This window comes from Rhizobium sp. LjRoot258 (genome assembly GCF_964254185.1).
GTDB lineage: Bacteria > Pseudomonadota > Alphaproteobacteria > Rhizobiales > Rhizobiaceae > Rhizobium.
In genome coordinates, this window is sequence record NZ_CAXUST020000001.1 from 2,914,540 (window position 1) to 2,957,500 (window position 42,961).

General features: G+C 59.9%; 30 protein-coding genes, 1 tRNA gene, 2 rRNA genes and 3 pseudogenes (1 of these 36 cut by a window edge). 16 read left to right on the forward strand and 20 right to left on the reverse strand.

The window, feature by feature from the left end; translation table 11 throughout:
* On the reverse strand, nucleotides 1-92 hold the beginning of the coding sequence (locus tag ACSQ9D_RS14385; RefSeq protein ID WP_436282786.1) for an IS110 family transposase. 937 nt of this gene lie to the left of the window's left edge; only the first 92 of its 1,029 coding nucleotides appear in the window; the start codon lies at nucleotides 90-92; its stop codon lies off the left edge, out of view.
* Between the two features lie 220 nt (nucleotides 93-312).
* Entirely contained in the window at nucleotides 313-1,539 is a 1,227-nt protein-coding gene (locus ACSQ9D_RS14390) for an NAD(P)-binding domain-containing protein (protein ID WP_436282787.1), read from the reverse strand.
* 143 nt (nucleotides 1,540-1,682) lie between these two features.
* On the opposite strand from ACSQ9D_RS14390, the gene ACSQ9D_RS14395 reads away from it, so the two are divergent.
* Complete coding sequence (locus ACSQ9D_RS14395) at nucleotides 1,683-2,135, forward strand: hypothetical protein (RefSeq protein ID WP_436282788.1); 453 nt, start codon at nucleotides 1,683-1,685, stop codon at nucleotides 2,133-2,135.
* A 150-nt stretch (nucleotides 2,136-2,285) separates the two neighbouring features.
* On the opposite strand, the gene ACSQ9D_RS14400 is transcribed toward ACSQ9D_RS14395, so the two are convergent.
* On the reverse strand, nucleotides 2,286-2,492 hold the full coding sequence (locus ACSQ9D_RS14400) for a hypothetical protein (RefSeq protein ID WP_436282789.1): 207 nt from the start codon (nucleotides 2,490-2,492) through the stop codon (nucleotides 2,286-2,288).
* Between the two features lie 182 nt (nucleotides 2,493-2,674).
* Between ACSQ9D_RS14400 and ACSQ9D_RS14405 the strand changes: the two genes are divergently transcribed.
* Nucleotides 2,675-3,844, forward strand: coding sequence for an ISAs1 family transposase (locus ACSQ9D_RS14405; protein ID WP_436282790.1), 1,170 nt, complete (start codon nucleotides 2,675-2,677; stop codon nucleotides 3,842-3,844).
* 131 nt (nucleotides 3,845-3,975) lie between these two features.
* On the opposite strand, the gene ACSQ9D_RS14410 is transcribed toward ACSQ9D_RS14405, so the two are convergent.
* Nucleotides 3,976-4,719 (reverse strand): ROK family protein, encoded by a 744-nt coding sequence (locus ACSQ9D_RS14410; RefSeq protein WP_368514851.1) that lies wholly within the window; start codon nucleotides 4,717-4,719, stop codon nucleotides 3,976-3,978.
* A 166-nt stretch (nucleotides 4,720-4,885) separates the two neighbouring features.
* Between ACSQ9D_RS14410 and ACSQ9D_RS14415 the strand changes: the two genes are divergently transcribed.
* Nucleotides 4,886-7,294 (forward strand): glucan 1,4-alpha-glucosidase, encoded by a 2,409-nt coding sequence (locus tag ACSQ9D_RS14415; protein WP_436282791.1) that lies wholly within the window; start codon nucleotides 4,886-4,888, stop codon nucleotides 7,292-7,294.
* A 362-nt stretch (nucleotides 7,295-7,656) separates the two neighbouring features.
* Here the strand turns inward: ACSQ9D_RS14415 and ACSQ9D_RS14420 are convergent, their stop codons facing one another.
* From ACSQ9D_RS14420 to ACSQ9D_RS14430, 3 genes are all read right to left on the reverse strand, one after another.
* The gene (locus tag ACSQ9D_RS14420; RefSeq protein WP_436282792.1) at nucleotides 7,657-8,337 is read right to left on the reverse strand and encodes a formylglycine-generating enzyme family protein; all 681 of its coding nucleotides are present in this window, start codon (nucleotides 8,335-8,337) and stop codon (nucleotides 7,657-7,659) included.
* Nucleotides 8,338-9,120: 783 nt separating this feature from the next.
* Nucleotides 9,121-9,330, reverse strand: a complete 210-nt coding sequence (locus tag ACSQ9D_RS14425; RefSeq protein ID WP_436282793.1) for a cold-shock protein — start codon at nucleotides 9,328-9,330, stop codon at nucleotides 9,121-9,123.
* Nucleotides 9,331-9,579: 249 nt separating this feature from the next.
* On the reverse strand, nucleotides 9,580-10,023 hold the full coding sequence (locus ACSQ9D_RS14430) for a putative quinol monooxygenase (protein ID WP_436282794.1): 444 nt from the start codon (nucleotides 10,021-10,023) through the stop codon (nucleotides 9,580-9,582).
* 32 nt (nucleotides 10,024-10,055) lie between these two features.
* Between ACSQ9D_RS14430 and ACSQ9D_RS14435 the strand changes: the two genes are divergently transcribed.
* Together ACSQ9D_RS14435 and ACSQ9D_RS14440 are read left to right on the forward strand one after the other, a co-directional pair.
* On the forward strand, nucleotides 10,056-10,637 hold the full coding sequence (locus ACSQ9D_RS14435; protein ID WP_436282795.1) for a dienelactone hydrolase family protein: 582 nt from the start codon (nucleotides 10,056-10,058) through the stop codon (nucleotides 10,635-10,637).
* Nucleotides 10,638-11,681: 1,044 nt separating this feature from the next.
* Nucleotides 11,682-12,104, forward strand: coding sequence for a diguanylate cyclase domain-containing protein (locus tag ACSQ9D_RS14440; protein ID WP_436282796.1), 423 nt, complete (start codon nucleotides 11,682-11,684; stop codon nucleotides 12,102-12,104).
* A 249-nt stretch (nucleotides 12,105-12,353) separates the two neighbouring features.
* On the opposite strand, the gene ACSQ9D_RS14445 is transcribed toward ACSQ9D_RS14440, so the two are convergent.
* From ACSQ9D_RS14445 to ACSQ9D_RS14475, 7 genes are all read right to left on the reverse strand, one after another.
* Complete coding sequence (locus tag ACSQ9D_RS14445; RefSeq protein WP_072374597.1) at nucleotides 12,354-13,493, reverse strand: glycoside hydrolase; 1,140 nt, start codon at nucleotides 13,491-13,493, stop codon at nucleotides 12,354-12,356.
* A 4-nt stretch (nucleotides 13,494-13,497) separates the two neighbouring features.
* Nucleotides 13,498-14,670, reverse strand: a complete 1,173-nt coding sequence (locus ACSQ9D_RS14450; protein ID WP_368514608.1) for a polysaccharide pyruvyl transferase family protein — start codon at nucleotides 14,668-14,670, stop codon at nucleotides 13,498-13,500.
* Nucleotides 14,671-14,709: 39 nt separating this feature from the next.
* Nucleotides 14,710-15,888: a polysaccharide pyruvyl transferase family protein gene (locus ACSQ9D_RS14455; RefSeq protein WP_436282797.1), complete on the reverse strand. Its 1,179-nt coding sequence runs from the start codon at nucleotides 15,886-15,888 to the stop codon at nucleotides 14,710-14,712.
* Between the two features lie 39 nt (nucleotides 15,889-15,927).
* Nucleotides 15,928-18,606 carry a glycosyltransferase gene (locus ACSQ9D_RS14460; RefSeq protein ID WP_436282798.1) on the reverse strand — a complete coding sequence of 893 codons (2,679 nt, stop codon included), beginning with the start codon at nucleotides 18,604-18,606 and terminating at the stop codon, nucleotides 15,928-15,930.
* A complete protein-coding gene (locus tag ACSQ9D_RS14465; RefSeq protein ID WP_436282799.1) occupies nucleotides 18,596-20,062 on the reverse strand; it encodes a DUF6212 domain-containing protein in 1,467 nt (488 codons plus the stop codon). Before ACSQ9D_RS14465 ends, ACSQ9D_RS14460 begins: the two co-directional genes overlap by 11 nt.
* A gap of 208 nt (nucleotides 20,063-20,270) precedes the next feature.
* A complete protein-coding gene (locus tag ACSQ9D_RS14470; protein WP_436282800.1) occupies nucleotides 20,271-21,506 on the reverse strand; it encodes a glycosyltransferase family 4 protein in 1,236 nt (411 codons plus the stop codon).
* A 44-nt stretch (nucleotides 21,507-21,550) separates the two neighbouring features.
* Nucleotides 21,551-22,051 carry a MarR family transcriptional regulator gene (locus ACSQ9D_RS14475; protein WP_368516249.1) on the reverse strand — a complete coding sequence of 167 codons (501 nt, stop codon included), beginning with the start codon at nucleotides 22,049-22,051 and terminating at the stop codon, nucleotides 21,551-21,553.
* Between the two features lie 268 nt (nucleotides 22,052-22,319).
* On the opposite strand from ACSQ9D_RS14475, the gene ACSQ9D_RS14480 reads away from it, so the two are divergent.
* From ACSQ9D_RS14480 to ACSQ9D_RS14520, 9 genes are all read left to right on the forward strand, one after another.
* Nucleotides 22,320-24,080, forward strand: coding sequence for a type I secretion system permease/ATPase (locus ACSQ9D_RS14480; protein ID WP_436282801.1), 1,761 nt, complete (start codon nucleotides 22,320-22,322; stop codon nucleotides 24,078-24,080).
* The gene (locus tag ACSQ9D_RS14485) at nucleotides 24,077-25,477 is read left to right on the forward strand and encodes an HlyD family type I secretion periplasmic adaptor subunit (protein ID WP_436282802.1); all 1,401 of its coding nucleotides are present in this window, start codon (nucleotides 24,077-24,079) and stop codon (nucleotides 25,475-25,477) included. The genes ACSQ9D_RS14480 and ACSQ9D_RS14485 overlap by 4 nt, the downstream gene beginning before the upstream one ends.
* 274 nt (nucleotides 25,478-25,751) lie before the next feature.
* Nucleotides 25,752-26,411, forward strand: a complete 660-nt coding sequence (locus ACSQ9D_RS14490; RefSeq protein WP_436282803.1) for a calcium-binding protein — start codon at nucleotides 25,752-25,754, stop codon at nucleotides 26,409-26,411.
* Between the two features lie 62 nt (nucleotides 26,412-26,473).
* Nucleotides 26,474-28,729 (forward strand): glycosyltransferase family 2 protein, encoded by a 2,256-nt coding sequence (locus ACSQ9D_RS14495; RefSeq protein WP_436282804.1) that lies wholly within the window; start codon nucleotides 26,474-26,476, stop codon nucleotides 28,727-28,729.
* A complete protein-coding gene (locus tag ACSQ9D_RS14500; RefSeq protein ID WP_436282805.1) occupies nucleotides 28,726-29,565 on the forward strand; it encodes a class I SAM-dependent methyltransferase in 840 nt (279 codons plus the stop codon). Before ACSQ9D_RS14495 ends, ACSQ9D_RS14500 begins: the two co-directional genes overlap by 4 nt.
* The gene (locus tag ACSQ9D_RS14505) at nucleotides 29,562-30,812 is read left to right on the forward strand and encodes a glycosyltransferase family 4 protein (RefSeq protein ID WP_436282806.1); all 1,251 of its coding nucleotides are present in this window, start codon (nucleotides 29,562-29,564) and stop codon (nucleotides 30,810-30,812) included. Before ACSQ9D_RS14500 ends, ACSQ9D_RS14505 begins: the two co-directional genes overlap by 4 nt.
* A gap of 8 nt (nucleotides 30,813-30,820) precedes the next feature.
* A complete protein-coding gene (locus ACSQ9D_RS14510) occupies nucleotides 30,821-31,549 on the forward strand; it encodes a hypothetical protein (RefSeq protein ID WP_436282807.1) in 729 nt (242 codons plus the stop codon).
* Between the two features lie 86 nt (nucleotides 31,550-31,635).
* Nucleotides 31,636-33,819 carry a glycosyltransferase family 2 protein gene (locus ACSQ9D_RS14515; protein ID WP_436283839.1) on the forward strand — a complete coding sequence of 728 codons (2,184 nt, stop codon included), beginning with the start codon at nucleotides 31,636-31,638 and terminating at the stop codon, nucleotides 33,817-33,819.
* Nucleotides 33,816-35,135 carry a glycosyltransferase family 4 protein gene (locus ACSQ9D_RS14520; protein WP_436282808.1) on the forward strand — a complete coding sequence of 440 codons (1,320 nt, stop codon included), beginning with the start codon at nucleotides 33,816-33,818 and terminating at the stop codon, nucleotides 35,133-35,135. Before ACSQ9D_RS14515 ends, ACSQ9D_RS14520 begins: the two co-directional genes overlap by 4 nt.
* A 452-nt stretch (nucleotides 35,136-35,587) precedes the next feature.
* On the opposite strand, the gene ACSQ9D_RS14525 is transcribed toward ACSQ9D_RS14520, so the two are convergent.
* The 3 genes and pseudogenes from ACSQ9D_RS14525 to ACSQ9D_RS14535 form a co-directional block, all read right to left on the reverse strand.
* On the reverse strand, nucleotides 35,588-36,544 hold the full coding sequence (locus ACSQ9D_RS14525; RefSeq protein WP_436282809.1) for a hypothetical protein: 957 nt from the start codon (nucleotides 36,542-36,544) through the stop codon (nucleotides 35,588-35,590).
* A 414-nt stretch (nucleotides 36,545-36,958) separates the two neighbouring features.
* Nucleotides 36,959-37,823, reverse strand: a pseudogene (locus ACSQ9D_RS14530) (nucleotidyl transferase AbiEii/AbiGii toxin family protein).
* Nucleotides 37,816-38,433 (reverse strand): type IV toxin-antitoxin system AbiEi family antitoxin domain-containing protein, encoded by a 618-nt coding sequence (locus ACSQ9D_RS14535; RefSeq protein WP_436282810.1) that lies wholly within the window; start codon nucleotides 38,431-38,433, stop codon nucleotides 37,816-37,818. The pseudogene ACSQ9D_RS14530 and the gene ACSQ9D_RS14535 overlap by 8 nt, the downstream one beginning before the upstream one ends.
* Nucleotides 38,434-38,639: 206 nt before the next feature.
* Here ACSQ9D_RS14535 and ACSQ9D_RS14540 point away from each other — a divergent pair.
* Nucleotides 38,640-39,016: pseudogene (locus tag ACSQ9D_RS14540) on the forward strand (formyltransferase family protein); the annotation flags it as partial.
* A pseudogene (locus ACSQ9D_RS14545) lies at nucleotides 38,926-39,165 on the forward strand (bifunctional methylenetetrahydrofolate dehydrogenase/methenyltetrahydrofolate cyclohydrolase); the annotation flags it as partial. The pseudogenes ACSQ9D_RS14540 and ACSQ9D_RS14545, both read left to right, overlap by 91 nt.
* A 407-nt stretch (nucleotides 39,166-39,572) precedes the next feature.
* Here the strand turns inward: ACSQ9D_RS14545 and ACSQ9D_RS14550 are convergent.
* The 3 genes from ACSQ9D_RS14550 to ACSQ9D_RS14560 all read right to left on the reverse strand — a co-directional run bounded on the left by ACSQ9D_RS14550 (nucleotide 39,573) and on the right by ACSQ9D_RS14560 (nucleotide 42,925).
* Nucleotides 39,573-39,649 (reverse strand) — tRNA-Met (locus ACSQ9D_RS14550).
* 135 nt (nucleotides 39,650-39,784) lie between these two features.
* Nucleotides 39,785-39,899 (reverse strand): 5S ribosomal RNA (gene rrf, locus ACSQ9D_RS14555).
* A 143-nt stretch (nucleotides 39,900-40,042) separates the two neighbouring features.
* A 23S ribosomal RNA gene (locus ACSQ9D_RS14560) occupies nucleotides 40,043-42,925 on the reverse strand.
* Between the last annotated feature and the right edge of the window lie 36 nt (nucleotides 42,926-42,961).

Sequence of the window (42,961 nt, forward strand, 5' to 3'; positions counted from 1 at the left end):
GGGACGGATCGCTCAAGTCGAACCTTTCCATCCTGGTCAATGATGCAGATCGCCACTGAGCGCAGTGACACGTCCAAAGCAGCATAAAACATCGTCGTCTCCCTTCATCTCGGCCAAGCCGAGATAGTAGTGGGAGCTCGCCCCAGGTGGGAACGCCCGATTACACATGCTAATGGCGCAAAGCCGTCATCAACCGATGACAGCTGACGGCCCCAAAGCGGACCCGTCCACAAACAGCCGAGTCGCCCTTTCTCTCCTGGAAACGCGGATTATTTCACACTGCCGCGCACATCCGGCGCGGTCCCGGTTGAATTACCCGGCTTCGGCCATGTGATCGGCAATGTACGCAGCATCTTCACCAACGCCAAAGAGCAGGCCGGACTTGAAAGTGTGCATCCAATGCAGCCCAAGGAAATACAAATTCGGGCAATTGGTGACGCCGCGTTCCTGAATAGGTGCTCCGCCTTCGTCGAACACCGGAATGTCCAGCCAACCAAAATCGAAAGTGTATCCCGTGCACCAGACGACGGAACCGATGTTTGCAGTCTTCAAATCCAGGTTTGGAATGGGCAGAACTGGAACGGGCCGTCCCGGCGTGTCCTTCACCTCTTCAACGGGCAGGTCGAGTGATTTCGCACTCGCGCACTCATCCGCGGCGCGTTTGAAGTCGCAAAAAGCGCGGTCTGCCTCCGTCAAAACATCTTCGACATCATCATTAAAGTAGAGTTTGCCGCCCGCGACACCCTTGAGCCGGCCCAGGGCCACGCCACCCTCTCTAACGAAGCGACGCACGTCAACGTCATACCCACCGTTGACCCCTGTGATCACCGTAGTGGTCGGATATTTGCGCCCTGGGAAGCTATTGATCGGAACATCAAAGCGGCCCATGGACATGAACCACCAGAAGCTGTCGTGATCGCGGTATCGGCGTGGCACACGGCGATGGGCGCTGACGCTAAAATAGACAACGCGGCCATCGGCATTGAGCTCGTCAGCAATCTGACAACCGGACGCACCGCTACCGACCACGAGGACCGCCCCCGGCGGGAGCTGCTCGGGGTTTCGGTAATCGCTTGCGTGCACTTGATAGACATGCGGCAGTAGGACTCGCGACCATGCCGGCAGCGACGGCCGTTGGAACGGGCCCGTCGCGACGACGACCCGCGATGCGCTGAACAGACCGTCATTCGTCTCAATGAGAAAGCGGTCGGAGTGGCGATCGCGACGCAGCAACGAGATTTCCGTGCCACAGCGAACCGGCGCATCTATGAACTTTGCGTAGTCCTCGACAAACTTGCCAACCTCGCGATGATGCGCGAATGCGTCCGGGCTATCACCAGCGTACTCGAAGCCTGGTAGCCTCAACGACCAGTTCGGGAATTGGAAGCGGAGCGAGTCCCATCGCTCGCCCAACCAACGTTCCGCGATGCGCTTGCGTTCCAGAACGACATGTTCTCGCTGGAGTTTGCGCAAATAGTAGCTCATGGCCATGCCGCTTTGGCCGCCGCCAATAACTACAGTGTCGTGTAGGTTCTGCACTCCTGCGTCTCCAGGCCGGCTAGAGCTGCAGGAGCCTAACAAAGCCGACCTAGAAGGACAACGCCGGCGTTAACAGGTCGTGGCCAGCGCAATGCCGGCAAGCACGGTGGAAACCGGCCGAATGCTTTGTGCCGATTTTAATGATGACCGGTATTGGCGCAACGCGGCTGTTCGACAAGACTGCTATCGGCCCGAAGCTGCCTTTCCCCGAGGAAGAGCGGACCGTCGGAAAGGGGTGGGGAAGCGGACACTGGCCACCGCAGTTAGCGCAAGCGGCTAGTTGTCCGCGCCGGTCGTTTCTTGGGGCGAACATCATGAGGCTCGGCCACGAAGGTCCGGCGTTCGGGGTCGATGCGATAGCGATGTCCCGGCCTCAATCTCAGTTCGCCGGCGTGGTGAAAGACTGCGAGGTTGGTTTTTTGCGCGAGCTCTGGGGACATATGGTCAAGCGCGGCTCGCGCCATTTCAGCCTCGGAGCACCTGCCTCCGGGGTCAAGCGGGCAGAATTGATGAATGTGCACGACATAACCGGTCGCAGCATCGTAGACGAAGCACGTCTGTTCTGGTTTCGCGTTCGAGAAGGGCGCGGGAGTTAGCCCCATCGCAGTTCCTCCAGTCGTCTATTCCCAATCGTAAACCGTCCAGTGACCCATAGATTTGCCCTGGTAGGTCGAACATTTGAACGTCACGCTGGTCAGTTCGTCCCGGTAGATGATTGTCACGAGATCCGAGCCGGTGCGATTGTCTTAGGGGAATTCCTCCACCCCGCTGGCGCTGACCGCCTGGGTGATGAAGATATCAGATCCTGAATAGCTGTCCGTTCCCCAGTGGCTGACCAGCGTAACCTCGCAGATCGCGCCAACTCCTCGGCCCTGCACCGTCACAGAATAGCCGTGTTCGCCATCAAAGTACTGCGACCACATCTCATTGAAACGCCCGCCGGTAATCGCCATGCCGCTGCACTCCTTTGAACCAGGGAGACGCAATACCTTGCCGCTTGCTCAACGTTAGCACAGAGGGCGAAGGTCGGCTATGGGTCGAAACAAGTCCCCAGGGCTCCGAAGTCGGGTTAACGGACTTTCGCAGTTGATGATTGACTGATTCCATGGAGGTTCGCTGATTCGGAGTCCCTGCCATGACGATCGCCGCTGTCGAAGGTTTTGAGAAATCGAGCCTGAAGTCCCTTCTGGAGCACTTTTCTGCCCTTGAAGACCCTCGCGAGCCATGGCGGGTGGCCCACCCCCTGGCTGAAGTGCTGCTGCTTGTGGTTTGCGGCACCATCTGTGACTGCGACGATTATGAGGGGATCGCCGAGTGGGGCGAGACACATCTGCCTTTCCTGCGCCGTTACATGCCCTACCATCATGGCGTGCCGGGCGGCAGGTGGCTGACCATTCTCATGAACCGCATCGATCCGATCCTGTTTTCCGACTGCTTCACCTCATGGGTGCGCGAGACGTGGCCCGACAAGCCAGACCTGGTGGCGATCGACGGCAAGACCTCTCGCCGCAGCCATGATCGCAACGCCGGCAAGACGGCGCTGCACCTGGTGTCGGCTTTCGCCACGACGACGCGTCTGGTCCTCGGCCAGGAAGCAGTCGCCGACAAGTCGAACGAGATCACCGCCATTCCGGTTCTTCTGCAACGGTTGGGTGAAAATGATGGTCTCAAGGGTGCGCTGGTCTCGATCGATGCCATCGCCACCAATGCCACCATTGCCGCGGCAGTCCGCAAAGCCGGTGCCGACTATCTGCTTGCGGTCAAGGCTAACCAACCGACGATGCGCAGCGACATCGAACGCTACTTCGATGATGCGCCCGTCGAAAGCCTCGACACCTTCAACGACGTCGACAAAGGGCACGGTCGCATCGATGAGCGCACCGTGACCGTCTCGCGCGAAACCGACTGGCTGTCCGGCGATAGGCGCTTTCCAGGAGAGATGCGCCTGCCAGAGGTGAAAACCATCATCCGGGTCCGCTCGCATGCCGGCTTGAACGACAGCAGCCGCTTCGAGACCCGCTATTATATCTCTTCCGCCGACCGCACCGCCGAGCGAGCCGCTCAGGCCGTGCGCGGCCACTGGCAAATCGAGAATGCATTGCACTGGACCCTCGACGTCGTCTTCAAGGAAGACCAGTCCAGGCTGAGAAAAGGCCATGGTGCAAACAACATGGCCATCGTCCGCCACTTCGCACTCAATCTCGTCAGGACCGTCAACGACAAACGTCCGATCAAGCGAAGGCGCAAGATGGCAGCCTGGAGCACAGATTATCTCGCTAACATCCTCGGACAGTTACCCCGTTAACTCGGATTCGGAGCCCTGAACAAGTCCCGGCTGATGGTTAGTCTGAACGTCTCGAAATGGCGCATTCCGGACGAAGCCGAGCCCTGCAGTCGTCCCAAATAGGTCATCCACTTTCGTGAGAGGCGCCGAGTTTAGATGCGCAGGCTGTCATCCAACCAGACCCGAAAACCGCCGCGGAAGGCGTTGTCGTTGTTGCCGCGGCGGCACTTCGGTGGCAGTTCCTTGAGCCGTTCGACATTGCCTCCGCCGATGACGATGTAGTCCGGTAGCAGGGCAGCACCCAAGCGGTCGGCGACGTCGAATACCGATTTTCGCCATTTTCCCTTGCCGCGACGCTCCAGCCCGCGTTCGCCCACGTAGTCCTCGAATGTCGCCTTTCGGTAGGGCATGTGCGCCAGTTCCAGAGGCATGCAAACGTTCTCGGCGATAATGGCCGAGCCGAGGCCAGTGCCGAGGCCGAGAAAGAGCATGCGGCCCGCCTCGTAACTGCCGATCGCTTGCATGAGTGCGTCGTTGACCATCCGCACTGGTCGTTCAAACGCTGCTTCGAAATCAAAATTCTTCCATCCCGGCCCGAGGTTAAATGGATCGGCGGCGGCCCGGTGGGCGATAACCGGTCCGGGATATCCCATCGCGACAAGGTCGTAGTGCCAGTCTTCCGTGAGCTTGCGCAGTGCCGCTACCATCTTGGCCGCTGTCATCTGATGGCCAGATTCGACAGCGCGCCGTTCGCTGCCGCTGCTGAGTTCAACCTTCACATGCGACCCGCCGATATCGATGGCAAGCACAGTGCGATGAGCCGGTCCGGTGCTCGCCTGGGGCTTGCCATGCTTGCGCTCTTGCGATGCTGCGATTGTTTCAGTCGTCCCAGCCATGTTCTGCGCTCCTCTACGGGCCTTGCCCACAATTGCTCCCGCATTGTCCTATCGGGGGCAAGATCGGGACTGGCTGTCAAGTCCCAGAAGGCAATGCGGCGTCGCTTGATTTCAACCCGACGATGGCTCACTGAAGAAGAGTGCATTATGAACGGAGGATCAGCAGTTGGCCTTTCCGACATTGCCCCCCGGTGCTGTTGTCCCACCAGGCGCACCCGGTATCGAGCCCCGTTGGACCTCGAGCGACAAGAGCGCGGTTGGCACCGCCGTCAGCGTGGCCAGCCGCGTTTGGTTCACGGCAAGCCACGGAATCCTTAACGAGATCTACGCGCCGCGGCTCGATATGGCCTGCGTCCGCGATTTCGGCTTCATCGTGACGGCGGACAGATATTTTTCCGAGGAGAAGCGCGACGCTGATCATCAAGTACATGCGGTCGAGGACGGTGTTCCGGCGTTTCGTCTCGTCAACACCGCCCACGACGGCCGCTATCGGATCTCCAAGACCATCCTTTCAGACCCGGAGCGCGAAGTGGTGTTGCAGGACCTCCGCTTTGACGCGTTGGCCGGCAAACTTTCCGACTACCGGCTGCATGCACTTATTGCGCCGCATCTCGTCAACGGCGGCGCCGATAACACAGCCTGGTATGGTGAATTCAAGGGTCGGCCCATGCTCTTCGCCGAGGGCTCGGGACGGGCGCTTGCGATTGCTGCCTCTGTCCCCTGGCTTGCGCGGTCGGCGGGCTATGCCGGCTTCTCCGATGGCTGGCAGGCTTTGTCGCGCGGGGAGGAGCTGAAGGAGGAATACCACTGTGCGCCGTCGGGCAACGTCGCGCTATCGGGGACGCTCGACATGGAGGCGACTGAAGGGCGGGCGCAGATCGCCATCGGCTTCGGCACGCAACCCGAGGAAGCTGCCTTTCGGGCCATACTCAGCCTGGAACAAGGTGTCGAGCCGGCGCTGAAGCATTTTCGCAACGGCTGGCGGGACTGGCAGGGGGGATTGCTTACCCTCGACGAGCCCCATGAACCTGGCCAATTGAACCGGTACCGCGTCAGCACAGGTGTGCTCGCCACCCACTGTGACGATGCCTCGGGCGCCATCATAGCGAGCCTTTCCATCCCCTGGGGTTTCAACAAGAGCGACGACGACCTCGGCGGCTACCATCTCGTCTGGACGCGCGACCTGGTGGAAACGGCGGGCGGGTTGCTTGCCGCGGGCGCGGGAACCGACGCGCGTGCGGTGCTCAACTATCTTTCTGCGATCCAGGAAGCCGATGGCCATTGGGTGCAGAATGCTTGGCTCGACGGCCGCCCCTACTGGCATGGCATCCAGATGGACGAGACGGCTTTTCCCATCCTGCTTTACGACATGCTGCTGCGCGCCGGCGAGATCGACGCGTCGGGGGCTGGCCGATACCTGCCGATGATCGAGGCTGCTGCGGCCTATATTGTCAGAAACGGTCCCGCCACCCAGCAGGATCGTTGGGAGGAAGATGCCGGTTACTCCCCTTTTACACTCGCCGTCGAGATAGCCGGGTTGCTCGCGGCGGCCGACGCGGTGGAAGCGGCCGGGCGATTGTCGGCGGCGCAATACCTTCGCGAGGTAGCCGACGGTTGGAGCGAGCGGATCGAGGAATGGACTTACGCCTCCGACACGGAATTGTCGCGCCGGCTGGGCATCGATGGCTACTATGTGCGGATCGCCACGGCGACGGACGGCAGCTCCTCGCTCGGTCGCGACTTCATCCCGATCCGCAACCGCGACGACGGCGCGGCCGTCATCGAAGCGGATCTGCTTCTCAGCCCCGATGCGCTTGCGCTTGTCCGGTTCGGTCTTCGATCCGCGGACGATCCGCGTATCCTCGGTACCGTGGCGGCGATCGATGCCGAGTTGCGGCGCGATCTTCCGGCCGGATCCTACTGGTATCGGTACAATGATGACGGCTATGGCGAGCGCGTCGACGGCGCCCCCTTCGCCGGCAGCGGCGTCGGCAGGCTCTGGCCGCTTCTGACCGGTGAACGCGCGCATTATGAGCTCGCCGCCGGGCGACCGGACGAGGCGCGGCGCCTGCTGGCGGCACTAGAAGCCTCGGCAAGCGACGGCGGCCTGCTGCCCGAGCAGATTTGGGATAGCGAGGACGTGCCCGAACGCGAGCTTTTTCTTGGCCGCCCTTCCGGCAGCGCCATGCCCTTGGTCTGGGCCCATGCGGAACACATCAAATTGCTGCGCTCCATCCGCGATGGTGTCATTTTCGACATGCCACCCCAGACTGTTGCCCGCTATGTCGCCGGTCAGCCGCCGATCGCGCCTTTCGCCTGGCGGCTGACCGACAAGCGGACCGTTATGGTGGCAGGAAGTAGCCTGCGCATTGAACTGAGTGAGACTGCCTTGGTGCATTGGTCGACCGACGCTTGGGCTAATGTCACGGACAGCCATACCCGTGACACGGGCTTCGGCACCCATATCTGCGACTTGCCGACCAAAATGCTCGGCCCAGGCATTATCGTCTTCACCATCTTCTGGACGGCTAGGCAGCAGTGGGAAGGCACCGATTTGCGCATCGACGTGATTTGAGACTCCCATGTGCCGGGTGAAACGGTGGAATCGCGAAGACACCGCCTAGAAACTGGGCCGGTGGGAGCCGGTAATAGGAACGCATAGGTTAGCGAACGCTGCGGGCGTCGTGACACAGATCGCAATGATCACGACGGGGCGGTCGCCTTCGTTCATTCCTGACTTCGGTTCCCTGTTGCGTTCGACTAGGGGCGTCCGCCCTTGGCGCTTACCGGATGTCAGCTTCCGGCCCAAACCCGTCATTCGGCTGTCGCAAAAATCCGCCGCATAAGTCCGACTTTTGCGAGTGGGTTTTGCGACCGACATTCTCCCACGAAACCAACGGTGCGGTTCTCTTCGCAAATGTCAGGATTTCCACGACCTTAGCTCCATGAGCACGATCTCGCGATGCGAAACCCAAGGTCCTCAATAGCAAAAGTCGGGTGGCTTCGTCGGCGATTAGTCGCTAGGCAACTGCGTTCGTGGTCAGCCCATCCCCCACCGCGAAAGATGCGATACGCACCATAGACGGCAGGATCATAGACGTCTTCGCACCACTCCCAGACGTTACCTAACATATCATGAAGTCCCCAATCATTGGGACGCTTGGTTCCTACCGCCTTGGAGCCCCCTTCTGAATTTTCCCTATACCATGCAATGTCGCCAATTGGGCCGTAACGCGGTCCCTTCGTGCCGGCGCGGCAAGCAAACTCCCATTCAGCCTCGCTGGGCAACCGAAATCCATCACTTGTCGCGACCACAGTTGCATCTTGGCCGTCAGACGAAAAGACATAGCGATCGGGCAATTTGACCATTGCCGAAAATCGATTGCAGAAACGAGCAGCATCTAGCCACGAGACGGTCTCGACCGGCTGATCTTCAGCCGCTATCGACGACGGCGATACACCCATCACCTTTGCATAGAACGACTGAGTTACCTGATAGCGGCAAATCAAAAAGGGCTTGATAGCCACGGTCCAAGACTCCCGAAGCCGATCATCGCGCATCACGATTGTCCCGCTGGAGACAGGAATCATATGTTGGCTAAGGCTCTCGAAATCCAACTTTTGTTCTTCTCATGATTTCTTGCGTGCAGATGGCGTCGCAAAATTCCTAAAGTGACACTTGTTTTCCCGACTTTTGCAACGTTGGAGAATATGGAATTTTGCAACGCCCGCAATGTTGGCTTTTTGGCGCAAAGCTGACCACCAGCGCAACCCACACAACTCTCGGGTTTCAGGCTCCCACGGTACGCAGGCCCGTGCCGCGGTTCGCCGAATGCGTTTCATCCAGAGCCGGGCCGTAGAAAATAAACAAAAACAATATGGTTAGTGGACGGCTGGAAACCGAAATTTGCTACGCAATCATTATACTTTTTCGAGAAGTGTCCAGCGCTGGAGCGTCAGTAGTGGCAGCTGGAAGGAGCGCCGGGTTTAAAGCCTTGGTCACAGACTGGATTCATCGGGCGCTTACGATCCATCATTCGAGGAGTGAGAAATCGATTGGTCGTCGGTGTGGGATTCTGCTTACTCACTGCCTTTGGGTTGGATTGCTGTGCCCTCGATGAAACAGGAGCCGCCGGAGATGGCGCAAGGGCCGTGAGGTTAAAGAGTACAGCGACCGCTGCAACCATGAAAGCGCGGTTCATTGGCATTCTCCTTCGGATGATGGTTGTCATCAAGGGCGATCACCGCATACATGCGGGGAAGTCGCATAGGCCGTCGGCCCATGCTGCCAGTGCTGTGTGAACCGGTGATGTCAACACGCTCGCGCAGAGAAGGAGCTTGACCGCCCGTAATTAGTAACTGAACGCTTCAGTCCGCGGGAACTTCCAATGCGTTCAAGGATTACCGCACTTCGATGTTGATAGCTTTGGGGCCTTTGCCCCTATTGTCCGGCTCCGTATCGAACGACACCTTTTGTCCTTCATGAAGCGATTGGATGCCGGAAGCCTGAAGGGCCGAGATGTGTACGAACACATCATTGCCACCGCCGTCGGGGCTTATAAAGCCAAACCCCTTGTCGGCATTGAAGAATTTGACTGTACCCGTTGGCATTGCTTACCTCATCCACTGCGAGACGGCCCCACCATGTAGTCGACGCTTGTCCTTCGCAAGCGAAAATACGCCTGCCGGATGTATTGTTCGTCGCGCCTATACAATTTGAAGCGGAGGTGAAGGTCGGCGTCCCTTCCAGGGCGCTGCGAGTGGCCAAGGTATGACCGCAGGCGACGCGATGCTGCCGGCGGTTGACGCCCAGATGCGATATGTCAACCAACCGGAAGAAGAAGGCCTCCCCTGCCGCGATCAAGGTCGATAAGGGCTCGGCGGATTTGCGATGAAATCGAGATCATAACGTATGACCTCATCGGAGACAGTCTCGATTACACTCAATTTTGCCTGGAGCCGCCGGACGTCGGCCTGCATAGCGATCATGTGCGGCGTGCGCCGATGGAACTCGTGTGCCTCGGCTTCGCGGAAGCATTCGATCAGGACCACGACGTCCTCGTCGTCCTTATGCCGATGATACTCGAAGAATACGCAGCCCGGCTCATCGCGTGTTGACGCGAGATGGGGCACATGGCGGCGAGGAACTCGTCTCGCATCCCCAGCCTGCAGCTCAGCCAGCCAGTTATGAAGTTCATCGGCGGGGCGGTGTCGCAAGAACCGTGATCTATCTCGCACGTTGGTATCGCGCGTCTCGGCTGCTGCACTCTTCCCGGCGAGGCGATGACGCTGTAGGGTGGCCACACGCGCCCGACCATCCTACCCGGAGGCTCTGTATGGCCGAGGTCTTATTGTTCCACCACGCACAGGGGCTGACCCCGGGGGTGCGTGCGTTCGCCGACGCCTTGCGGGCCACCGGTCACATCGTGCACACACCGGACCTGTTCGACGGACGCACATTCCAGAGCATCGATGAGGGTCTCGCCTACATCGGTGAAATCGGATTCGACGACATGCGGGAGCGCGGCGTCCGCGTCGCCGACGAACTGCCTCCCGAGCTCGTCTATGCCGGGTTCTCCTTCGGTGTGCTGCCGGCGCAGAAGCTGGCACAGACACGGCCCGGAGCCCGTGGAGCCCTGCTCTTCTATTCTTGCCTGCCGATCATTGGCGAGTGGGCCTTCGGACCCTGGCCAGACGGAGTGGCGGTCCAGATTCATGGCATGGAAAACGACTCGATCTTCATCGGCGAGGGCGACATCGACGCCGCCCGCGAGATCGTGGAGAAGGTCGAGGACGCGGAGCTTTTCCTGTACCCCGGCGATCAGCACTATTTCGCCGACAGCTCGCTCCCGTCGTATGACGCGGATGCAACCGCACTACTCACCATCCGAGTGCTTGAGTTCTTGGATCGCGTTTGATCCATGCCGGCATCTTGGCTTGAGCTCACTCCCGAAAGGTGGTCAGCAGACGCAGATTTTTTCGCCTGGTCATCCCGCCACTTCCGGAGAGTACCGTCCTCCTGCCCGTCGATCAGGGCTAAAGCCCGTGAAGACGGTCAGATAGCAAGCGTGAACTAGATGGCGAATGGCATCCTGTTGGACTCCGAGCCGTTTTGATGCTTCGCCGATCCCGATACACGAACCGGCGTCGCCTTGATTTCGGGGGTCCGATGTCGATTCAGGAGGTTGCCGCAGCCCGGGTGCTATGTCTGCGCCTTTTGAACGGAGATACAGGAGCGTGTTCGCGACGATCCTCGGATGCAGCGCTCGCGGCGAGGTAAGGGCGGTTGTCGATGTCGAGTTGGCTGAACGCAAAGCCCTTATCGCGGAACCGAGGCGGGGGGGGCCTGAGCCCACAGAGACTTGTTTTTTCCCACCTCAATGTCAATCGAACCGGGGGTCTCCACGGTTTCATGTGCTAGGAGCAAACATTCGGGATGCCAACGCCGAAGGTGCGAATGGGTTTCTTGAACGAGCGCATAGGCCTTGGCCTTTCGGGCCGCGATCGGGTTGGTGTGACCATAAAATTTTGGGTGGCTATAGCTAAAATGCCGTCGGATTTATTCACCTGCTATTTTCGCCGAATCTGTCAAATATAGCGACCACTGCAATAGCTCCGTTTAACCGATGACCCTGCAATTTCGATTTCGCCCAGCCGCAATAGTCGCGCATATCAAGAGCGCAACGCTCGGCGCCCTTACCTCGGCGGCGGGGATGACCGCGGTCGTTTGCTTGTTAAGCCTGCTTGTTCCCGAACGTCCGTTTTGGGTAGAATTAACGGCTGTGGCGTTGATATCGGCGGCTGTTACATTTCCGCTGCAATTTGCGCTTCACCGACGCAAAAAAGCGCTTCGTGATCTCCAGAAAGAACTTCAGCACGCCCTCCACCACGATCCCATCATAGTTACACTGTGCGCCGACGCATTTGCGACCCCCGTCGAGCATGCGATAGACCGCAGGCGCGTGAGCACCGCGGAAAGCCCGGATGGCGTCATTCTCGTTGTCAGGGTCGGCAACTTCGATGAGATCGGTCGTCGCTATGGACCGCAATGGGCAGATACACTGCTTCAATCGATTGCTTGGATCGTCCATTCTTCCGTGCGCCATGGTGATCTCGTCGCCCGCGTTGCCTCCGACGAAGTCGGGATCTATCTGCCAAACGCAACAATGGAAAATGTCAACAAAATCTGCGAGCGCATCCGCGCTCGCGTATACGAAACCACCTTCATAGCCGGACAAGAGCGGCAGATATCCGTGACGGTGCGGTTTGGCGGCACCAGGGTCGGGGACCAATCCGCCTTCCAGGCACTCAGCGAGGCTGCCAACAGCGCGGCCCTCGCGGAGGAAGAGGCTGGCCCCCTCCTTTTCCGGGAGTTGTTTTCGTGAGAGGGCTTTCGGGCCGCCGGGCATATTCGGGTTTACAGTCTGTCGACAGCGCGCCGCGGAGTTTTGGGCGAGACGGTTCACCGCCTCGGCGACTGCCCTGGCGCCAACCGCGTTGATCCCATAGACGCCGGCAGGCTGGTCTCGGACCGGGCCAGATCAAGCTCTGGGCGTCGCAAGGTAAATAGCTCGAGGTGGGGCAACGCGCGTGCCCGCTCCATCAAAGCGAGGGCGACTTGGCCCGGTTCCCGGCTACGGCGATCCTCTTGCCACCCCACCGCCGGTATTCGTTTCGGTGGCCGCGACTCCGGCTGGGCCTAAGACGCCGCAGCGCCAAACGCTGTAGACCGGTTGCGTGTCCCAGTCGTAGTAGAAGGCTGCTTCCAGCCTCCCTTCCTCCATCATCTCAGAGAAGGCGCGGCGCACGGCACGGACCGCCTCTTCCCGCTCACGGTCGTCGAGCGGGCAGGACAGCGCGGTGTTGGCAATGCCCCATTCGGTCACCCAGCACGGCCTGCCCTGCCCTTCGGGCTGGCAAAAATCGAGGACCGTCGTCACGTAGCGCGCAAGCGCCGCGTCACGTTTGCGCCCTGGGTAGACATGGATGCCGTAGCCATCGACCAGCGCGTCGATCCCCCGCTCCCGCAGGAGCGAAATAACCGCCGAGGGATCGAGCCGTTCCATGCCACGGCGATCGGCCTCGACAGTGCCGGCATCGGAAAGCCCGGCTGAAATCAGAAGCGCGTCGCCGCTGTGGACCGTCGCCCGCAATTCTTCCCGGGTGACGCGGACGGTGCCGATATAGGCGTCGAGGCCGCGCTCGAACGCCGAGCGATTTGCGACTTCCGAAACCCTGCGCGGCGTGCGCCGCCCAGGGTTTTCGTAGACCACGAGGTCGCCATTGTAGGCGCTGTAATTTATCTCGTTTCCGGGCTCGACGGCGTCGATGCGGATGCCCATACCGTCGATACGGCGAAGCGCCGCGCGCAGGTGCGCACGGTAAAGATCGAGGTCGAGATCCGAAAGCCGTTGAACGTCCCAGACGCGGCCGAAACCGGTCCGAGGGCGCGTCTCCGGCGGATAGTAGTCCTTGTTCCCGAGCTGGATCTCGAGGAGGATCTTCAGCCCGAGCCGATCCGCAATTTCGAGCGCTTCGATGCTTTTGCCCACCGGTCTCGACAATGAAAGTCGGACATGGGTGATGCCGCTTGCCGCGATCTCCTTCAGCACCCGCTCCTGATCGGCGCGGGAAAGCCAGGCAAGGTTTACCCGGTTAATGCCGATGCGATCGGCGAGCACATCGTCCGCGTCCGCCGGCCGCGCCGGGGCTAAGGCCCAGAGCGCTGCCAGCGCGCAAGCGAGTAGCGCGCGCAATCGCAGCCTCGCCGTCATCTGCTCAAAGTCCGATCTGCCCCAGAGCATTTCGGAAATTCGCCTCGCAGGCGGAATAGCGGTCAATCACGGCCTGCGTGTCGATCTTGCCGAGGAAATTGGCGAGATAAGCGCGCTTGTCCACCTCCCTGTTCCAAGTGGCCGCCTCGATATAGGGGAAGCCGATGAACTCCAGCATTTCCCGCATTCGGTCATCGACCGCGATCATGAGCGCGGGCGTGCCGGCCTGCATGCCGATAATGCAGCCGTGGAAACGACGACCGAAGCAGAAATCGCGCGCGGACATCGCGGTTCGCCACTGGTTCGTGTCGAAATAGACCAGCAGCTCGTGTTTCCGCTGCCATTTCTCCGAATGCTTGTATTCGGTCCCCCCGGTGATACGCCCGCTCGCCCGGTCATAGACGATGTCGTTGTCGTCGCCGGTCAAAGAGAGATTGTAGGCAACCACTTCGTCCTGGACGACATAGCTTGCGACGCTGTCGGGTTTGAGAAGCGCGTGGGCATCGACGATCGTATCGGCAACGCTGCCGAGATAGCCACCGAAGGCTATTTTCTGGGCTTCAGACAGTCCCGGATTGGCAAGCGCCGAGAGCGAGCGCTTCATGTCGTTCGGCGAGAAGTAGAGCGACGGGCAGCCGGTTGGCTTGACGAACTTCATTCCCTGCTCTCTCAGGAACTCGGCGGTGAAATAGCCCCGCGTGAGGAAGAAGCTTTCCTTGTTTCTCAAGACCTCCAGGAACTTTAGCGTGCCAGCCGGCAGCTGCTCCTTGAGGCCCTCCTTGCGCTGAATGCCGATGCCCATCACCACGACCGGCATCTTCAGTTTGGCGAAGATCTCCGCTTCGAGATCGGCGGAATAACCGGGCCGCAGGAGATTGGCGGAGGCGAAGACGCACAAGTCGAATTCGCGGTTCACGCGTTCGTAGAGCTCGTTCGAATCCCGATTGTTGACGAGATGCCAGAACGGCAGATAGGTGACGTCATGGCCGCGCAGGCTTTCGGCCGCGCCTTCGCCGATCAGGTAGTTGCCGGTGTTGGCGATCTTCCTGACCTGCGAGATCAGGCCTTTCCTGGTCCTGGCCTCGTCGAAATAGGGCCGATGGATGACGGTCGTGCCGGAGACGTCCGCAATCGTCCGCTGCAGGTAGGATGGGATTCCCGTAAGCAAGATACGCATAGCTGTCCTCTTAACCGAAAAGAGATGGCCCTGGGGCCGCTAGTGTCCGATGCCGATTTCACGTAGCGTGGTGCGGAAGGCGCGTTCGCGGTCGGAGTACCGGTCGACAAGTTCGCTCGTGTTGAGCTTTGCCAGATGATCGGCCACGAACTCAGCGCGGTTCTCCGCCTTGTCGATCTCGTTGATGTCGACGGCGGGCAGGCCGGTGAAGCCGAGCATCTCACGCATGCGGTCGTCCACCGCCACCATCAGGCTCGGCACCGCCGCCTGCATGGCGATGATCGATCCGTGGAAACGACGGCCGAGATTGAAGTCCATCGACGAGGCCCAGGCGCGCCACTGGTTGGTGTCGTAGAAAGTACGAACCTCGAACCGCTGCTTCTCCCGCTCCGTGCCGGGGTACGCCAGATCGCCGATCATCAGGCCCGATGCGGAATCATAGACGCGACCCTCTTCGTTGGGCTCCACCTTCATCTCGAAGTGGAGAAACTCGTCCTGAACGACGTATTGCGGAACTGTGTCCTGTGGGGCCAGCGCATTGGCGTCGAGGATCGCATCCTGATTGCCGCCGAGGTAACCTGAAAAGATCGTCCGCGCCTTGCCGATCTTTACGCTCGACAGCTTCGTCATGGACCGGCGCATGTTGTCCGGCATGAAATAGACGGAAGGGCAGCCGGTCGGGCGCACGAAGGAGAAGCCCTGGTCCTTCAGGAAGCCGGCCGACTCGTAGCCGCGCGTCAGGAAGTAGTGCTCCCGCTCCTTCAGGATGGCCAGGAGCCGTTTGGTTCCTTCAGGAAGATTGTTCTCCAGGTCCTTGCGGTTTTGCAGGCCGATGCCCAACATGACGATCGGCATGTTGAGCCGGCTGAGGACCTCCGCCTCGGCGTCCGCGGAGAGCCCCTTGCGCAACAGGTTTGCGCAGGTAAAGACGCAGATGTCGAAGTTGGCGTTGAACTCGTCGAACCCGCCGCCGCCCTTGCTCAAATTGTAGAGATGCCAGAAGGGAACCTGCTTCGCATGCGGCGCAAGTGCGCGCAGGGCGCCCTCACCGATGAGGTAGTTGCCGGTGTTGCTGATGTTGCGCAGCTCCTGCAGGAAATCCTCTTTCGATTCCGGCTGCTTCTGCCGCTCTGCATAGGAGACGGACAAGCCATGGGCGCCATTGGCAAGGCGCGTGTAGTGACCAGGAATACCCGTCACGAGAATTCGTGGACGCATTCGACTAGACCTTTCTGTTTCAGGGGGGCGGCCCGGCAATCAGCCGATCGCCGCAACCACGGGATTTGTCACTGGCGGCTCGCGAAAGACTGCGGCGCGGGACAGTGATGAGTTATTCACATAGCGATCGCTCCACGCGATGAAGTCCGAGAAGGAGGAAGCCCATGACCGGCGCGCTGCAGTCCGGAGGCAGCCCTCCATGAGCGGCGCAAGCCTCTCGCGATTGTGCGCGACCTCTTCGATGATCCGCGCCATCTCCCTCACCACCTGAGGATCGGAAGCCGCGTTGACGAGTATGCCGTCCTCGCCGTCGGAAATGAGTTCGTCCACGGCGCCGACCGCAGTCGCGATTGGCACGCAGCCGAGCTGTTGCGCCTCGGCGATCATCAGCGGCGCGCCCTCCCAGCGTGACGGCATGACGAGAATGTCGGCCCAGCCCAGCGCCTTGATCAGATCCTTGCTGGCGAAGACGGGCGGACGCACGTCGACGCCGAGGTCCTTCAATCGTTCGCTCCAAGACAAGCTGGAATCGGCAAGGATTTCCCCTCCAATGGCCCGGGCGTCGAAGGAGACGTTGGAGGCCCGCAGTTCCGCGAGCGTCGACGCCAGTCGATCGATGCCCTTCTGCTGATCGAGCCGCCCCATGTAGAGAAGCCGCAACCGGTCGTCCTTGCGCTCGATCCGCCTGACCGCCAGAACCTCCGCCAGGGCTTTGGGCGGCACCGTGAAACTCGCCCCATTGGCAACGGCGAAAACTTTCTCATGCGGGACGCCGTAGCTGTGCAGATAGATCTTGAGCTGTTCGGAGCAGGTCAGGAAGGCATCGTAGCAATGTTCGTGGGCAATCGCTGCGAAGGGCTGCCCGGCGGGCCTCTTGAAGGCCGTATTGTCGACAACGTGAAGATAGCAGGCGGTGCGCGTGCCTTCGGCGCGCAGTCGTGCGATGAGGGGATGGACGGCCATCACGTGATTGTTGATGACCAGGTCGAACCCGGAAAGCTGTCCCTTCAGCGCCTCCCAATCGACCGAATGCCCCTCGGCGATAAAGTCCTGCCCCAGGAAGGAACCCGACCCTCCCCAGGCCGGAATTCCCGCCTCCCAGAAGTGAATGTAGTCGAAGCTGGAATCGAACTCATCGATCACATCCATCCGGGACGTGCCGAGCACGAAGAGATGGGTTTCGTAACCCGCCGCCTTCAATTCCCGGCCTGCCGCGTAGACGACTTTCTCGGCCCCGCCGAAGGAGGCGTTCGGCACGAGTAGTGCTACGGTCCGCTTGCCTTCGCTGTGCCCGAGCGGCAGAACCGGTGATCCCCCAACTTCCTTGCGCAGCGCCTTGTGCAGATCGGCGTAGGGCACGAGCCGTGCCGGGCGCCAGGTCCACCGCCTGCCCGCCGTCTCACGCAGGGGGCTCGCGGCAATCGCGTTGACGCAATTGATCATCACCTGCTGAGGCGTGATGAGAGACCGGCGCGGGAGGCTTCTTGGAAACGGGAAGCGCACTTTCAGTACAGTCGATGTCGGCCATACTTGCTGGCTGCCAATCGAAGCGAACCAGTCCACCGCGTTGTTCTGGACCACGTCTTGGATGAGCCGGGTCGAAAGGAAGATGAGATCGGCGGGGCCGATCCGTTCTGCGCCCGCTCCATGAACGATCGGCTCGATCTTGCGCTGGGCGGCATCGTTGGCAAGTTGGACGAAGACGACGTTGCTGCCCTCGCTCAGGCGCTCAAGATGGGCAAGCACGTTCGGCAGCATGCGCGAACGCCGGAGCAGGTCGAGCGCCGCGCCGCTTCCGGCGACCATGAATGGCGGGAAGTGTTCATTGTCGGGTTCGCCGATGTTGGCCCAGAACGCCCGGATGATGTCGTCGAGGCGAAGCATCGCCGGTGGCTTGGTGGGATCGCTGAAGAAGGAGATCGCAGTATCTTCCGTTCGCGCAAACAGGTAGCGCGGGCACTCCTCATGCTCGAAATCCACCAGCATCGGTCGCTGGAATAGTGATTTGTGGCGCTTGCGCAGGAAGCTCACCGACGTGGCGCGGTCTCGGTTCGCCTCCTTGAAGCGGCTCTCCGCCCGCAGCCTGTATTCGAAGACCGTGTCATGGCAGGGCGTGCCGACGAAGCCATGCTCGATGCAGGACAGCCAGAACTCCCAATCCTCGAAGCCGTTCTGCCTGTCGTCGTTGAATCGGACGCCCGACTGGAAAACGTCGATCGAGATCATCGATCCCGTGTCGCAGATATTGTCGGTTATGCAGTGGACCAACCGCGAATAGCGGTTGCCGTAGTGGGCGCGCCAGCTGACGGAAAACGTGTCGATATTGGTGTAGACCCACCCGCAACCACTGGCTTGGAGCTGCCGGTAAAGCGTCTGGATGGTGCCGGGAAGGACGCGATTGTCGGCATCCAGGAAATAGACGGCCTTCGCCTCGGGAAAACACTCGAGAACGTATTCGATGGCGCGATTGCGTGCGCCGCCCGGACCGGCGTTCTGGCCGATCACGACATGGACGGAAGGATGGGCAGCGGCATAGAGCAACAGTTGGTCGAACGTCTCATGCCGCGGATCGCCGTCGACCGAGATGACAATGACGACCCGGCAGCTACTCAGATTCGAGGCAAGGACGGACTCGATCGCCTCCAGGGCGAGTGCCGCGTGACCATAGAGGGGCATAGCCACGGCGATCAGTTCGGGGAGCTCCCTGTTAGCGGACATCGGCGGCTTCCGTCGATTGCTTGACCAGCCTGAAGCCGGACACCTTGAGCCAGGAGAAATCGACCGAATCCGTCACTGCGCGGCTGAGGATCATCAGATCCATCGGGCCGCGAACCGGCTGCTCCAGTTGGATGTTGATGTTGACGACCTGATTTGAGGTGACTTCGCGCCATCCGCTGAAGAATGCTGATGGCCTGGCTGCGCCCTTTCGCGCGAGCTCGGCCACTTCGGAACGCGCATTCGAATTCGCCGGGGCGAGCAGGAAGCCGACCGCCGCAGGCTGACCTTGAGGATGATCAATGACGGCGCTTGCCGAGAAGGATATTGTTCCGGGCTCGACGGCGCGACTGACGGCGCCCGCGGATATGCCGCTCGGCAACGGGTGGCAGACGATCGCATGCTCATGTTCAAGGAAGCGCACGGTCTGGAATTCCGGGACGATGGGCGTGACCGAAACGTCCGCGATCTGGCTCAATGTGTCGACCGGCAAACGATAATCGACGATGAACTGACCTTCTAGCAGATTGCTCGGCGCAATCATGTTGAATGCGTTGGCGGGCTTGACGCCGGGCAGTCCCGTAAACACCTTGAACGCCAGCGGGCGCAGGTCGAGATCCGGATGCGGAAGTTCCGACCGCGCCGAATAGCGCTCGCCGGCGATTGGATAGCCGAGCGAAACGCCGACGGTCTCGGGTCCGGTCGCGGAGATTCGCAGCCGAAGCGTGCGCGCCGCCCCTCCGCAGGCACGGGGCAACGAGAAGAAATTCCAGTTCGGCACGAGTTGCGCATAGGGTACGGTCCACTCGGCCACCCCTTCGCCGCTTTCGAGGTAGCTCAGTGCGACGACGAGCTCTCCACTGACCCTGGGCACCGAATGCAGGTGAAGAGCAAAACCAGCCACCGCAAGGCTGGATACCGGCAGCAGCTGCTCGACAAAGGCGGTGGCAAGCAGCTGCCCGATCCCGTCGTCCTTTGGATCGGCATAGGGATCGTGGGAGAAAATCTCGGAAACCGGCTCCCAGTTTCGCGCCTGAAACGCATCTTCAAGGGCCCGGTAGTTTTCCAGCAGCGTTTCGCGCTCCCGGCGCAGGATCGCAAGCTCCGAGGTGATGGAGGCGCTGTACTGGGCGAGCCGGCCGACGCCACCCTCGGCCAGGGCCCGCAGAAGCGCGAAACTGTCCGACTTGTTGACGGGATCAAGCCGCTGGAGGGGAACCGCGGGGACCGTCGCCAGCGATCCAAGCAGCGCCAGACGCTCCTGCAGATCCGCCTCGCCATCGTCGGAAAAGGCGACGGCGATCAATGGAAATGCATTCTGCAATGTCGCCGAAGAGTGGCCATTCTCGAGGTGAACGATCAGATGCTCGATATCGCTGCCTTCGAAGCATGACCGATCCCGATCCGATGCCGCTATCAGCTTTCTCGTCGCCAGTCGTTTTCCAATGCCGGAGGACATCAACTCTCGCACTTACGGCCTCTGAAGAATTGTTTCGGAACAAAAACCAAGGACGCCAGACAATCAGCTTCTTTCTCAAATCATCGCGGCGTCACGAGCAAGAACCTAACAACTACGATTGCGGTGCACAATAATAAAAATCGACAACTTATAAGAAAATAACTTCAGATATACTTTAAAAATCAAAGTAATAATTGATTATTTTCATTCACGAGCGACGGATAAACGATTTTCCGATCAACCCTTCGAGAATATCCCATTGCCGATCGAGGCAGTCCGTCAGCCGGAAGCGATTTTCGACCGTCCGGCGCGCTGCTGCGCGCATCCCGAAATAGCGTTCCGGCTCCTTCAGGGCGTCGAGAATGGCCTTGGCAAGTGCGTCCGTGTCAAAAAATGGCACCAACAGGCCGTTCCGGCCGTCGCGTATAACTTCCTGGACAGGAGCGGTATCCGACCCAATGACCAGGGCTCCGCACGCCATTGCCTCCAGCACCGACCAAGACAAAACGAATGGATAGGTCAGGTAGAGGTGCGCGGACGAAATCTGGTAAAGCCGCCGCAAAACGGAATGCGGCACCACGCCGGGGAAGAGGATATTCTCCCGTGGCATATCCAGCGTCTCCAGGAGATGGTCCTTCCAGGCCCCACCGCCTGGCGGGGGCACACCATAGCTGACGCCATCTCCGCCGACGAAAACGAAGAGCGCATCGCGACATTGCCGCGCAACCTTGGCGGCAGCCTCCAAAGCCTGTGGAAATCCGCGGTACGGCTCGAGGTCGCGCGCGACGAAAGTGACAATGGGAGGCCCGCCTGCAGTGAGCACACGTCCATCCGGAAGCGTCACCGATGCTGTCGGATCCGGTCGAAACCGCACCGTATCGATACCCTCGTGGCACACTGAAATGCGCCCCTGGGCATCGGTGGGATACAGGCTTTTCTGCCAATGGGTGGGGCTGATACCCGCCTCAATGGCCTCGAGGGACAAGAGCTGCGCGATGTTGCGCAGGCGCAGCCTCTTGCGCGTCTCCAGATCAGGCTGATCGTCGGGCGAAAACCCGATGTCGGCGCCTTCCGGCCGGTAGAAGAACTCGCAATATCCCAATGCGGGCACCTGTGGCAGCACGTCCTTCAAGAACATCATGCTGCCCCAGCCGATATGGCCGACGACAACGTCCGGCGCTAGCCCTTGCCGCACCATGGCATCGAGCGTTTCGGCAACACGATGGCCGATTCGCGCGTGGTGATCCGGAATACCCATGTGCCGGGCCATGTGCGGATTTGCGCGCGGGCCTGGTTCCGTTCGATGTCGAACGACCCGAACGGATAGGATCTTCCGGTCTATGGTCTCGGTGATAAGGCTGACCTCATTGCCCGCCTGCGCGAGTTGAGCGGCCAGGGCAGCGAACTGGCCGAAGCCCCTGCGATGAACAAACGCCACATGCATCGCATCTAGTCCGCCTTGGCCAGTCCCGCGGCGCCCCTCACCGCTTAGACGCCGAACCGTGAAGCGTTGGCCCAGGCCAGTTCAAGCTCGTGCAGCGTCTGGAAGGCCGTCTCAAGCATCCGTTGATCCTGATCACCACGTTTCACCGCACGCTCGTAGGCCATCGCCGCGTCGCGGAGATTTGCCCTAAGCTGCCTCCCCTTCTCCGTCAGCTTGATGCGTGCGGACCGCTTGTCGCGCTGGGAGGCAACGCGATCAATGTAGTCGCCGTCGGCAAGCTGCTTCAAATAGTAGGAAACATTGGAACCAACATAATGCCCACGTTCCAGAAGCTCGGCGACCGAAAGCTCCGAATCGCCGATTGCGAGCAGTATCATCGCCTGTGCCGGCCCAACATCATCTACACGAAGCTTGGTGAGCTCCGCGCGGATCAAGCCTGCAAACCGTCGACTTGCCCGCTCCATGAGGCGAGCGAGCTCGAAATACGTAATCTGCCGGAGGTCACCGAACTCGAGATCTTGAGCATGCCCGGGATCTGCTTGCACAGCCCGCCCCCTATTTCCAATTCTCAGATCGTCATTCAGATTGGAAAGCTTAAGCACACTATCGTCGTTCACTATATTCTCCGCTTTGGAAAAATACTTCAAAAATTGAAGTAATCTTCAAATATCTCCGTCGACCAAAATTAGTGTGACCTTGCACACCCCTGCCCTTCTATGCCAGATTGGCCGACGCAATACTACACTCCCGCCCGGTTATAACCAATTCCGTCCTCCGGCAGATGGCCACAACGTTAATTCAAGGCAAATCGCCATGCGTGATACTGTTCAAAATGAGACAAGAAGCAAGGGTCAATCATTGGGAGGCAACGAGAAAAACAACCCAGGCTTGCTGATCGCGCAAGGGAAGCGCGTATTCGTGTCCGGGCTAATATATGCGGCGGCGCTTAGCGTGTGCCTGAATTTGCTGCAACTTACGATGCCCATTTTCATGCTGCAAGTTCATGACAGGGTCCTCAACAGTCAGAGCATGGAGACACTGGTCATGCTCATGATTTTGGCGATCGGCGCCCTTGTGGTGCTCGGTGTTCTGGAGTTCATCCGCGCCCTCTCTTTCCAAGCCATCGGTGGCGCACTCGTGCGCCGTTTAAACATGCCGGTCCTTGCCGCCGCCGTTCAGGCCTCCGTTGACCAGGGCCTGTCGCGCGCGACCCAGTCGCTTCGGGACATCGCGGAACTGCGAAGCTTCCTGACCTCGTCAGCGGTAACCGCGCCCCTCGACGCAGCGTGGTCACCGATCTTTCTCGGCGCCCTTTTCGTTCTGCATCCGCTGTTCGGCCTCATCGGGGCCGTCTCCGCGGCGCTGCTCCTTTGCGGCGGCCTGATCACGGACATGCTGACACGCCAACTCACGAAGGAAGCGAACCAGACAAATGTTGAAGCTATCTCGAAGATTGGCGCATCACTCAGACATGCCGAGGCTATCGAGGCAATGGGCATGCTGCCGGCTCTGGCGAATCGTTGGCGCGCCCTGCAAATGCAAGCCCTCGACGGCTTTGAAGCGAGTGGGAGCAGGAGCAAGGCGATGTCGTCCATCACCCGCAGCCTCCGCTATTCCATCCAGATCATCACCCTGGCGGCCGGAGCGTTCCTGGTGCTGGAGCAGGCAATCACGCCCGGCGCAATGATGGCATCGAGCATCCTTGTCGGACGCCTCCTGATACCTTTCGATTCGGTCATCGACAATTGGCGGCAGTGGGTGCTGGCGATCGCAGGCTGGCGTCGCCTTGAGGCCACCCTCAAGGCGGACCTTGCTATTCGCCAAACGATGCCCACGCCGCATTCGTCTGGCGACATCGTCGTCGACAAACTGGTTTACGCAGCCCCGGGGCTGGATGTGCCGATCATCAAGGGCATTTCGTTCTCCCTCTCCCCGGGCGAGGTCCTGGGTGTGGTCGGTCCCTCCGCGGCTGGCAAATCGACCCTCGCCCGGCTGCTGGTCGGGATCTTGCGCCCCACGTCAGGCGGTGTCTTCCTCGACGGCAACAACACCTATCTCTGGGAGCGCAGTTCGTTCGGCCAAGTGGTCGGATATCTACCGCAATCCGTCTCCCTCTTGGAGGGCTCGATTCGAGAAAACATTGGGCGGATGGCGGACAGCGATCCATACAAGGTGCTGGAAGCGGCGCGATTGGCCGACATCCACGAGATGATCGGACGCCTGCCACTGGGCTACGATACGCCCGTCGGTGACGGACACCTGACCCTTTCGGGAGGGCAGCGGCAGCGCATAGCGTTGGCACGTTGCCTCTACAACCGGCCTCGCCTCATCGTGCTCGACGAGCCGAACGCAAACCTGGACGCGATTGGCGAGCGGGCCCTTATCCGCGCGATCCAGCACGCGCGCGAGGACGGCGCCATCGTCATTATAATCGCCCATAGGCCAGCCATCATGCAGGTCGCCGACAAACTGCTCGTGCTTGAAAACGGCCGCGTCACGCAGTTCGGGCCGCGGACGGACGTGATTCCAGCCACAACGGCGGGCGAAGCACGCCGCGAGGTGGCTGCGCAATGACGGAGAAGAAGCCCCTTGCAGCCCGCCCCGACCTTTCCGAACGGCGTCCACAGACGCATCAGCCGGTGCCGCTGAGTGTCAGCCCTCCGGACCTGGAATTCGACCAATTTGATACCCGCTCGCCGCTCCGCCGTCTTGTCATCTCGGGGATCGCCACGATCGTGGTGTCCTTTGGTGGTTTTTTTGCCTGGGCGCTTTCGACCGAACTCAGCAGCGCGACGGTCGCTAGCGGCACCGTCATCGTCGATTCGAAGCGAAAGACCGTCAGCCATTTCGAAGGCGGCGTCATGAGCCGGTTGCGGGTTCAGGAGGGTGACAAGGTGTCCGCAGGACAACCCCTGATTGAGTTGGAGGATACACGCGCCCGTTCCAGCCTGCGGTCACTCCAAATCCGGCGCATCGGCCTGATCGCGAAACTGGCGCGATTGAAGGACGAGCAGACCAACATGCCGCGGATCATCTTTCCACCTGAACTCGGCGATGCCGAGGACGTCGCCGTCGACGACGCCATCAGGGCGGAGACGGTGTTTTTCGAAAAGCGGCGCGAGATGCAGGCCGGGCGGATAGAGGTCCAGAGAAAAACCATCGAGGAGTACCTCGAACAAGCGAAATCACTCGGCATCCAGATCCAGGCGATCGACCAGCAGCTCGGCCTCATCAACGAGCAGCGGTCGGCGTTGGCGACGCTGGAGAAAAAAGGTGCCGTATCGCGCACGCAACTCATCGAGATCGAGGCCCGGCTCAGCGGGGTTACGCGGGAGCGGAGCGAACTCGCCGGCGACAAGGCCCGGGCAGAAAAGGCCGCAGCGGGCGCACAGCTTGCGCTGACCGGGATCGAAAGCGAGTTTCAGTCGACGATTGCCGGCGAAATCACGACGGCGCGCGTCGAGCTCGCGGATGTCGAAGAGCAGATCACGGCTTCAAACGACGTGCTGCGGCGTCTTGAGATCCGCTCTCCGCAGGACGGGATCATCAGCAACATCTTCCTGCGCACCCCTGGCAGCGCGGTCACGCCCGGCCAGGCTCTGCTCGAGATCGTTCCGGAAAACGAGCCGCTCCTGATCGAAATGCGCGTCAATCCTCGTGACATCGACAGCATCGCCGTGGGCTCCAAAACGCAAATCCGGTTGACAGCCTATAATCAGCGTTCCCGCCTGCCCATGGAAGGCGCCATCACATATGTCGCCGCGGACCAGTCGGTCGATGAGAAGTCAAATTCCGCGTTTTTCGTCGCGCGCGCCAAAATCGACGCGTCGTCCTTCAAGGCAAACCCCGATGTCCGCCTCTATCCCGGCATGCCCGCGGAGGTGCTGATCATCCACAAGTCACGCCTTGCGATCGAATACCTTACCTCTCCCGTCGCCGAGAGTTTCAATCGTGCCTTCAGAGAAGATTAGGAACTGAAAGTAAACTCGCGACATATCAATTGTAGATTGTTTCAATTTTTGAAGTTATTTCCAAGTAAACTGCGGGAATTTTACATGATAAAAGCCGGCATTTATGAAACAATGTACCAACATGACTTAAAATAAGAAATTTATTTCTCAAAAATAGACGTTTTCTCTTCATGGGACGCTTGCGTTGTTCTTTGTTGCAATGCACATTCCTGGCGCGCAATTGTCGCACCCCGTGCGAGCAACGCGTGCATAGAAACCTGAAGAGGAGAGGCAGATGGCAACATTGGAAGGCGGTGCATACCACGACGCCCTGTTCGGCTCCCGTTTCAGCGACTTCATTCGCGCCCATGGGGGCGATGATTTCGTGAGCGGCGGCAACGGACACGACATCGTGTTCGGTGATGATGGTGACGACCTGCTGTTCGGCGGAAAGGGAAACGATACCCTGTTCGGCGGTGAGGGCAGCGACTTGCTGAACGGTGAAGACGGTCACGACACCCTCGTCGGCGGCTGGGGTGATGACCTTCTGTACGGCGACAAGGGCAACGACATCCTTTTCGGCGGACACGGAAGCGACCTTCTGTCCGGCGGCAAGGGCAACGACATCCTCTATGGCGGCGATGGTGGCGACATCCTCGACGGCGGCGCCGGCAACGATGTGTTGGCAGGCGGTGCTGGCCATGACGTCTTCGTCTTCGACGGCGGCGGCGGCAATGACGTCATTCTCGACTTTACCGCGGGCGAGGATCTGCTGCAGATCTCGAAGGGCATCAATGGCCTCGACGTGTCTTCGCCCGACGACCTGGCCTCGCGTATCACCCAGGTCGGCGGCAATGTCGTCGTGGATCTCGGACATGGTGACACGCTCACCCTGGTCAATGTCGATGCCGACGACATCCAGGCAAATCCCGAGCACTACTTCACAGTTCACTGAGCGTGAACCGCGCGCCCTGCTTCCTCCCGTGGGGCGCGCCATTCCAATTCAGAGGATAGCGTGTGACGTTCGACGTATCGATAAACGCCACGGGCGATTTCAGGAATGCAGAGATTTTTCGGCTCGGCGCTGATCTGGCCGTCCTCATCTTGGATCTCCCCCCAGCCCTTCCCTCAGCCACAAGGTGCCTGTTGTCCATGGACCAGTCGCCGGTACCGCTCGTCAGCATGACGCTCCCGCTTGGCAACGGACGGCAACGCATGTTCTGGGCGATGAGGCCAGGAAAGCAGCCGGAGAGCGTAGACATCTGCACTGAAGACGGTTGCACAATTGATACCATCGTGATGCAGCCGGCGCGCATGCTCGCGCCGCTCGATGTTGAGGCCCTATTCGCTGATCTCGCGCCAGATGCTCGCATCAAGTTCGTCAACAACCTCCTGACTGTGTGGCGAAGCGCCTTCCGCATTGCCAGCGACGATCTGTTCAGCATGGTGGTTGAAGACGCTCTTCACGTGCTCGTACCCGAACCGCAGTCCGCCAGCATCGTGTGTCAGGTTGCGCAAGGGCGCCATCTGATTGAGACGACCATCAATCCGGATCTGGGCGACATCACAGCGATCTATGCGGTCGGCGCGGCGTCGATCACACGCTTGGCCGTAAGGGTTGTCCTCGGGCGCAATGCGAAACACGGCTCGCGGTCGTGCCATTTCATCACGGATGCGCCTTCCCCATCTCCTCCGTTGCTCATCGTCCTTCTGAGCAAGAATGGCGTCGCCATCCGCCAGCTCGCCGACGGCAAGTCTCGCTATTCCAGCCTTCAGAGTTGGTGGGATAAAAACCGCCAGGCGGTGGAGTTGCGCGAAATGATTGTCCGTCGGCTCGCCACGTTGCCGGAAAACGGCGCGGCCACGGCGATCGACCTGCAAGTTCGCGCACCACTGGCGACAAGCCGGATCGCCAAGTCATCGATGCATCCGTCCGGAGAGGTCGATCTCGCTCTGGTGCTCGACGGCGGTCTTCTGGCCGGCGGCTGGTTCCATGCGCCGTCCACCGCCTTCGCCGGCATCGATTACCTCAAAGAGGACGGCACGGCCGTGCCGCTCGACGGGAACAGCTACGAATTTCCGGCATGGGCGCAAGGGACCGATGAAAAGAGTAAGACCGATGTGACCGGTTTCGTTGCCTGGGTCCCTCTGACGGAATCGCCCGGGCCGCTCCTGCAGCCACGATTTCAGATGCGCCTCGCCTCTGGAGCGACAATGGCTCTCGTCCCGAAGCCGCAGGCCTTCGAGGCCGCAATGCAACGAAACCACCTGCTTCGCGCCGTGCCCCCGCAGCATGCGGTCGACCGCGCCTTCCGTACAATCCTCGCCCCCTCCTTGCAGAATGTCGAGCGGCGATTGGGCAAGACCATAGAGGTCAGCCGCACCAAAGACTACGGCATTCCCAAAGGTGCGCCCCTCGTTTCCATCGTAGTCCCACTATACCGGGTTCTCGACTTCCTGCGTTTCCAGTTATCCGGGATGGCCACGGATCCGTGGCTCGCCGACAACGCTGAGATCATCTATGTCCTCGATTCCCCGGAAATTCAGGACGAGACGGAGCACCTGCTGGGCGGCCTGCACCTTCTGCATGGTCTAGCGATGAAGTTCGTCGTGATGAATCGCAACGGAGGCTACGCGCGCGCTTGCAATGCCGGCGCACGTTTTGCACGCGGCGCCATTCTGGTAATGCTCAATTCGGATGTTGTGCCGTCAGCGCCAGGCTGGCTCCAAGTGTTGTCGCGTCCGTTGCTGGAAAGGCCAAACCTGGGCGCGATCGGCCCGAAGCTGATTTTCGAAGACGGATCGCTGCAGCATGCCGGGCTCTACTTCGGCCGCGACCAGCGCGGGATCTGGCTGAACCACCATTTCCACAAGGGCATGCCGCGCGACTACGCGCCGGCGCAACATGCCCGCGAGGTTCCCGGCGTCACCGGCGCTTGCCTCGTGACCCGCAGGGACACTTACGAGAGCGTTGGTGGTTACACCGAGGACTACGTGATCGGCGACTACGAAGACAGCGACCTGTGCCTCAAGATCCGTCGCCTCGGGCTCCAGATAGTCTACGAACCGGCAGCGTGCCTGTATCATTTCGAGCGTCGCTCGATCCGCCGCAGCGAGGACTACATGCGCGGCGTGGCAAGCCAATACAATTCATGGCTACACACGCAGCGTTGGGAGGACGACATCACCGAACTGATGGCGGTTCAATTCGGCAAAGACCCGGATCGACACGCCGTCACTGGTGGGAGAATCCCGGAAAGGAACGCGGCGTGACGCAAGCGGCACTCATACATCCGCCCGCGCCGGCCCGGCTGATCGATGAAGACCGTGTTCGCTGGCTGATCGACTCCGTTCGGTGCAATCGTTTTCTGCCGCAACCGGATTCAACACACGTCGTCGTCGGAGACGGTGATTTTCGCGCGATAGGGGCGGAGTTTCTCGGTTACTTTATTCGCATCGGCGGCCTGCGCGAAGACAGCCGCGTGCTGGACATTGGTTGCGGTATCGGCAGGATGGCGGTGCCGCTCACCCAGTATCTCGATCCGCAAAAGAGCCGCTACGATGGCCTCGACCCGGTCGAGGGCGGCATCGGCTGGTGCCAGAATACGATCACGCCTGCCTACCCCAATTTCGCCTTTCAGCGACTGGATATCGCGCACGAGCTCTACAACCCGAACGGCAAGATCAGCGGAAAGGCGCTGGTGCTGCCCTTTCCTGATCATCATTTCGACTTCGTCATCATGACGTCCGTGGTCACTCATTTGCCGCCCGCGGAGGTGCTTGTCTACCTCTCCGAGGTCCGCCGCGTGCTGTCACCCGGGGGCCGCTTGTTCATGACCGCGTTCGTGGTCGACGGCATCGCCGCGGCAAACGAAAACGGACGGCGCGATCCGCGTCTCGCTTTCCGTCGCTATCGTGAAAGCCCATGTTGGTTCGTACCCAACCAGCCACCGCTTGCCGCGATCGGCTTCGATGAAGGCTTTCTGGACAAGGCGCTCGAACGGGCCGGTCTCTCCGTCGCGCTGAAATCGCTTGGCCGTTGGCGCGGCACAAACGCTGGCCACCATCAGGACTTCATCGTGGCAAAGCGCCGGGGAAATGGTCGATGAGCAAGCGCATTCTGGTGGCCGCCCACAACCATCCGTCCCTCCATCCGGGTGGAACGGAGATATTCGCCCACGACTTGTTTCGCGCCTACCAGCGCGCCGGGCACGAGGCTCTGTTTCTCGGTGCCACGAACCAGATCCATCGCGAGGCGAGGCCGGGCACGAGCTTTCAGGGCGTCGGCCCGGCGGGAGACGAGGTCCTGCTGTGGTCGGGACACTTCGACCACTTTTTCATGAGCCAGATCGACCTCTATGGCGTGGTGCCGGATATAACGGAGTTGCTGCGCGAGTTCCGACCGGATGTAGTCCACATCCACCACCTGTTGCTGCTTGGCGCTGAGTTCCCTCACATTATCCGCCGCACCCTGCCCCACTGCCAGATCGTCATGACGCTCCATGACTACTACCCGATTTGCCATCATGACGGCCTGATGGTGCGCACCGGCACCAAGGAGCTTTGCCATCAAGCCAGCCCGGACCGCTGCCATGGCTGCTTCAAGGACATTCCCCTCGATCGCTTTGTCCTGCGCGAACGGCACCTGAAGGCCCTGCTGAGCACGGTTGACCACTTCGTATCACCAAGCGCTTTTCTAAAGGATCGCTTCGTGCAGTGGGGATTGGACGAAGATGCGGTCAGCGTCATACCCAATGGCATCCCGGTCCGAACGGCCGGCGCGCAACGAGAGCTGCTCGAAGGCGGGCGGCCTATCTTCGGCTATTTCGGAAATCTCAATCCCTGGAAAGGGGTGATCGTATTGCTCGACGCTGCGCGCCAGCTTCTGGCCGATGGCCACGAATTCGAGCTGCGCGTCCATGGCGGCGCGCCATTCCAGAGCAAGACCTTCGTCGACGAGGTCGATCGCCGCTTCGCCGAAACGGCGGAATGCGTTCAGCCCCGGGGTCCTTATCGACGAGAAGATATCGGCGATCTGGTGGCCGCGGTCGATTGCACCATTGTTCCTTCCGTCTGGTGGGAGAACGCGCCGTTGGTCATTCAGGAAGCCCAGGTTCAGGGGCGTCCGGTCATCGCCAGCAACATCGGGGGCATGGCTGAAATGATCGAGCACGGCGTCAATGGCCTGACTGTGCCACCCAACGATGCGCGAGCACTCGCCGCGGCTATGCGTAGCATATTGGAACAGCCGAACCTGCTGCGCCAGTTCGCCGAAAACGCTCGCAAGCCCGACGACATCGATACGACCGCCCGCCGCTACCTCAAGCGGATCGAGCCGGCACTGCTTCCGGCATAGGAGAACTCATGGCAAGTCCCGCTGAACGACCGGATGCCGCATCCGAACAGGACAACGCCAAGCCGATGAACGGCCGGGTGGATGCCATCGACATGGGCCGGATCTTCGGCTGGGCGTTCGACCCGGTTTCGCCGGACCAACGACTGACCATCCGAGTCCTGCTCGATGGAACGGTGATTGCCGAAACGGTTGCCGATCGCAATCGTCCCGACCTGCGGCGCAACGGTATCGGCGACGGTAATCACGCATTTGAAATAGCATTGCCCGATCCTGTCCAGTCGCGCGCGAACGATCTCGTGGTCGTGGCGCGAAATGGAAGCGGTTCCGAGCAGCCCCTGCGCGTTCCGCAGCCGGACGAGCAGGCGGCCGAAGCTCTGATCGCCGCGCCGCTGGCGAAGGTGCTCGACAAGCTCGACGTACTGATGGCGTCGCAGCGGCAGCTGCAGGTCTCACAGCGCTCGCTGCAGCGCACACCGGAAATCGATGCCGACAAGACCGGGACTGGCCTGACCGACGTCAGAAACGCCGTCGAAAGGCTCTGGGTGGATATCGGCCAGCGGCTGAACGATCTCGATGTCCATCTGATGCGGCTGGATGGGGTGGTGGCGGGAATGGAGAAGAACCTGACTGCGTTGCAGAAGCGTAAGAACGGCGAGTTGAAACCCTTGCTGCTGCTGCTGTTCGCTCTTGTGGGATTTGCCGCTGGCGCTGGCCTTGCGCTCATTGCCAGGATCTGACACGGGGAGGTTGAGGCGTGCTGGTTACAGAACAGTCCCCCGCGGTTAGGAACCCCACGGCCGTTAAGCATGGGGCCAACAGGGCGATGCGCCCTGGAAGGGTTATCGGCTGCCCCGTAAACGAGACCACCTTGCTGATTGTCGGTCTCGGTCGTGTCCTGGCAGGCGAAGTGGTGGCCGGCGAAGTGATAGTCGGCGTCGACGGTGATCAAACGGGCACGCGAAGCGCGTTTGTCTCGGAATGGCGACTGGCCGCTCCTTCCCCAAGGGCCAAGCACGGCTTCGCGGCGCTCCTGCCGACCGAGGGCACGGACCGCGCCATGACTGCGATACGGTTCGGCGAGGAGGAAACGAGCGTACGCTATATCTTTGCGCCCCGACTTGCCTCCGCGGAGGAAGCAGCCGCGATCGTGGCCGAAACCGCGGGACCTCAGTCAGCCGCCGTCATTGACCGGCTTGTGGACGTTATGATGGCCGGCAACCTTAACCGCCGTGGACTTCTGACCGTCACCGCGCTTCTGCAGGCAGCCCACGCAAACGATGGTTTCATCGAGTTGATTGGTGAAAGCCATGAAGGCGCGACGTTCCTGCAGGGCTGGAGCCGCGGCATGGCGCCCGGTCCTTGCCGGGTGTCGGTGGTTGGCAACGCGACACCGGTGGCCTCGGAGTGCGGCATCGCCGTCTTTTCCCGCCCGGATGCGCCCGATGGCGCCCCGGGTTTTGTTGGTCTTCTCGCGGCAACCAAGGATGTCCGCGCGCGCGACATCGAAGGTCTGGTCTTTCGGGGGCGCGCCGGCTGGAGGTATGCCCCAGTCCACCCCCGAAAGCGCATCCTCGGCCCGCTGGAAACGCCCGAACACGTCAGGTCAATCCTGCCGCGCGCACATGGTGCGCCAGACATGCTCCTATCCCTGCGAGCGGCCGCTAACAGCTTTGATGGCAAAGAAACCGTCTCCAGCCTGCCGTTTCCCGTCCGGATGGGAATAGACAATATGTTTGAGGCCGATGGAGGAAAACTCCTCGCCTCCGGTTGGCTTTATGATCCCGACGCCCACGTCACGGCGGTAAGACTTCGTAGAGGTGACGGCGCGGCTTGCCTCGACGAACGCTGGACGCGCATCGATCGCCCCGATGTCACCGACAGTTTCAATGACCAGCAGCACTTCGCGCCGAGCATTCGAGGTGAACAGCGTGCCCATGGGTTCATCGCCCACGCCCATTTGCCGAGTGAAGATCATGGTGCGCCTCTCTACTTCGAACTGACGCTACGCGATTCGCGTCGTGCGTTTTTGCCGGTCAAACCAACGCGGGTTTCGGCGCGCCTGGCGGCCTTGCGCCAGATCGGTTCCATCGATCCAACGAACTGTGCGTTGCCGGCGATCGTCGACACACAAATTGTACCGTTCCTCAGCGAATCCGGACGGTCGACGCCGGTCACCGACGCAGTCCTGGACGCTGGCGCCTTCGATCAGGAGAGCAGCCCGCCGATCGTCATCGGCGCTGGGGAGGGAGAGGAGAACATCGCCCCGCTGCTGGCCTTGCTCGCGCTAGATCCGGAGACCCGACGCGCGCCGATCGTGATCGCCATGCCTGCCGATCGCTTTCGCAGACAAGCCGCCCGCCTCAAAGAACTCGTACGGTTCTATCGCCTTTCGGCCAGGTTCGTATCGGTCAAGGGCGCAGGCGACTTCTACGACATGCTTGAAGCGGGCACGCAGGCACTCTCCTGTGAAACGGTCGTGTCGCTCTCCGCCTCACTGGTCCCGCGCGGGACAGGCTGGTACGGCAAGCTCTTGGCCACGGCTGGGACCGTGAAAGGAAGCATCATCTCGCCTGTACTGGCTTACGAGGACCATTCCGTTCGCTGGGCGGGAAACTGGATCGATGTTGACAACGGCGATCAGCCAGTTGTGGGTCGCTATGCCGGATATCCGCTCAACGCAGTTACCGAAATGAAACTGACCCGCATCGCGGCGGCCTCGCTCGAATGCTGCGTCATGCCCCGCGACGCCCTGTCGCGCTTGGGCGGCTTTTCCGGCGGCTATCTGGGCGCGCAGGAAAAAGGCCTGGATCTCGGTCTCCGTCTCAGCCGGTCCGGCATCAACTCCTATTTGCTGCCATCGGTGCAGATATGGGGCTGCGACGACGCATGCGACTGGAACAGTCCGGCAATGGCGGCTCTGGTGGAAGAGATCGATCGAAAGATCTTCAAGAGCCAATGGTCGCCTGTCCTCGTAGGTGAAAAACACCCAGAAAAGAGGCCCGCATGAACGAGCAGCTTCGTGTCCTTGTCGTCTCGCATGCTCACCCGACAGTGTCGCTCGGCGGGGCAGAAATCGCTTCGCACAACCTGCATCGTGGCCTAAACGCATTGCCGGACGTTAGGTCGGTTTACCTGGCCCGGGTCGGCCACCCGGTACCCCGGCATGCCGCGTCCGCGCTGATGAGCTATCGCCTTGCCGAAGATGAGTTGCTATTTCACACGGACGACTACGACCACTTCTTGTTGTCCAATGGCGATACGCAGGCGATCAGTCGGGACCTGTTGCGCTTCGCGCGGGATCTCAGGCCCCATGTCGTGCATTTCCATCATGTTCTCGGTATCGGTCTCGAAGCGCTCTATGCCCTTAGAGAGGCATTTCCTCACGCGGCCATACTGGTCACGTTCCACGAATACCTTTCGATCTGCCACAATCACGGGCAAATGGTGAAACGACCTTCCGGCCAGCTCTGCGAAACGGCCTCCCCCATCGCCTGCCACGGCTGTTTTCCCGACATCCCTGTCTCGCATTTCTTGAAGCGGGAGTTGTTTGCACGCGGGATGCTTGGCCTTGCTGACGCCTTCGTTTCGCCCAGCCGGTTTCTGGCAGAGCGCTACATCAAATGGGGCATTGATAAGGACAAGCTCTGCGTGATCGAAAACGGGATCGCTTTGGAAGCGGGTGCCCCCGCGCGCGAGCTGCAAGGTCTCAAGCCGCGTCGCAACCGCTTTGCCTATTTCGGCCAGATGACCCCATTCAAGGGTGTCGACGTCCTGATTGACGCTATTTTGCGCATCCCGAAGGACATATGGGGCGACGACTCCTGCCTGATGATCTTCGGCGGCAACCTCGAGCGACAGCCGGTCGAATTCCAGGAACGGATGAAGAAGCTTATTGCAGACGCCGGCCAGCGCGTCCGATTCTATGGCGCTTACCAGAACGCGGACGTGCCGCGCCTGATGCGTTCGGTCGACTGGGTGGTTCTACCGTCCGTCTGGTGGGAAAATTCGCCCGTTGTGATCCAGGAGGCCCTGCTACATCGCAGGCCGATGATCTGCTCCGACATCGGCGGGATGGCCGAGAAGGTGCGGAATGGGCAGGACGGCCTGCACTTCCGCGCAGGAAGCAGCCAGGATCTCGCGGACCGCATCGTTGAAGTATTGGGCGATAACCAAACCTGGGATCGGCTCCGCGCGTCCATGCGACAACCCGCCGACCACCTCGGTTGCGCGCGCGACCACTTCAAGCTCTACCGCACGCTGCTGCGGCAGAAACGCGATGCCGCCATGGCGGAAAATCCTGCGCTTCTCTCGCACGCGCTTTGACCACGCTCATCCTGAGAGACGATCGACGCAACCGACTCCGGCGGCGAGATTTAGCTTGCGACGCCATCATCGCTCTTGTGGGCGAGCACATGATCAGGCGGTTCGAGTTCCGCGGCGGCACTTTCGATTGCAAGTCGCCGCAGGCTTTGTGTCTGCCAACTCGCACTTGGCGCGTACCCGCGCCGACGTCGGTTCCTCCGTCAGCATGGAGATCGAACCCCTCGCCGCTAGGTGGCCCTCGGTCACCTGAACAGCGCATCCGAAGCACGTCGCGTGAGGCGGAACACGGGATCTGCTTCCGGTCTTTGCACTTGTTTTGCTCGTAGTTCTAAAAACCAGTGCCCTCTTTCGGGAGACCCGCATTGGCCAGAAGGCCAGCCCGCGGGTGGATCGGCGATGGGCTTCACCCACCGCGAAGGCCATCTTGTCTTGTAGGCTTGGCAACATTTCGATCACGAAAGCGCGGTGCCATCCGCCCTGCGGCTGCGTGCAATACGGCCGTCCAGTTCCGCTAGCCGGCCGGCGAAGCCCGCATTTTCCGGCTGACACGTCATGGCGTCCACAAGCATGGTCCGCGCCGTCGCGAGCTCACCGTCGCGAATATGGCGGTTGGCCCGAAGATAGAGGAAGTTTGCTCGCTCGACCGGAGAAAACGACGAACCGAAGCGCGCATGAAATCGGTCGGCCCAGGCAGGATGGCGGGCTATCGCCGTCACAGCGATCTGATAGGGTCGCATCGGCGCCACGACGCGGGCAGATCGGGCCAGAGCGCGTAGCCCCCGAAGATCGTCTCCGCGGCAGGCCTCGATCAACGACAGCGCGCGCTCGGTCCCGGCGAAAGCCCGAACGGTGCCATGGCCGGTCATGTGGACCGGCACGAGGTGCGTCCTCTCCTGCAGCGTCGCGATCCGCGCGGCGTGCCGGTGGTCAACGGCGTGGAACGGATCGAAGAAGAGATAGGCGCGCCCAGCCGCGTGATCCGGCGCGATCCCCATATTGGCGTGCAGGTCGGGCGAGAAATGCCGTGCGAACCGCCCGTCGAAGGGAGCGACCTTCGGATCTATCGAAACTTGCGGGCAAAAGGCGATGGCAACGGAGGCGTTGAAGCGCCCGCGGTAGCGCAACGCCGCGTAACCGCCCTGCGAGTGCCCGTAAAGTATTCGCTCCGGTGCCGCACGAAGAATGGGCGCGGCCGCTTCGACTGCCTTGACGACGCTCGCCGCCGGAAACCAGTTCGGCCGTCGACTGATGAAGCCCAGCGCCGAAATGTCGGCTTTCTCGCAGAATCGCTGCGCCCAGAACCGGCTCCCGTTCGCCTTCATTTCCATCTCATTAAAGGTGACCAGAAGATATGGAGATGATCCTGGACGATGTATCACCTCAAGGTTCTCGTCGGAAAATATGCGCATACCATCCACCCAAACAACTTATCCAACAAATATACTTCAATATTTGAAATATACTTACTATTCTTATAACTAGACAGAAACTCTATTGCGAAATCAACCCGCTTCGTCGCCGAAGTGCATGCGGATTTCATCGACAAGTTGGAAGCCGGCGAACTCGACACGGAGCAGAAACAAAAAAAGCTCCTCGACGCTTACGCGGAGGAGCTTAAGGGCAAATATCCCGAGTGGGAGAATTTGCAAGTTTCAGTGGTTGCGGGGGCTCGCAACCAACGATTCCTGCGTTTGGTTGAAACACCTGTCCCAAGACTAGCGGCTTAGGCTGTCGACGTAAGCCCAGTTCGAATCCCTCTCGACAGTCATCCTCGCCGATTGCTCTCCATGGCGCGATATATGCGACGGTGGAGACCAAGCCGCTCATTTGCCCCGACTCGCGGCTACAACGGCGTGAGGCATCAGGAATGCGGCGATATCCGTGATGACATCCATCAATTCACCCGGATTATGGGCAACGTCTTCAACAAACGCTCGCCATTGCCGTTGCTTTTGCTGATCCTGGGCAAATGCTTCCGTTAAAGCATCCGGTAGGACTGTTGGGATCGGCGTCCCACGCCGTTCGAAAGTGGCGGTAATTGCCCGCACCAACCTGTCGTTGCTGAAATCGAACGACCTGAGAATCCAGATGTCGTAGAAATCTTTCATCCGGCTATTCGCACGCCCCAGCGCCACCATCGCCTGAAACTTCTCGGCAATGACGGTTTCCCGCGCATAGCCCCGCAGTCGGGGTATTGGGAAGTCGAGCATGGAGGGATAGTCCAGTTCTTCGGCACCCGGCTCCAATGCATCGCCAAAGCCGATGTCGATCGTCAGACTGATCCGGACGCCGCTGATCGAGGCCGTCGTCCTCAGCCTGAGCCCTCCATACTCCAGTTCGTCGCGAATGCGGTCGACGCGAAGTGCATCAGCGTCGAATTCCACACCGTCACCGGCGTCCTGCGCCAGGATCTCACGAAACGTCGCCAGCATCGGCTCAGCGCTCGGATCGCCGAAGCCCAGCAGATCAAGATCGCGCGTGCCGCGATGCGGATCATCGAACCAGCTCATCATCAGCATCGCGCCCTTCAGCACGAAGCGGTCGGCGTGGGGTGACTGGCTGAGCCTAAACAGCAACCGCTCGAGGGCGAAGCGGGTCAGAATCAAGTCGAAGCTCTGGCTACTTGCTTTGGCGATTTGCAGCAGGCGCACGCACCGAGGCACCGATGTTCTTGATCTCTTTAGCCATTGGCAGTCAGCGCCTCGAGATACGGCCGGATTACCGTGGAAACACCGCCACGCTCGGCCTGTCTGGCAATTTCGCCTGCCGTCGCCTTACGCTGGCGAAGCGCTTGCTGGAGGCCTTCGATCGCCACCGACAGGCCGATCTTGTTGCGATATCGGAAACAGTCCGCGATTGTTTTGACGATCCCAAAGACCTTTACAGGCACGCCCTCGACGACATGGGTCTCCACGCTCTCATTGAGCAGTCTTTCGGTGAAACGCACGATGCGCATAGGCGTACTGTCGGGTTTCGGAGCCCAGTCCTTCCGACCTATCGCCAGCCACACCTGTTTCGGAATTTGGTCGGTCAGGTCGTGGAACGCAAGCGCCGACACAAGGCAGACAACGCCCTTGGGTACGCGCTTGGCGGCCTCAGCCAGGCTATGATTGGCGTCGAGCGGCGCGTCGGAGAGTTGGTAGAGGCCCCGTGCAAGCCGGAGCACCTCCCCATCCCGCTCCATGCGGCTCATCGTGGCGGCCGTTACGCCGGCGTCGCGCAGCTCTACAAGACGCGCGATCCCACGCGCCGTCAGCAGGGCGTGGGCGAGTTGGCGCTGGGAGATAGATTCGCGCATTGATACAACAGCTCGGAATAAACGTTGTATTGTCCGAGGATTCGTATCAAATTGCGACGATGGAGGCAAGCTCTGGCGAGCAGCAACTTTTCAATCGAGCGCCTCCGCCATACATCCAATGCTGCGCCTAGAGCGCATCCACCTTAATCGGGGTCATGTCCTGCATGTCCTGCAGCAGCGAAGTAATTCGCGCATTCCTGCGGCCCGAAGGCCGCCTGATGGAGGTGGTCGAGCAGTCCGGTACCGACCTCATCGTCCTCGCCCGCTACATGCAGGTTCTCTCGGATGCCGTCTGCAAGAAGATGTCGGGCAAGATTATCAGATTATCAACATCCACCACCCGTTCCTGCCGTCCTTCAAAGGTGCGAACCCCCATAAGCAAGCCTTCGAACACGGCGTGAAAGTGATCGGCGCGATGGCGCACTGTGTCACGGAAGACCTCGACGAAGGTCCGATCATCGAGCACGCCGTGGCTCGCATCACGCATGCGCAGTCGGCGGCCTCAACGTCGTGGTCATCGGCCGCTCCAACCTCTTCGGCAAGCCGATGTCCGCGCTGCTGCTTGCCGCCAATGTGCCGGTGACGACGGCGCCTTCGCGCACGAAGGACCTGCCGGCGGTCTGCCGCAATGCCGATATCCTCGTCGCCGCCGACGGCCGTCCGGGAGCGGTGAAGGTTGATTGGATCAGCGCTTCAGCGCTCCTCATGCCTATCCTTGAGAGGCGATTTCCCGATTTCCTACCCCGAGCGCAATCTATCACACCATCCCAAGTGCACGGGATGGTTCACTGGATGAATGCTTACAGGAGTGCGTGTGGCGGGCGTAGAACGCAAGAAAGCCCTCCGACGAGGGAGGGCTTTGTTGGTGATGTCACTTGTAGATTTTGGTTGCGGGGGCAGGATTTGAACCTGCGGCCTTCAGGTTATGGTCCGCAGGACGAGGAGCTACCATCGCCAGCGAAGATGAAGTCTTCGCGCCAGCGATATCGCTCTGGTCTCTGTCGGAAAGTTTTGGTTGCGGGGGCAGGATTTGAACCTGCGGCCTTCAGGTTATGGTCCGCAGGACGAGGAGCTACCATCGCCAGCGAAGATGAAGTCTTCGCGCCAGCGATATCGCTCTGGTCTCTGTCGGAAAGTTTTGGTTGCGGGGGCAGGATTTGAACCTGCGGCCTTCAGGTTATGAGCCTGACGAGCTACCGGGCTGCTCCACCCCGCGCCAAGGGGACGTTGTCCCCGGAAGTATACGCTCTGCGTTGTGTCCTTCAAAGCAGAAAGGACCGCGTTGGGCGGCCCTTTGTTTTCGGCTTGGGCCGTTGGTCGTGATGAGAAGATTGTTTGTTGCGTTTTGCAGACCTGGCAGCGACCGACTCTCCCGCGTCTTAAGACGAAGTACCATAGGCGCTGGGGCGTTTCACGGCCGTGTTCGGAATGGGAACGGGTGCAGCCGCCCCGCCATGACCACCAGGTCAGCGAAGCGCAACATTTGAGAAGCTGGTGAGACGTTTCCGTCTCGTTTTTACCGGACGAAGGCTTTGCCTTCGCCGGGGGAACACGTCTTGGCGTCATCTCCCGACACTGAAGTGTCGGACATGAGCATTGATCAATGAGAACGATCAAGCCAATCGAGCTATTAGTACCGGTAAGCTTCACACATTGCTGCGCTTCCACACCCGGCCTATCAACGTGGTCGTCTTCCACGGCTCTGATAGGGAATACTCGTTTTCAGGTTGGTTTCCCGCTTAGATGCCTTCAGCGGTTATCCATTCCATATGTAGCTACCCTGCTATGCCCTTGGCAGGACAACAGGTCCACCAGAGATATGTCCATCCCGGTCCTCTCGTACTAGGGACAGATCCTGTCAATATTCCTACACCCACGGCAGATAGGGACCGAACTGTCTCACGACGTTCTGAACCCAGCTCACGTACCGCTTTAATTGGCGAACAGCCAAACCCTTGGGACCTGCTCCAGCCCCAGGATGCGATGAGCCGACATCGAGGTGCCAAACAACCCCGTCGATATGGACTCTTGGGGGTCATCAGCCTGTTATCCCCGGCGTACCTTTTATCCGTTGAGCGATGGCCCTTCCACGCGGGACCACCGGATCACTATGACCGACTTTCGTCTCTGCTCGACTTGTCAGTCTCGCAGTCAGGCGGGCTTATGCCATTGCACTCGACGACCGATTTCCGACCGGTCTGAGCCCACCATCGCGCGCCTCCGTTACTCTTTCGGAGGCGACCGCCCCAGTCAAACTACCCACCATACACTGTCCCGGATCCGGATAACGGACCGCGGTTAGACATCCATGACGATAAGGGTGGTATTTCAAGGATGGCTCCACGGAAACTGGCGTCCCCGCTTCAAAGCCTACCACCTATCCTACACATGCCGACACGAATGCCAGTGTAAAGCTATAGTAAAGGTGCACGGGGTCTTTCCGTCTGACCGCAGGAACCCCGCATCTTCACGGGGAATTCAATTTCACTGAGTCTATGTTGGAGACAGCGGGGAAGTCGTTACGCCATTCGTGCAGGTCGGAACTTACCCGACAAGGAATTTCGCTACCTTAGGACCGTTATAGTTACGGCCGCCGTTTACTGGGGCTTCGATTCAAAGCTTGCACCTCTCCTCTTAACCTTCCAGCACCGGGCAGGCGTCAGACCCTATACGTCGTCTTGCGACTTCGCAGAGCCCTGTGTTTTTGATAAACAGTCGCTACCCCCTGGTCTGTGCCACCCCACAATACTTGCGTAGCATGGGGTCACGCTTCTTCCGAAGTTACGCGTGCAATTTGCCGAGTTCCTTCAACATAGTTCTCTCAAGCGCCTTGGTATACTCTACCTGACCACCTGTGTCGGTTTCGGGTACGGTCTATACGGTGGAGCTATTTCCTGGAACCGCGTCCCTGCCCAGACAATCCAATAAGTCTGAACAAGTTGAGCAATCCGTCACTACCACCAGGCCCACGAATATTAACGTGGTTCCCATCGACTACGCATTTCTGCCTCGCCTTAGGGGCCGGCTAACCCTGCTCAGATTAACTTTAAGCAGGAACCCTTGGTCTTTCGGCGAGAGGGTCTCTCACCCTCTTTATCGTTACTCATGTCAACATTCGCACTTCCGATACCTCCAGGACCCCTCACAGGTATCCCTTCACAGGCTTACGGAACGCTCCGCTACCACGTGTATTGCTACACATCCTCAGCTTCGGTGCATGGCTTCAGCCCCGTTACATTTTCGGCGCAAAGACCCTTATTTAGACCAGTGAGCTGTTACGCTTTCTTTAAATGATGGCTGCTTCTAAGCCAACATCCTGGTTGTTTTGGGATCCTCACATCCTTTCCCACTTAGCCATGACTTGGGGACCTTAGCTGGAGGTTAGGGTTGTTGCCCTTTTCACGACGGACGTTAGCACCCGCCGTGTGTCTGCCGACTAGTACTCCCCGGTATTCGGAGTTTGGTTAGGATCAGTAAGACGGTGAGTCCCCATAGCCCATCCAGTGCTCTACCCCCGGGGGTATTCGGTCGACGCTCTACCTAAATAGATTTCGCGGAGAACCAGCTATTTCCGAGTTTGATTGGCCTTTCACCCCTAGCCACAAGTCATCCCAATCTATTGCAACAGATGCGGGTTCGGTCCTCCAGTTGGTGTTACCCAACCTTCAACCTGCTCATGGCTAGATCACTCGGTTTCGGGTCTAATGCAACAAACTAAATCGCCCTATTCAGACTCGCTTTCGCTTCGCCTACACCTACCGGCTTAAGCTTGCTTGTTACACTAAGTCGTTGACCCATTATACAAAAGGTACGCCGTCACCCTTGCGGGCTCCGACTGTTTGTAGGCATCCGGTTTCAGGTTCTATTTCACTCCCCTTGTCGGGGTGCTTTTCACCTTTCCCTCACGGTACTTGTTCGCTATCGGTCATGCACGAGTACTTAGGCTTGGAGAGTGGTCTCCCCATGTTCAGACAGGATTTCTCGTGTCCCGCCCTACTCTAGGACAATCGCTGTATCTACGCGTACGGGGCTGTCACCCGCTACGGCCGAACTTTCCAGATCGTTCCGCTTTAACAACAATTGCCACTGGCCTGGTCCGCGTTCGCTCGCCACTACTTGCGGAGTCTCGGTTGATGTCCTTTCCTGCAGGTACTTAGATGTTTCAGTTCCCTGCGTTCGCTTCTTACACCCTATTTTATTCAGGTGCAGATACCTTATCACAATACCTAGAAACCTGTTTTGTCCTCTCGGCCAAAGGCCTGCGGACAGCGCGCCGGATAACCGGCGACGGGCTACCGCCCTACGAAAGAAATCCCTCGCAAGGTTGCAGCCAACAAAACAGATTTTCTAGGTATTTAAGGTGGGTTGCCCCATTCGGAGATCCATGGATCAAAGCTTATTCGCAGCTCCCCACGGCTTTTCGCAGCGTATCACGTCCTTCATCGCCTGTGCATGCCAAGGCATCCACCAAATGCCCTTACGACACTTAATCGTTCTCATTGCCAATGCTCATCAGTTAGCTCTCGCA

What these genes read in the sequence shown, in the direction of transcription:
- ACSQ9D_RS14395 (WP_436282788.1), top strand. Translation starts at nt 1,683, where the DNA reads ATGACCGGTATTGGCGCAACGCGGCTGTTCGACAAGACTGCTATCGGC.
- ACSQ9D_RS14490 (WP_436282803.1), top strand. Translation starts at nt 25,752, where the DNA reads ATGGCAACATTGGAAGGCGGTGCATACCACGACGCCCTGTTCGGCTCC.
- ACSQ9D_RS14425 (WP_436282793.1), bottom strand. Translation starts at nt 9,330, where the DNA reads ATGCCAACGGGTACAGTCAAATTCTTCAATGCCGACAAGGGGTTTGGC.
- ACSQ9D_RS14525 (WP_436282809.1), bottom strand. Translation starts at nt 36,544, where the DNA reads ATGCGCATATTTTCCGACGAGAACCTTGAGGTGATACATCGTCCAGGA.
- ACSQ9D_RS14405 (WP_436282790.1), top strand. Translation starts at nt 2,675, where the DNA reads ATGACGATCGCCGCTGTCGAAGGTTTTGAGAAATCGAGCCTGAAGTCC.
- ACSQ9D_RS14435 (WP_436282795.1), top strand. Translation starts at nt 10,056, where the DNA reads ATGGCCGAGGTCTTATTGTTCCACCACGCACAGGGGCTGACCCCGGGG.
- ACSQ9D_RS14510 (WP_436282807.1), top strand. Translation starts at nt 30,821, where the DNA reads ATGGCAAGTCCCGCTGAACGACCGGATGCCGCATCCGAACAGGACAAC.
- ACSQ9D_RS14445 (WP_072374597.1), bottom strand. Translation starts at nt 13,493, where the DNA reads ATGACGGCGAGGCTGCGATTGCGCGCGCTACTCGCTTGCGCGCTGGCA.
- ACSQ9D_RS14505 (WP_436282806.1), top strand. Translation starts at nt 29,562, where the DNA reads ATGAGCAAGCGCATTCTGGTGGCCGCCCACAACCATCCGTCCCTCCAT.
- ACSQ9D_RS14515 (WP_436283839.1), top strand. Translation starts at nt 31,636, where the DNA reads ATGCGCCCTGGAAGGGTTATCGGCTGCCCCGTAAACGAGACCACCTTG.
- ACSQ9D_RS14450 (WP_368514608.1), bottom strand. Translation starts at nt 14,670, where the DNA reads ATGCGTATCTTGCTTACGGGAATCCCATCCTACCTGCAGCGGACGATT.
- ACSQ9D_RS14410 (WP_368514851.1), bottom strand. Translation starts at nt 4,719, where the DNA reads ATGGCTGGGACGACTGAAACAATCGCAGCATCGCAAGAGCGCAAGCAT.
- ACSQ9D_RS14535 (WP_436282810.1), bottom strand. Translation starts at nt 38,433, where the DNA reads ATGCGCGAATCTATCTCCCAGCGCCAACTCGCCCACGCCCTGCTGACG.
- ACSQ9D_RS14400 (WP_436282789.1), bottom strand. Translation starts at nt 2,492, where the DNA reads ATGGCGATTACCGGCGGGCGTTTCAATGAGATGTGGTCGCAGTACTTT.
- ACSQ9D_RS14465 (WP_436282799.1), bottom strand. Translation starts at nt 20,062, where the DNA reads ATGTCCTCCGGCATTGGAAAACGACTGGCGACGAGAAAGCTGATAGCG.
- ACSQ9D_RS14520 (WP_436282808.1), top strand. Translation starts at nt 33,816, where the DNA reads ATGAACGAGCAGCTTCGTGTCCTTGTCGTCTCGCATGCTCACCCGACA.
- ACSQ9D_RS14455 (WP_436282797.1), bottom strand. Translation starts at nt 15,888, where the DNA reads ATGCGTCCACGAATTCTCGTGACGGGTATTCCTGGTCACTACACGCGC.
- ACSQ9D_RS14460 (WP_436282798.1), bottom strand. Translation starts at nt 18,606, where the DNA reads ATGTCCGCTAACAGGGAGCTCCCCGAACTGATCGCCGTGGCTATGCCC.
- ACSQ9D_RS14485 (WP_436282802.1), top strand. Translation starts at nt 24,077, where the DNA reads ATGACGGAGAAGAAGCCCCTTGCAGCCCGCCCCGACCTTTCCGAACGG.
- ACSQ9D_RS14480 (WP_436282801.1), top strand. Translation starts at nt 22,320, where the DNA reads ATGCGTGATACTGTTCAAAATGAGACAAGAAGCAAGGGTCAATCATTG.
- ACSQ9D_RS14470 (WP_436282800.1), bottom strand. Translation starts at nt 21,506, where the DNA reads ATGCATGTGGCGTTTGTTCATCGCAGGGGCTTCGGCCAGTTCGCTGCC.